This window comes from Streptomyces sp. NPDC043427 (assembly GCF_056436655.1).
The window spans coordinates 4,357-61,261 of sequence record NZ_JBWKCC010000033.1; the positions used below are offsets into that span (position 1 = coordinate 4,357).

General features: G+C 70.4%; 48 protein-coding genes, 2 tRNA genes and 3 pseudogenes (1 of these 53 cut by a window edge). 20 read left to right on the top strand and 33 right to left on the bottom strand.

The window, feature by feature from the left end; all coding sequences use genetic code 11:
* Positions 1–219 precede the first annotated feature (219 nt).
* Both AC067M_RS36985 and AC067M_RS36990 read right to left on the bottom strand, forming a co-directional pair.
* Positions 220–1,326: an alpha/beta fold hydrolase gene (locus AC067M_RS36985; RefSeq protein WP_478701407.1), complete on the bottom strand. Its 1,107-nt coding sequence runs from the start codon at positions 1,324–1,326 to the stop codon at positions 220–222.
* A 550-nt stretch (positions 1,327–1,876) separates the two neighbouring features.
* Positions 1,877–2,488 (bottom strand): DUF4232 domain-containing protein, encoded by a 612-nt coding sequence (locus tag AC067M_RS36990; RefSeq protein WP_478701408.1) that lies wholly within the window; start codon positions 2,486–2,488, stop codon positions 1,877–1,879.
* Positions 2,489–3,212: 724 nt separating this feature from the next.
* Here AC067M_RS36990 and AC067M_RS36995 point away from each other — a divergent pair.
* Positions 3,213–4,640, top strand: a complete 1,428-nt coding sequence (locus AC067M_RS36995; RefSeq protein WP_478701409.1) for a helix-turn-helix domain-containing protein — start codon at positions 3,213–3,215, stop codon at positions 4,638–4,640.
* 182 nt (positions 4,641–4,822) lie between these two features.
* On the opposite strand, the gene AC067M_RS37000 is transcribed toward AC067M_RS36995, so the two are convergent.
* Positions 4,823–4,917: transfer RNA gene (locus AC067M_RS37000), tRNA-OTHER, on the bottom strand.
* Between the two features lie 94 nt (positions 4,918–5,011).
* The gene (locus AC067M_RS37005) at positions 5,012–5,212 is read right to left on the bottom strand and encodes a dehydrogenase (protein WP_478701410.1); all 201 of its coding nucleotides are present in this window, start codon (positions 5,210–5,212) and stop codon (positions 5,012–5,014) included.
* Positions 5,213–5,303: 91 nt separating this feature from the next.
* Between AC067M_RS37005 and AC067M_RS37010 the strand changes: the two genes are divergently transcribed.
* Positions 5,304–5,618: a hypothetical protein gene (locus tag AC067M_RS37010; RefSeq protein WP_478701411.1), complete on the top strand. Its 315-nt coding sequence runs from the start codon at positions 5,304–5,306 to the stop codon at positions 5,616–5,618.
* Positions 5,619–5,667: 49 nt separating this feature from the next.
* Here the strand turns inward: AC067M_RS37010 and AC067M_RS37015 are convergent, their stop codons facing one another.
* Complete coding sequence (locus tag AC067M_RS37015; protein WP_478701412.1) at positions 5,668–6,423, bottom strand: GntR family transcriptional regulator; 756 nt, start codon at positions 6,421–6,423, stop codon at positions 5,668–5,670.
* A 78-nt stretch (positions 6,424–6,501) separates the two neighbouring features.
* On the opposite strand from AC067M_RS37015, the gene AC067M_RS37020 reads away from it, so the two are divergent.
* Together AC067M_RS37020 and AC067M_RS37025 are read left to right on the top strand one after the other, a co-directional pair.
* Positions 6,502–6,780: a hypothetical protein gene (locus AC067M_RS37020; RefSeq protein WP_478701413.1), complete on the top strand. Its 279-nt coding sequence runs from the start codon at positions 6,502–6,504 to the stop codon at positions 6,778–6,780.
* Between the two features lie 516 nt (positions 6,781–7,296).
* Positions 7,297–7,617 carry a hypothetical protein gene (locus AC067M_RS37025; protein WP_478701493.1) on the top strand — a complete coding sequence of 107 codons (321 nt, stop codon included), beginning with the start codon at positions 7,297–7,299 and terminating at the stop codon, positions 7,615–7,617.
* 503 nt (positions 7,618–8,120) lie between these two features.
* Here AC067M_RS37025 and AC067M_RS37030 read toward each other — a convergent pair.
* The 3 genes from AC067M_RS37030 to AC067M_RS37040 all read right to left on the bottom strand — a co-directional run bounded on the left by AC067M_RS37030 (position 8,121) and on the right by AC067M_RS37040 (position 10,343).
* Positions 8,121–8,609, bottom strand: a complete 489-nt coding sequence (locus tag AC067M_RS37030; protein ID WP_478701414.1) for a hypothetical protein — start codon at positions 8,607–8,609, stop codon at positions 8,121–8,123.
* Entirely contained in the window at positions 8,606–9,241 is a 636-nt protein-coding gene (locus tag AC067M_RS37035; RefSeq protein ID WP_478701415.1) for a hypothetical protein, read from the bottom strand. Before AC067M_RS37035 ends, AC067M_RS37030 begins: the two co-directional genes overlap by 4 nt.
* A 361-nt stretch (positions 9,242–9,602) precedes the next feature.
* The gene (locus AC067M_RS37040) at positions 9,603–10,343 is read right to left on the bottom strand and encodes a tetratricopeptide repeat protein (RefSeq protein WP_478701416.1); all 741 of its coding nucleotides are present in this window, start codon (positions 10,341–10,343) and stop codon (positions 9,603–9,605) included.
* Positions 10,344–10,361: 18 nt separating this feature from the next.
* Here AC067M_RS37040 and AC067M_RS37045 point away from each other — a divergent pair, with 18 nt between their 5' ends.
* Positions 10,362–11,525: a tyrosine-type recombinase/integrase gene (locus AC067M_RS37045; RefSeq protein ID WP_478701417.1), complete on the top strand. Its 1,164-nt coding sequence runs from the start codon at positions 10,362–10,364 to the stop codon at positions 11,523–11,525.
* Between the two features lie 178 nt (positions 11,526–11,703).
* Here the strand turns inward: AC067M_RS37045 and AC067M_RS37050 are convergent.
* Positions 11,704–11,776: transfer RNA gene (locus AC067M_RS37050), tRNA-Arg, on the bottom strand.
* Between the two features lie 369 nt (positions 11,777–12,145).
* Here AC067M_RS37050 and AC067M_RS37055 point away from each other — a divergent pair.
* The 5 genes and pseudogenes from AC067M_RS37055 to AC067M_RS37075 all read left to right on the top strand — a co-directional run.
* Positions 12,146–13,753 carry a dynamin family protein gene (locus AC067M_RS37055; protein WP_478701418.1) on the top strand — a complete coding sequence of 536 codons (1,608 nt, stop codon included), beginning with the start codon at positions 12,146–12,148 and terminating at the stop codon, positions 13,751–13,753.
* Between the two features lie 3 nt (positions 13,754–13,756).
* Positions 13,757–15,856, top strand: coding sequence for a YfjP family GTPase (locus tag AC067M_RS37060; RefSeq protein ID WP_478701419.1), 2,100 nt, complete (start codon positions 13,757–13,759; stop codon positions 15,854–15,856).
* Between the two features lie 223 nt (positions 15,857–16,079).
* Positions 16,080–16,559, top strand: a complete 480-nt coding sequence (locus AC067M_RS37065; protein ID WP_478701494.1) for a single-stranded DNA-binding protein — start codon at positions 16,080–16,082, stop codon at positions 16,557–16,559.
* Positions 16,560–16,829: 270 nt separating this feature from the next.
* Positions 16,830–18,251, top strand: coding sequence for a Cys-Gln thioester bond-forming surface protein (locus AC067M_RS37070; RefSeq protein ID WP_478701420.1), 1,422 nt, complete (start codon positions 16,830–16,832; stop codon positions 18,249–18,251).
* Between the two features lie 138 nt (positions 18,252–18,389).
* Positions 18,390–18,598, top strand: a pseudogene (locus tag AC067M_RS37075) (pectate lyase); the annotation flags it as partial.
* On the opposite strand, the gene AC067M_RS37080 reads toward AC067M_RS37075, so the two are convergent.
* The 3 genes from AC067M_RS37080 to AC067M_RS37090 all read right to left on the bottom strand — a co-directional run bounded on the left by AC067M_RS37080 (position 18,585) and on the right by AC067M_RS37090 (position 20,403).
* The gene (locus AC067M_RS37080; RefSeq protein WP_478701421.1) at positions 18,585–18,989 is read right to left on the bottom strand and encodes a hypothetical protein; all 405 of its coding nucleotides are present in this window, start codon (positions 18,987–18,989) and stop codon (positions 18,585–18,587) included. The pseudogene AC067M_RS37075 and the gene AC067M_RS37080 overlap by 14 nt on opposite strands.
* A complete protein-coding gene (locus AC067M_RS37085; RefSeq protein ID WP_478701422.1) occupies positions 18,986–19,666 on the bottom strand; it encodes a class I SAM-dependent methyltransferase in 681 nt (226 codons plus the stop codon). The genes AC067M_RS37080 and AC067M_RS37085 overlap by 4 nt, the downstream gene beginning before the upstream one ends.
* A gap of 131 nt (positions 19,667–19,797) precedes the next feature.
* A complete protein-coding gene (locus AC067M_RS37090; protein ID WP_478701423.1) occupies positions 19,798–20,403 on the bottom strand; it encodes a hypothetical protein in 606 nt (201 codons plus the stop codon).
* Between the two features lie 72 nt (positions 20,404–20,475).
* Between AC067M_RS37090 and AC067M_RS37095 the strand changes: the two genes are divergently transcribed.
* Complete coding sequence (locus AC067M_RS37095; protein ID WP_478701424.1) at positions 20,476–21,078, top strand: transposase; 603 nt, start codon at positions 20,476–20,478, stop codon at positions 21,076–21,078.
* A gap of 356 nt (positions 21,079–21,434) precedes the next feature.
* On the opposite strand, the gene AC067M_RS37100 is transcribed toward AC067M_RS37095, so the two are convergent.
* Positions 21,435–22,079 (bottom strand): LysE family translocator, encoded by a 645-nt coding sequence (locus AC067M_RS37100; protein ID WP_478701425.1) that lies wholly within the window; start codon positions 22,077–22,079, stop codon positions 21,435–21,437.
* Between the two features lie 1,117 nt (positions 22,080–23,196).
* Between AC067M_RS37100 and AC067M_RS37105 the strand changes: the two genes are divergently transcribed.
* Complete coding sequence (locus AC067M_RS37105; protein ID WP_478701426.1) at positions 23,197–24,105, top strand: hypothetical protein; 909 nt, start codon at positions 23,197–23,199, stop codon at positions 24,103–24,105.
* 65 nt (positions 24,106–24,170) lie between these two features.
* Here AC067M_RS37105 and AC067M_RS37110 read toward each other — a convergent pair.
* Positions 24,171–24,578 (bottom strand): annotated as a pseudogene (locus AC067M_RS37110) (winged helix-turn-helix domain-containing protein); the annotation flags it as partial.
* Here AC067M_RS37110 and AC067M_RS37115 point away from each other — a divergent pair.
* The 4 genes and pseudogenes from AC067M_RS37115 to AC067M_RS37130 all read left to right on the top strand — a co-directional run.
* Positions 24,578–24,655, top strand: a pseudogene (locus AC067M_RS37115) (GntR family transcriptional regulator); the annotation flags it as partial. The pseudogenes AC067M_RS37110 and AC067M_RS37115 sit on opposite strands and share 1 nt — an antisense overlap.
* Before the next feature lie 343 nt (positions 24,656–24,998).
* Entirely contained in the window at positions 24,999–26,663 is a 1,665-nt protein-coding gene (gene ettA, locus AC067M_RS37120; RefSeq protein ID WP_478701427.1) for an energy-dependent translational throttle protein EttA, read from the top strand.
* 6 nt (positions 26,664–26,669) lie between these two features.
* Entirely contained in the window at positions 26,670–27,080 is a 411-nt protein-coding gene (locus tag AC067M_RS37125) for an acyl-CoA thioesterase (protein WP_478701428.1), read from the top strand.
* Positions 27,077–27,760: a DUF8185 domain-containing protein gene (locus AC067M_RS37130; RefSeq protein WP_478701429.1), complete on the top strand. Its 684-nt coding sequence runs from the start codon at positions 27,077–27,079 to the stop codon at positions 27,758–27,760. Before AC067M_RS37125 ends, AC067M_RS37130 begins: the two co-directional genes overlap by 4 nt.
* A gap of 27 nt (positions 27,761–27,787) precedes the next feature.
* On the opposite strand, the gene AC067M_RS37135 is transcribed toward AC067M_RS37130, so the two are convergent.
* A complete protein-coding gene (locus AC067M_RS37135) occupies positions 27,788–28,201 on the bottom strand; it encodes a globin (protein ID WP_478701430.1) in 414 nt (137 codons plus the stop codon).
* Positions 28,202–28,286: 85 nt separating this feature from the next.
* Between AC067M_RS37135 and AC067M_RS37140 the strand changes: the two genes are divergently transcribed.
* A complete protein-coding gene (locus AC067M_RS37140; RefSeq protein ID WP_478701431.1) occupies positions 28,287–29,309 on the top strand; it encodes a methyltransferase domain-containing protein in 1,023 nt (340 codons plus the stop codon).
* Between the two features lie 18 nt (positions 29,310–29,327).
* Here the strand turns inward: AC067M_RS37140 and AC067M_RS37145 are convergent, their stop codons facing one another.
* The 9 genes from AC067M_RS37145 to AC067M_RS37185 form a co-directional block, all read right to left on the bottom strand.
* Positions 29,328–31,115, bottom strand: a complete 1,788-nt coding sequence (locus tag AC067M_RS37145; protein WP_478701432.1) for an FHA domain-containing protein — start codon at positions 31,113–31,115, stop codon at positions 29,328–29,330.
* 82 nt (positions 31,116–31,197) lie between these two features.
* The gene (locus tag AC067M_RS37150; protein WP_478701433.1) at positions 31,198–32,544 is read right to left on the bottom strand and encodes a vWA domain-containing protein; all 1,347 of its coding nucleotides are present in this window, start codon (positions 32,542–32,544) and stop codon (positions 31,198–31,200) included.
* A 101-nt stretch (positions 32,545–32,645) separates the two neighbouring features.
* Positions 32,646–33,926 carry a PP2C family protein-serine/threonine phosphatase gene (locus AC067M_RS37155; RefSeq protein ID WP_478701434.1) on the bottom strand — a complete coding sequence of 427 codons (1,281 nt, stop codon included), beginning with the start codon at positions 33,924–33,926 and terminating at the stop codon, positions 32,646–32,648.
* Positions 33,927–33,929: 3 nt separating this feature from the next.
* The gene (locus tag AC067M_RS37160) at positions 33,930–36,410 is read right to left on the bottom strand and encodes a serine/threonine-protein kinase (protein WP_478701435.1); all 2,481 of its coding nucleotides are present in this window, start codon (positions 36,408–36,410) and stop codon (positions 33,930–33,932) included.
* Positions 36,407–37,738 carry a hypothetical protein gene (locus tag AC067M_RS37165; RefSeq protein ID WP_478701436.1) on the bottom strand — a complete coding sequence of 444 codons (1,332 nt, stop codon included), beginning with the start codon at positions 37,736–37,738 and terminating at the stop codon, positions 36,407–36,409. Before AC067M_RS37165 ends, AC067M_RS37160 begins: the two co-directional genes overlap by 4 nt.
* A 59-nt stretch (positions 37,739–37,797) precedes the next feature.
* Positions 37,798–38,826, bottom strand: a complete 1,029-nt coding sequence (locus AC067M_RS37170; protein ID WP_478701437.1) for a glutamate ABC transporter substrate-binding protein — start codon at positions 38,824–38,826, stop codon at positions 37,798–37,800.
* 14 nt (positions 38,827–38,840) lie between these two features.
* Entirely contained in the window at positions 38,841–40,298 is a 1,458-nt protein-coding gene (locus AC067M_RS37175; protein WP_478701438.1) for a hypothetical protein, read from the bottom strand.
* Positions 40,299–40,477: 179 nt separating this feature from the next.
* On the bottom strand, positions 40,478–41,335 hold the full coding sequence (locus AC067M_RS37180) for a response regulator (RefSeq protein WP_478701439.1): 858 nt from the start codon (positions 41,333–41,335) through the stop codon (positions 40,478–40,480).
* The gene (locus AC067M_RS37185; RefSeq protein ID WP_478701440.1) at positions 41,332–42,159 is read right to left on the bottom strand and encodes a sensor histidine kinase; all 828 of its coding nucleotides are present in this window, start codon (positions 42,157–42,159) and stop codon (positions 41,332–41,334) included. Before AC067M_RS37185 ends, AC067M_RS37180 begins: the two co-directional genes overlap by 4 nt.
* Before the next feature lie 153 nt (positions 42,160–42,312).
* Between AC067M_RS37185 and AC067M_RS37190 the strand changes: the two genes are divergently transcribed.
* Positions 42,313–43,023 (top strand): ABC transporter ATP-binding protein, encoded by a 711-nt coding sequence (locus AC067M_RS37190; protein WP_478701441.1) that lies wholly within the window; start codon positions 42,313–42,315, stop codon positions 43,021–43,023.
* Positions 43,020–45,329: an ABC transporter permease gene (locus tag AC067M_RS37195; RefSeq protein WP_478701442.1), complete on the top strand. Its 2,310-nt coding sequence runs from the start codon at positions 43,020–43,022 to the stop codon at positions 45,327–45,329. The genes AC067M_RS37190 and AC067M_RS37195 overlap by 4 nt, the downstream gene beginning before the upstream one ends.
* Before the next feature lie 15 nt (positions 45,330–45,344).
* Here AC067M_RS37195 and AC067M_RS37200 read toward each other — a convergent pair whose 3' ends face one another.
* From AC067M_RS37200 to AC067M_RS37235, 8 genes are all read right to left on the bottom strand, one after another.
* Entirely contained in the window at positions 45,345–46,757 is a 1,413-nt protein-coding gene (locus AC067M_RS37200) for a hypothetical protein (protein WP_478701443.1), read from the bottom strand.
* Between the two features lie 77 nt (positions 46,758–46,834).
* The gene (locus AC067M_RS37205; protein ID WP_478701444.1) at positions 46,835–47,800 is read right to left on the bottom strand and encodes an N-acetylglucosamine kinase; all 966 of its coding nucleotides are present in this window, start codon (positions 47,798–47,800) and stop codon (positions 46,835–46,837) included.
* Positions 47,791–49,056, bottom strand: a complete 1,266-nt coding sequence (locus AC067M_RS37210) for a 6-phospho-beta-glucosidase (RefSeq protein WP_478701445.1) — start codon at positions 49,054–49,056, stop codon at positions 47,791–47,793. The genes AC067M_RS37205 and AC067M_RS37210 overlap by 10 nt, the downstream gene beginning before the upstream one ends.
* 7 nt (positions 49,057–49,063) lie before the next feature.
* On the bottom strand, positions 49,064–49,960 hold the full coding sequence (locus AC067M_RS37215; protein ID WP_478701446.1) for a carbohydrate ABC transporter permease: 897 nt from the start codon (positions 49,958–49,960) through the stop codon (positions 49,064–49,066).
* A 1-nt stretch (position 49,961) separates the two neighbouring features.
* Complete coding sequence (locus AC067M_RS37220) at positions 49,962–50,930, bottom strand: carbohydrate ABC transporter permease (protein WP_478701447.1); 969 nt, start codon at positions 50,928–50,930, stop codon at positions 49,962–49,964.
* A gap of 2 nt (positions 50,931–50,932) precedes the next feature.
* Positions 50,933–52,270, bottom strand: coding sequence for an ABC transporter substrate-binding protein (locus AC067M_RS37225; protein ID WP_478701448.1), 1,338 nt, complete (start codon positions 52,268–52,270; stop codon positions 50,933–50,935).
* Between the two features lie 119 nt (positions 52,271–52,389).
* Positions 52,390–53,601, bottom strand: a complete 1,212-nt coding sequence (locus tag AC067M_RS37230; protein WP_478701449.1) for an ROK family transcriptional regulator — start codon at positions 53,599–53,601, stop codon at positions 52,390–52,392.
* 248 nt (positions 53,602–53,849) lie between these two features.
* Positions 53,850–54,956: a mechanosensitive ion channel family protein gene (locus AC067M_RS37235; RefSeq protein ID WP_478701495.1), complete on the bottom strand. Its 1,107-nt coding sequence runs from the start codon at positions 54,954–54,956 to the stop codon at positions 53,850–53,852.
* 322 nt (positions 54,957–55,278) lie between these two features.
* On the opposite strand from AC067M_RS37235, the gene AC067M_RS37240 reads away from it, so the two are divergent.
* Positions 55,279–55,815: an HNH endonuclease gene (locus tag AC067M_RS37240; RefSeq protein ID WP_133926226.1), complete on the top strand. Its 537-nt coding sequence runs from the start codon at positions 55,279–55,281 to the stop codon at positions 55,813–55,815.
* Positions 55,816–55,918: 103 nt separating this feature from the next.
* On the opposite strand, the gene AC067M_RS37245 is transcribed toward AC067M_RS37240, so the two are convergent.
* Positions 55,919–56,905, bottom strand: the 3' portion of a protein-coding gene (locus AC067M_RS37245) for an FtsX-like permease family protein (protein ID WP_478701450.1). Its footprint extends 432 nt past the window's final position; only the last 987 of its 1,419 coding nucleotides appear in the window; its start codon lies beyond the right edge, outside the window — the gene reads right to left on this strand; the stop codon is at positions 55,919–55,921.

A 56,905-nucleotide genomic window follows, 5' to 3' on the forward strand; every position in this document is an offset into this window, starting at 1 on the left:
TGGGGGGGGCGTGGGCTGCAGGGGGGGGGGGGGGTTGGGTGGGGGGGGGGGGGGCCACCCCCCCCCCCCCCCCACACCACCCCCCCCCCCCCCCCCCCCCCCCCCCCCCCCCCCCCTCTTCTGTCTTCTGTCCTCTGGCTGCCGGAGCCGGTCACCAGCCGCTGCAAGCCGCCGTCGAAGCGCCGGCGCCCCCTGCTCCCGGAGCAGGGGGCGGGTCACTCATCGGCACCCTGTCGCACAAGCCAGGTCGGCATAGGACGACTCCACGGGGTTGCAGTACGGCAGGTCGCTGATGGGGCGGTCGGTGCAGAACCGGCCGATCAGGTCCGACGCCTCCTGCATGCGTTCGACGGTGACCAGATGGTCGGCTTCCTTGATCGTCGTGAATCGTGCGGCGGGCATCGTCGCGGCCACCTCGCGGCCCATCTGAGGGGTGCACAAGGTGTCGTACTCTCCTGTGAACACCAGGGACGGCACCTCGGGAAGGGGCAGGGGCTCGTAGCAGCCGTGCGTCACGAGCCTCGTGTTGTGCTCGACCGCTTTCCTGAGTTCGTCCGGCGTCTGGTTCATGAACTGCCGGTGGAGCAGGCGTGCCACGGCCGCGTGCTTGCGGACCTGACCGGCAGCCGGGTTCGACATGAACAGCCGTACGAGTCCGTCCGCGGCCTCCGCGATCTCGCCACGCCCGAGCGCGCGCGACAGGCGCGGTACGGCGTCGGTGTAGATCTCGGGAAGACGCTTCGCCGCGCCGCAGAAGACGATGCGACAGACGAACTCGGGATAGAGCTGCGCGAAGCGGAGGCCGACGACTTCCCCGAAGCAGCCGCCGAACAGATTGACTTGCGGCACGCCGGTCTCCACCAGCATGTGCTTGACCGCGGCAGCTAGGAAGTCGAGGCCGTATGGGGCAGGCAGGAAGTCCGAGCTGCCGTAACCGGGAAGATCCACGGTGATCAACGTGCACAGTGGGGCCAGCCACTTCTCGTGCCGCTGCCATGAGTATCTGTCCTGGGACGAGCCTCCGAGCAACAGCAACGGCGCTGTCTGCGGGTCGCTTTGGTGGACGATGCGGCAGTCGTACGCGAAGCCCTCGAAAACGAGGCTCCGCTCCTCCGCCTGCTCCGGTGCTGGAGGAACAGGCTCGCGGCGACTCACGTGGGAGGAGTCCTGTGCGATGGCGACGGCAGTGCGCATGAGCGGCTCCGGGGTGGAGGGAACTGCATTGAACCCATCCAGAGTTACCAGAAAACCCGCCATCTGGATGTAATCACTGCTTTGTGGGCGATTCTGGCGAAACCGCCCACCGGTCGAACTCGGCCAGGGCAAGCCCGTGCTGCGGGCCGGTCGAGAGCTCCGTCGCTCGATTCCGCAGGGAGGCGCGTGGCCCGTAGGTGCTGTGCGAACCGGCCATGAAGAAGCCCCACCGGCGTAGACGCTGGTAGGGCTGGGTTTGCGCCCCCGGCAGGACTCGAACCTGCGGCCAAGCGCTCAGAAGGCGCCTTGCGTATCGAGTGCCACACCCCTGCCGGCAAGCTTCTCTTCTCCCGCTCGGCGCCTCATCGACCTTCCTTCGGTACGGATTCGACAGGCAGTGCAGGCGGGCTGGTCCTGCCGTCCCTGGACGACTCGACAACCGTCGGCGGAAAACACCCGAATGCCAATACGGCCGGGCCGGGCTGCCGTTCTGGCGTCCTGCCGTCGTTGAGCCAGGCGCCGAAGATGGGCCGCTACTGCGCCCTTCGCGACCCATCTCCTTCTGGCGGACCACGTTCTCACGCGGCACGGTGATCACTACAGGCGAATCCGGGGCCCGCCTGGACCGTGTACCCCCACCCGCCTCACCTCGCGTCCTGGAAGCGGTTCCGATCGAGGTCCGTCACTTCGACATGATGAAATCCAGGGCGAAACCGGGAGAAGTCGTCCAGTAGGTGACACGCTGACCGTCGTTGGCGTACAACGTGTCGACGGGCATGGGGACATCGATCGGCTTGCCCGCGCTGCTGCCGGGCTTACGACCCTGGAGGCTGAGGGTGATGCTCTTCGCCTCGTACTCATCCATGGCGCCGCTGACGAGCAGAGCGGCATATGCCTCCTCACCCGGAGCGAGGGTGACGGGCACCCCCGGGTTCGGGTCGCTCTCCTTGATCACGGGGGCCGTGGTCCGACCCGCACCAAGCCGCACGAGAGGGTAGCGGTAGAGGTTGCACTTCTTGTCGCCGGCGTTCTGGACGGTGAGCAGGAGGTGCCTGGCGTCCTTGCTGTCCGCGGGCTCCTTCACGGCGGACACCCCGAGGACCTCCTGGGAGCAGGCGGCGACGGTGCCCTTGTCGCCACTGCCGCCCGAGCGGTGCGTCACCGCGTCATTGGCCTTCCCGCTGATCGTCCGCGGCCCGGTGGCGGAGGCCTGTGCCGCCACACCACACCCAAGAGCCAGGACGAGACCCGCGGCTACGGCTACACGGCGGGCCGCAAGGGACTTCACGTTCATATCTGTTCCTTTTCTGATCGGTATGAGGTCGCGTGCCGGGCTGTCGCCGCCACACCACCCGTCTCCTCCTCGGACCGCGGTGGCGGGGGCGAAGGCGGTCGAGCGCCCTTTGAGCGTCCGCGCCCTGCACTCGGTTCCCAAAGAGACGGGTGTCCCAGTGGACGGGTGAGTCGGGAGGTCGTGGCGCTGCCGGGCGGTCGGCCGCTTCAGCCGGTGCGACAGCCATAGCCTCGGATGCCTCCTGGGCCTGGGACAACGGCTGCCCCCCAACCTGCAACGACGGGACGATCCCACCCCGGCCAACCTGCAGAGACAACGAAGCCTGGGATGCCTGTCTGGGATGGGCCCCCTGAGGTCGGCGGCCGGGCACCCGGTGGACTCGGCCCGCGCAGCGGTGGTGACCCCGGAGGGCGGAGGCGAACGGGCGGGGGCTGATCGCCTGCTACCAAGTCGTGTGCGTCGACGTCCCCGCCCCACCCCTCCAGGCCGGGCAGCTCACCGGCGGGAAGCGGTGATCCGATGCGGTGTGCGGACCCGGCCGGCGGCGGTGCGGAAGGCGGCGCCCAGGGCCGCGAATGAGGGTGGTCTCAAGGAGAGGGGATGGCGCAACCCTGGAACCATCCCAGCCGTATTGACGTGCAGGTACGGAGAGTGGCGCCTGGGATGCCGTCCCGGATCAGGACATGACGGCACAGGCCGACGGATGGATGCGAGTACGGACCATATGGATGCAATCCACGATGACGTAGCGGAGTTCGCGCTACTGCTGACGCGTCTGAAGGAGCGCACAGACCGCAGCTACGCGGCGCTGGCCCGCCGTCTGGGCATGAATGCCTCCACGCTGCACCGCTACTGCGCCGGTGAGGCGGTTCCCCTGGACTTCACCGGGATCGAGCGGTTCGCCGCACTCTGCGGAGCCTCCCCCGAGGAACGCGTGGAGTTGCACCGCCGGTGGATCCTGGCAGTCGCGGCACGGCAACGACCCCGCCCATCCGATGCCCGGCGGGCACCGACGCCCCACGACACCACGAGCACCGCGGCATCGGCCGCATCCGCCAGCCACGGCAGCCCGGCGGACGAGGCACCCGAGCCGACCTCACCGGCCGACCCGCGCCCGGGGCCGACCTCACCGGTCGACCCGCGCCCGGGGCCGACCTCACCGGCCGACCGGCGGCCCTACGCCGGGCGCCCCCGACGACGGCCCGTACGATCGATAGCACTGGCGGCCTCGCTCGCCATCGCGCTCGCCGGCCTCACCACATCCGCTGCCGGACCCCCCTCCGGTGGGGGTGAGTCGTCGGCCTCCGCCCGCACCACACCGACACCCTCAGCGCCGGCCACGCACAGCGGCGGCAGCCCGCAAGCCGCTGCCGAAACCCCCTCCGGGGGCGGTGAGTCGTCGGCCTCCGGCCGCACCACACCGACACCCTCAGCGCCGGCCACGCCCAACAGCGACGGCGGCCCGCAGAAGAACCGGGCGAGCGCCGGCGCGGTCCCGCCGCCGGCCCCGCTCACCTGGACGGCCAACTCCCAGCTCTGGCAGCTCGACTGCGACCATGACTATGTCATCGCCAAGCCACCGCAGCAGGTCCCACCGCCGCCGACCCCGGCGGACGCCGCGGTGTGGGCCGCGTCCCAGGGGGCGGTGCACGGGCGCACCACCAATCTGCGGATCTCGGTGCAGGGACGCGGCTCCGCCGCCGTCGTCCTGGAGGCACTGCATGTGCGGGTGGTCAACCGCACCACCCCCGCCGCCCGCCGGGGCATCGCCTACTCCATGTATGAAGGCTGCGGCGCCATCCTCGTCCCCCGCTACTTCTCCGTGAACCTCGACGCGCACCGACCCCTGGCCCGTTCGATGCCGGGCAACGACCCGGACAGACCGGCCCCCGCGATCGACTTCCCCTACCAGGTGTCCCTGCGGGAGCCGGAGGTCCTGCTGCTCTCCGCGCGCACCGAGTCCTGCACCTGCGACTGGTACCTCGACCTCGACTGGTCCTCACAGGGTCGAACCGGCACGATGCGCATCGACGACCACGGCCGCCCGTTCCGCACCACCAGCATCAAGGGGCTACCGCACTACTGGTACCGCAACCCCGGTGGCTGGGTCCCCATGACCACCACCTACGACAAGGCGGAAACCGGCGACTGACGAACCAACAGGCCGCACAGCCCGTCCGACACCAGGACCGGCGGGGGTGGGGGCCCGGGCGTCCCCGCAGTCAGCCCCGGAGTCTGCCTTGATCATCAAGAGGGCGCCCGGGGCTTCGCTGTGTCCAGCGTCACCCGCCCTGACCAGCAAAAAGCCCTCCCCAAGGGGAGGGCGGAGACTTGCGCCCCCGGCAGGACTCGAACCTGCGGCCAAGCGCTTAGAAGGCGCTTGAGCGGACCACCGGATGAGCAGGCCTGACCTGGCCGTTTCGGGGTGCTGAGTGTGGACGTTCGGCGACTTCGACACGCATTCGACCGATGAGAATAGGGACGCGCTGCGGCTACGCTCGCGCATCCCGGCTGCAGTTGATGTCAGCGGAACAACTCCGGCACTGGGCAGGCCTCCAACGGCTCCTCCGGCCGGTCGGCCCAGCTCCACCAGTCATGCCGACCGGCACATCTCCACAGCGTCCGGCAGGCCCGTCGGCCGTCGTCCTTCCGCTTGGACAGTACGAGGCCACCGGACTCCATGCGCTGGCCGCAATCAGGGCAGGCCAGGGCGTCGTTGGTCATGCGGCGCACACTAGTGCTGGTGACCGCATGGGTTCACCGGGTTGAGGTGGAGTCGCGTCTCGACACACCCGTGCCTGGCAGGATCTCCCGCATGTTCGAAGAGAAGCTGGACGCGCTGGCACAGATGATGGCCGAGCATATGGCCGCGCCGTTCCCTCCGGGCTTCCGCGGCCTTTCCATCGAAGGCCGGGACATGGTGCTGCTCGATGCGGACTCCTACGCCTACGCGGCCGTTGTCCTCGAAGGCCCGCTCGATGAGCAGCGTCGCGCTGGCTTGAGCAGGCTCACAGCAGCGTTCGAAAAGGTTCTTCCCGCGATCGGCGACGAGTACGGGGCCAAGTACTACACACACGTGCGCAATATGGCCGTGCTGGCGGCCGAAATCGAGACCTTGCGCGACAAGTAGACCTCCGACCGCCACGGCCACAAACTGGCGAACCTACGTGCTCACAGCGCTACCGGTTGATCGGGATCTCATAGACGATCTCGCAGTGTGCGGCGGGCACCACGATGTCTGCCGTCTCCACGGGCCGCCCCTGGTCGCTGTAGTACGTCCGTCGGATGTGCGTGACGAGCGCTGCCTTCTGGACGCCCAGTAGCGAAGCCTCCTCGGCGGTCGCCTGCCGAGGCTCCGGCTGTTCCACGGCGTGGCTGACGGTGACGCCGATCGCGGCCATGCGGTTCACGACACCCGCCCCGGCATGCGGCCCTCCCTCGGGCAGGACGACGAGAGTGCCGGCCGTGAGGTCGTACGGCTCCCAACTCGTTGACAGCTGCACGGGCCTGCCGTCCGCCAGGAACTCGTACGTCGTACGGACGCACAGCTCGCCCTCGGCGACGCCTAGACGCGCGGCGATCTCCGCCGGTGCCGGCACCTTGGCGTCGGTCCGGCTCTCCCAGTCCCCTTGCCTGCCGACGGCCTTCATGTCCGCTCGAAAGGGTGACCCGTTGGGCTGTTCGCGCGCCGAGGAACGGACCACCCGTACGCGCTGCCGGGGCTCGGCGACGTACGTGCCCGAACCGGCGCGGCCCTCCAGCACACCCTGGGAAATCAGCAGCTCCTGAGCCCGGCGGACCACGTTCTCGCCCACTCCGCACTCCTGGCCGATCTGGGCGCGGGACGGCAGACGGTCCCCGGGCTCCCACACGTGGTCCGCGATCCGCCGCCGAAGTTCGTCGGCGATGCGGAGATAGGGCGGCTGCTCAGGCATATGGAAAATCTAGTCCACTAGCTCTAATCTAGTTAACTAGCTTTACTCCACGTAATCGTCGGTGTCGGAGGCTGCCCTGTGCCCGCTTCGGGAGTTAGCGCGGCGGCCATCGCCGCCCGGCTGTCCGCCGTCGGGCTTGCCACGCGCGTGGAGGAGCACGACCGGTACACGTCGGTCGAGGCGGAGGTGCCGGAAGCGCTCTCCGTCGACTTATGGCGGGAGGTCCTGGAAGTGGTGGCCGAGGCCGATCGGTTCGGACTCCTCGCCACCAGCCTTAACGGCCGCACCCTCTGGGCGGTCGTACACAAAGCGGCCCCCACGACGGGCGATGTCGGGGGACCGAGCCATCAGCGATAGGAGCTGAGCAGCGTGCTCAACCGTATCCGCCGTGCCGTCTCGCTCACCAGAGCGCGGTACTTCCCCAAGGGCAGGCACCGCCGCCCCTTAACGCACTCCCGTCCGACGTCCGTCCCCGTCTTCCCTGCGTCCGCTGACGCGTCAACGGTCATCCTGAACCGGGCTGCCAGCACCGCGAACCACCGCCACCCGCTCGCTGGGGAGGAGAACGCGCTCGTCCGCCCGTAAGTGCTGGCGCGGGAGGGACGAGCACGGCAGCTGCGCGCGGTGGTCGTGGCTTCTCATCTGCCCACTGAAGCCTGGTCGACTCTGCTGTGGGTTCACTGATGCCCTCGCGGCGGCAGTCTCTTGGCCCGGACACCTCAGCCACCTCATACCGCTCGACTGCTTGTGAGATCGGCACACACCACGCCTGCGCGGAGGCCACCCCGGATTCGGCACCGGCCGACCTTCCCTTGATTTACGAGGCTTGCGACTGCCTGTGCCACTCGGCATCTGACCAGTGCAGGGCCGGAGCTGACGCAACCCAAAGCTCGGCATCCAGCGGCACGCCGGCTCTCACCGTCGAGGCCCTGGGTGGGGCCGGACGGCAAACCGTGCTATCTGAGCACCGACGCCCAAGGCGGCTACGTGTCCCGCCTGGCGGACCACATCGAGGCATTCCAACTCGGAATGGCGTCCCAACTGCTGGAGCACGCAGGTCAGGTACTCGACGCCGAGATCGAAGATCTGGAGGAGTTGCACCTCCTCGCCACCAAGCTGACCAGCGCATTGCGGGACGTGCTGCGTGTAGCGACCAGCCGCAGACACGGGCCGATCGCGCCTGGGCACCCTTGAGGAAGCTGAGCGGGAGCCGCGGGTAGTACAGCAGGGAGCCTCGGAGACGGTCCGGGGCTCCCTGCTTTCCTCCGGCGTGCAATTGACGCGCCTGCGGTAGGGCTGAGCTCAATGAACACCGCTGAGGCCGCAATGCCGTACTGGACGAACCGATGGAGGTGCTGCAAGAAGAGTTCGAGTTCCTCGCTGGAGAGCGGTTCGTCCTGTCGATCGTTTCGCACGCACTCACCCTACGGCTGAGTGCCAGGACCTCTTCGTCTCGGATCAGGTCAGGGAAAGATCCTGACCTGATCCCAATCGTGTTCGAGCAGGTCAAGTTGTTGGTGTCAGCCGGTATTGGCAGGCGCCTGGGAGGCACTGGGAGAAGATCTTCTCCGAGATTTCTCCCAGTGCTTGGCGCCGTGGCGTCCTATTCTCTCAACGGCACAGGAGCCTCGTGCGTTGCGGGAGGCCACCCCGTCACCCGACCGGTGGCCACTCTGAAAACGCTCCGTGAGTCCGGATCAGAGGGCGTCGATCTGCCATGCGATTACGCCGGTTGATCCCGTGGCGCCGTCGACATCAATGTGTACCGGCTCCTGTACGGTGATCCGCTGCTGGACCACTGACTGATCGCACGGCACCTTGGTTTTTGTTCCGGTGCTCGCCGGCGTGAATGTCAGCTGTGCGCTGCCACTGCCGACGCACACCAGGGCGAGCTTGTAGGTCTTGCCCTTGCTCAGGTTCGGCTCGGTGTGGATGCCGTCGGTCACCCGCTCCGAGCCGGCCTCGACCATCTTCCCGTTGTGGACGGTGGCAAGGGCCGCTTGCGCTTGGTCGGTGAGCTTCTTCTCGGACGACACGGTTGCTGTCTGAGACTCGTTCGACGCAGGCGACGAGGGAGCTTTGGAGGCTTTTCCGTCACCGCTGCCGGACGTGCACGAGGTGAGCAGGATTACCGACGCCGCCGCGGCGCATCCGGCGAGCCAGGCGCGTGGCCTCGAATAGATCATGACGAGGTTTCCCAGTACTTCCAGCCGACCTCGGACGTGGGCAGCGTGGCCGACCCATGAGCGATCTCTACGCCGTCACAACTCCTACCACCGACGGAACGGTACCGCTTCCAGGTCACCTTGTACCCATATGAGCCGTACTGCAGATGGCCGTACTTGTTCCGGCTGATCTTATGGGAGTAGTTGTGGCCGACGGCGACAGCGACACTGCCACTGATCTTGAAGCTGACGGTGGTCTTGGCTTTCGCAAGGATCGCCCCGGCCGACCACTCCCCGCTGGCTGAGAATTCGGCACCAATGGTCCCAGTCTTGGTCACGGATACGGACATGGTGCCGCCCGGACCGTCCTTGTACTTGGTGCCGTTCCACCAGGAAGGCACGTGGTAGGGCTTCTTCGAGGTGATCGTGTACCACGTGGATGGCGTGTCACACAAGGATGGCGCATCCTCAGGGAGGGACTGGTCGGGACCGTCCTCCCAGTCCTGTCTATCGTTGATGTCCGTCGTTTGGTCAGCAGCTATCTCAGTGCTGCCCGACGGCGTCTCTTCGGCAGTTGCGGCACCGGAAGTAACAAAGCAGAAAAGCAAAGCAGTGGCAGTGCTGGTCATAGCGCGCCGCGAGCCGATGCCCATGTGACACCTTTCTGATGACCGCCCCCGTGGCGATCGACCACATGGACACTACGGGGAGGGCATGTACGCGACAACTGCAAGATCGAGATCCTGAGGAGGATTTGAGGGTTCGATGTGCGCAAGGCGATCACGTCCATCAGGCCTGACACCCTCACAGCTATGTCGGCCTGAAAGCTACCCTCCCCCACACGCTTTCCAACTGTGTTGGTGGGGTGGGTGAGGGCATTCAGAGGCGTTCACCTGCGTTCATGGGCGGTTGGCCGCTGGAGACAGGACGGCGCCGAGTCTCTCCTGAACGCCAGTGAACGGGGCTGAATGAGACGGAAACTGAGACGGGCCGGGCGGGCAGCGCGCCTGACGTCTAGTCGTTTGTGGATGGCCGCCGAGCGGTGACCGCGATCGTTGAGGTTGCTGTACCTGCCTGTTGTACGGCTTGGGTGGCTCGTCGTGCGCGGGCGAGGTTGTTGCGGCTTTGCAGGGTGTCGGGGTGGGTGTCGCCCAGCACCTGCTCGCGCTGGGCGAGGGTGGCCTCAAACAGGGGGATGGCCCGTCCCAGGTTTCCGGCCTCCTGGTAGGCGCCGGCGAGGTTGTTGCGGCTTTTCAGGGTGTTGGGGTGGGTGTCGCCCAGGACCTGCTCGCGCTGGGCGAGGGTGGCTTCGTGCAGGAGGATGGCCCGTCCCAGGTTTCCGGCCGCCTCGTAGGCGTAGGCGAGGTTGTTGCGGCTGGTGAGGGTGTTGGGGTGGGTGTCACCCAGGATCTCCTCGTGCTGGGCGAGGGTGGCCTCAAACAGGGGGATGGCCCGTCCCAGGTTTCCGGCCTCCTGGTAGGCGCTGGCGAGGTTGTTGCGGCTGGTGAGGGTGTTGGGGTGGGTGTCACCCAGGATCTCCTCGTGCTGGGCGAGGGTGGCCTCAAACAGGGGGATGGTGCGGGCGGTATGGCCTTGCTGGTGGAGTCGGTCACCGTGCGCTGGGTAGTCGCGGGGAAGCCCTGGCGTGAGCCCTTCGACACCGTCGCGCTTGCCGAAGGCTTCCGCTCCGAACTCATCCGGGCCACGGGAAAGGGCGAGGCGTTCGTCATCGACACCGGCCTTCCGGTGTCCCACCGCTCAAAGTCGGCTGCCATGACCTGGTACAAGTTCGCCGTCGAGTACGTGGACGCCCGTTGGCCTCAACTCGGCGGCAACAGCCGTAAGAACCTCGCTAAGACCCTGACGGCGACCACTATCGCGCTGCTGCGGGCCGAGCCCACCCAGTTCGCACCTGCCGCCGTGCGTACCGCTCTTCGTGAGTGGGCGTTCAACACGAACCGGCGCCCCGACGCGCCCCGAGACGTGGCGACCATCCTCAGATGGGTTGAGCGGAACTCCCTTCCCGTCTCGGCCTGGGAGGATCCGGAGAAGGTGGACCAGGTCCTGCGCGCCATAGACACCCGCCTCGACGGCAAGCAGGCGGCGGCCTGGTCCCGGAAGCGCAACCGGCGGATCCTCAACGTCGCCATGAAGTACGCCATCCGGCGGCGCCTCTTGCGGGCCAACCCCCTCCCCAAGGGCAAGGAGTCGACGGGCGCCACGAAGACCACGAACGCCGTGGACAAGCGGTCCTTGCTGAATCCCGAGCAGGCGGCGGCGATCCTCGACTGGATACGGCGCCGGCCGCGCGGTGGTGAGCGGCTCCATGCCTTCTTCGCCACGCTGTACTACTGCGGCCTGCGGCCCGAGGAAGCCGTAGCCATGCGTGTGGAGGATGTGACGCTGCCCGAGCCCGGCGCCCGCGATCAGTGGTGCGAGTTGCTGATCCACACGGCGACTCCGGAGGTCGGGAAGCAGTGGACCGACACGGGGGAGATCCACGAGCAACGCGACCTGAAGGGCCGTGCGGAGGGTGAGACGCGCACTGTGCCGGGGCATCCAGCCCTGACGCGCATCCTGCGGCAGCACATCGCGGACGAACAGCTCCAGCCGGGTGATCTGCTGTTTCAGGGCGAGTCGGGCGGCATCCTCGCCGGTTCCGTCATCCGTCGGGCGTGGCGCAACGCCCGTAAGGCCGTGCTGCCCCCGCACGTCTTCGAGTCGCCCACCGGGCGGCGCGTGTACGACACCCGGAACACGCGCCTGACGAAGTGGCTCAACGACGGCATCCCGCCCGCTCAGGTGGCCGAGTGGGCTGGGAACAGCGTGGGCGTGCTCCTGGCGACCTACGCCCGGTGCATCGAGGGCCAGCTGCCCGACCTGAAGAGGCGGCTTGAAGCTGCCGGAGATCTTCCCGAGCAGCCGTTCGTCGGCTGATCCCTCGGCCCAGAACTTCGACACGTATTCGACACGGCCACCCGCGAAAACCCGGTGACAGCCGGACAGCCCCGGAGTCTGCCCTTGATCATCAAGAGGGCGTCCGGGGCTTCGCTGTGTCCAGCCTCACCCGCCCTGACCAGCAAAAAGCCCTCCCCAAGGGGAGGGCGGAGACTTGCGCCCCCGGCAGGACTCGAACCTGCGGCCAAGCGCTTAGAAGGCGCCTGCTCTATCCACTGAGCTACGGGGGCCGGGTGTGGTGGCCTCGTACGTGGTGGCCGGGTGTGGGCCGATCCGTGACGTTGCCGGGGACAAGGATAGGGCTCCCGGATCCGTGTCCCTGCTGCTTCGCCTCCGTGGCTCAATGTGGAGGTTCGGTGAAGCGGTCCTGATAATCGCAGGCAGGTACGAATCGTGCACCGCTTTTGGCGTCTGGCGCCCCGGGTGTTGTCCACTCGTTATGCCTGCGCTGCGACCTTGCCCCAGTCGTCCCTTCTGTCCCCTGTTTCGACCTCCGATTCGCCCCCTCTTTCGCCACCTGCTCCGCCTACCGGTTCCAGTCGGCGCGCTGGCATGCCTATATGCTTCAGAATTCCCCTAAAATTGGGCATTCTTCGCATGTGGTGACCTTGGACGTAAGGCCTCAGCTGCTCGACGCACTCTCCGCCCTGCGCGACCGTGTCGCCGCCGCACGCTTCCCGCTGCCCCTGGCGGGGGCCCCACGCGCGCGTGCCAACCGCGACGAACTGCTCGCCCAGCTCGACGACTACCTGGTGCCCCGGTTGAAGGAGCCCGAAGCGCCTTTGCTGGCCGTCGTGGGCGGATCCACCGGCGCCGGCAAGTCGACGCTCGTCAACTCCCTCGTCGGCCGCCGTGTCAGCGAGGCGGGCGTGCTGCGGCCCACGACACGGACCCCGGTACTGGTGTGCCACCCGGAGGATCAGCACTGGTTCAGCGGCATGCGTGTCCTGCCCGACCTCACGCGTGTGTGGGTGCCCCACCAGGACGCGGGCGAGGCGCTGCTGCTCCCGGGCGAGGACCCCTCGCGCGTGCTGCGGATCGAGACCGTCGACACCCTCCCGCCAGGCGTGGCCCTCCTCGACGCCCCCGACATCGACTCCCTCGTCGCCGACAACCGCGTCCTTGCCGCTGAACTGCTCTGCGCGGCCGACATCTGGATCATGGTCACCACGGCCGCCCGCTACGCCGACGCCGTGCCCTGGCACCTCCTGCGCACCGCCAAGGAGTACGACGTCACCCTCGTGACCGTCCTCGACCGCGTGCCCCACCAGGTCGTCTCCGAGGTCTCCCGGCAGTACGGCGCCCTGCTCACCAAGGCCGGACTCGGCGACGTACCACGCTTCACCGTGCCGGAACTGCCCGAGTCGGCCTGGGGCGCGGGGCTGCTTCCGGCCACCGCCGTGGCCTCCCTGCGCACCTGGCTCGTCCACCACGCCCAGGACCCCACGGCCCGCCACCACGCCATGGCCCGTACGGCCCACGGCGTCCTCAACTCCCTCAAGGCCCGCATGCCCGAGCTGGCCAGCGCCGCCGCCGCCCAGTACGCGGCCGCCCTGCGGCTCACCGCCGCCGTCGACACGGCGTACGACAGCGAGTACGCGCGCGTGCGGGCACGGTTGCAGAACGGTGCCGTGCTCGCCGGTGACGCCCTCAAGCGCTGGCGCGCCTTCCCCCTGGACTGCACCGCAGGCGAACTCCTCGACGCGCTCGTGGAAAGCCTGGCCACCCTCCTGCTGTGCGCCGTCACCGCAGCCGACGAGCGTGTCGACGACGCCTGGCGCCGCGAGCCGGCGGCCGCCGCCCCGGGACTGGTGGACCGCGCCCCGTCGCAGGAGAGCGCCGAGCACCGCATCGGGATGGCCGTACGACGGTGGCGGCGTGAGCTGGAGGAGTACGCCGAGGACGAGGTGCGTCATCTCGACCGCAGCGTCGCGCCCGATCCCGAGATGGTCACCGCGCTCGTCGCCACCGCGCTGCTGGGCGGCCGCCGTGCGCGCTCCACCGGCGAGGGGCTCGCCCAGCGCATCGGCGCGCACGGCGCGCTGCGCCTGAGGGACCGGGGCGGACGGCTGCTCGGCGAGCACCTGGACCGGGTGATCCACGCCGAACGCGAACGCCGCCTCGCCCCGCTGGACGGACTCGACGTCCACGCGGAGCCCCAGGCCGAACTCATCGCCGCGCTGTCCGTACTGCAGAAGGAGAGGTGAGCGGTGACCGCCGTCGCCGACCAGAACCACGCCGACCAGGACCACGCCGACCAGAACCACACGGGCCCCACAGATCACGAAGGGGACAGAGAGCACGCCGACACCGCCGCTCCCGCCGACACCTCTGCCTCCCCGGATCCCGACGATCACGACAGCCGTGCCGAAGAGCGCGACGCACCCGGGGGAGAGTCCTCGAGCGACGAGAAGCCCCCGCACGCGCGCGTGCGGGGCGACAGCGACGGTGCGCGTCGTAAAAGGCTCTGGGGCCGTACGGGCTCCGCGAAGCGTACGGACGCCGACGACTCCGGCTCCGCCAGTCCCGAGGGCGCTGTCGGTCGTACGGACGCCGATGGTCTTACGGACGCCGACGGTCGTACGGACTCCACCGGCGCCTGGGACGACGGGCTGATCGCGCGGCGGGTCAGCAAGAGCGCCGGTGTGCAGCAGGCCGCGGCGGCTGCTGCCGTGGAGCCACGGGCGAGCGACCGGCAGGAGACGGCGGCGCTCGCGTACGACGGGTACCTGCGGACGCGGTTGGAAGCGCTGCGTGAACTGGTGGGGCTGTCGCGGACCCGGCTGGACAGCAGGACGCTCGCGGAGGCGGGCCGGGTCCTGGACGAGGCGGCCGCGCGGCGCAGGCTCTCCGGGCAGCACACCGTCGTCGCCCTCGCGGGAGCGACCGGAAGTGGCAAGTCGCAGCTCTTCAACGCGCTCGCCGGGGTGACGATCTCGGAGACGGGCGTACGGCGGCCGACGACCGCGGCGCCCATCGTGTGCAGCTGGAGCGACGGCGCGGCGAGCCTCATCGACCGCCTCGGCATCCCGGGCCGGCTGCGCCGCCGCCCGGTGCAGAGCCCGGAGGCGGAGGCGCAGCTGCGTGGGCTCGTCCTGATCGACCTCCCCGACCACGACTCGGCGGCCGTGCAACACCGCGAGCACGTGGACCGCATCCTGGCGCTGGTGGACGCGGTCATCTGGGTCGTCGACCCGGAGAAGTACGCCGACGCCATCCTCCACGAGCGCTACCTGCGGCCCATGGCCGGGCACGCCGAGGTCATGTTCGTCGTCCTCAACCAGATCGACCGACTGCCCGGCGAAGCCACGGAACTGGTCCTCGACGATCTGCGGCGGCTGCTCGACGAGGACGGGATCCCCCTGGGGGAGCACGGCGAACCCGGCGCGACGGTGCTCGCGCTGTCCGCGCTCACAGGGGACGGCCTGGGGGAACTCCGTGAGGCACTGGGACAGTTCGTGGCGGAGCGCGGTGCTCCGGTGCGCCGGCTCTCGGCCGACGTGGACGCCGCCGCGTGGCGGCTGCGGCCCGTCTACGTCACCGGGCGGCGTACGGGGCTCAGCGAGGAGGCCCGGGACGAGTTCGCCGCGCGCCTGGCGGACGCGGTGGGTGCCACCGCGGCGGGCGAGGCGGCCGAGCGGGCGTGGCTGCGCAACGCCAACCGCGCGTGTGGGACGCCGTGGCTGCGGTTGTGGCGCTGGTACAACGACCTGCGCGAGCCCGCCACGGGCCGGATGTTGTCGCGGGGCCTGGACGACGAGGAGGCCACGGCGCGTCAGCGCGTCGAGCAGGCGGTACGTACGGTGGCCGACCGGGCCTCGGCGGGGCTGCCGGTGCCGTGGGCCCAGGCGGTGCGTGAGGCGGCCGTACGCGGCTCCCAGGGGCTGCCCGAGGCGCTGGACGAGCTGGCGGCGCGGGCCGGGCTGCCGCCGGGGCGTCCACCGCGGCCTGGTTGGTGGCCGGTGGCGGTCCTGGCCCAGGCGTCGATGACGCTGCTCCAGGTGGTCGGCGGGTTGTGGCTCGTCGGGCAGATCGTCGGGGTCATGTCGCCGAACCTGGGCGTTCCGGTGCTGCTCATGGTGTCCGGCATCGTCGGCGGGCCGCTCGTCGAGTGGAGCTGCCGGATGGCGGCGCGCGGCCCGGCTCGACGGTACGGCCAGGACGCGGAGCGGCGCCTGAGGGAGGCGGCGGCGGGGTGCGGCCGGGCCCGGGTACTGGATCCGGTGGCCGCGGAGCTGTTGCGGTACCGGGAGGTACGGGAGCAGTACGTGAAGGTCACGGGGGTGGAGGCGGCGACTGGGGCGAGGTGAGTCGGCGGGGCAGGGGGCCTCGCGGCCCTGAGCGGCTGGGGTGATCCCCGACGAGGTCGGTGGGGGTTCACTCGTTCAGGTGGCGGACTTTTCCACAGGTGGGCGGTGGTCCACAGCGCTCAGCGGGCTCGGCTCGGCGGAGGCAGTCTGACTGCAGCCGTACGGGACGGGCCCGTACGCGTTTCCGCCCGGTCCGAACGTCCGGGCAGGGGAGGGGTTCGTGATGAACGAGACGATGGTCTGCGCCGTGGGCAATGTGGCGACGCGTCCGGTGTACCGGGAGTTGGCGGCGGGGCCGTCGGCGAGGTTCCGGCTGGCGGTGACCGCGCGTTACTGGGACCGGGAGAAGAGCATGTGGACCGACGGCCACACCAACTTCTTCACGGTGTGGGCCAATCGCCAGCTCGCCACGCACCTGATGGCCTCGCTGGATGTCGGGCATCCCGTCATCGTGCAGGGCAGGTTGAAGGTGCGCACGGATACGCGTGAGGGGCAGAACCGGACCTCGGCCGACATCGAGGCGGTGGCCATCGGCCACGATCTCACCCGGGGCACATCGGCCTTCCGTCGAGCGAACAGGCCGGAGACGCAGACGAACACCCCGTCACAGCCCGAGCCCAACTGGGAGACTGCACCGGGAGGTTCTGCGCCCTTGGCGCAACCCGCGGCTGAACCCGCCCCAGACCCTGTACCAGTGACGTGATGTCAGAAACCGCCCGGAGCTGACCGAACTGCGGCTTATCGATGAACGCGCACGTCACAAGGCGGTTGATTTGTCGATAAGCCCTGCTCGCAGGCGGACTTGGGGATAACGATTCCGAGTCGGATCGGTTATCGGACGAGATCATCGGGAGGTCGCGGTTCGCCGCGTCCCTAGGATGCCCGACAGAGCACATGAGGCTCTTGAGGCTTGTGATTCTGCTGGTGGGGCCCCACACCCACGCCAACGCGTCCTGCGCGAAAGGGAATTCTGTTGTTTGCTTCGCTCTCTGCGCTGTCCGCGCCGTCCGCGCACGGGCGAGGGGCGGCTCGCCTCGCCGCCGCGACGCTCGTGTCCGGACTCCTCGCCGTCGGCGTGCTGGCCGGCGCGGGTCCGGCCGCCGCCGACGAGACGACGCAGACCCAGGGCGGGGCGACCGCCACCATAGGCGGCCTGAAGACGTACGGCACCGCAGTGATCCAAGGCGTCGGCGGGGGGCAGGAGGTCTCGGCGGGCCTGTTCGAGATGTCCGTCGAGGGCGGCGGCACCCTCCAGACGTACTGCGTCGACCTCCACACGCCCACGCAGCGGGACGCCAAGTACCACGAGACGCCGTGGAGCGGCACCTCGTTGGGCACCAACAAGGACGCCGGCAAGATCAGTTGGATCCTGCAGCACTCCTACCCCCAGGTGAACGACCTCGCCTCGCTCGCGGGGAAGGCGGGCATCGGCGGCGGCCTCAGCGAACAGGACGCGGCGGCCGGGACCCAGGTGGCCATCTGGCGGTACTCGGACGGCGCGGACGTGGACGCCCTCGACCCGCAGGCGGAGCAACTCGCCGACTACCTCTTCAAGAGCGCCCGTGCCGTTACGGAGCCCAAGGCGTCACTCACCCTCGACCCGCCCGCCGTCTCCGGCCGCCCCGGCGAACTGCTGGGCCCGGTGACGGTGCACACCAGCGCCGAGGACGTCACCGTCACACCCCCGGCGGACGCGGCCCTCAGCGGTGTACGGATCGTCGGCAAGGACGGCAAGACCCTCACCTCCGCGACCAACGGCAGCCAACTCTTCTTCGACGTACCCGCCGAAGCGGCGGCGACCGGCTCGTCCGCCCTGACCGTCCAGGCCTCGACCACCGTCCCGGTGGGCCGCGCCCTCACCTCTGACAGCCGCAGCCAGACCCAGATCCTGGCCGGCTCCAGCGAGTCCACGGTCTCGGCCACGGCCAACGCCACCTGGGCGACGGAGGGCGCGGTCCCGGCCCTCTCCGCGACGAAGAACTGCGCCGAGGGCGCCGTCGACATCACCGCGACCAACCGGGGCGACGAGCCCTTCACCTTCGACCTGATGGGCCTCGAACACACCATCCCCGCAGGTGAGTCCAAGACGGTGACGATCCCCCTCCAGGAAGACCAGGCCTACGACTTCACCATCAACGGCCCCGGCGGCTTCGCCCAACGCTTCACCGGCATCCTCGACTGCAAGACCCAGACCGCCACGACAGGCACCACCATCCAGACCCTCAGCGAGCCCAGCCCCGCGACCGTGGGCGGCACGGCCCCCGACACCGACCTCGCCGCGACGGGCAGCTCCACCGCGACCCCGCTGATCGCGGGCACGGCCATCGCCCTGGTCGTGATCGGCGGTGCGGCGCTGGTCCTGCTCCGCCACAGGCAGGACCCGCCGCAGAGCTGACGCCACGACGAAGCCCGGCCTCCGGTGGACGGACCCGGGGGCCGGGCTTCACGTCTCTCACCCTGCGCGGCGCCCGTTTCCGACCGAGCTGGCCGGGGCCGTGGTCACCGCAGCGGTCCTGGTGTCGCGCGATGGTTCTTCCAGCACAACGGCACCGGCACCCTGACCATCAGGAACTTCCAGGTCACCGACTTCGGCAAGCTCTACCGCTCGTGCGGCAACTGCGAGACGCGGTACACACGCCACGGAGTGGGCAGCAACGTGCGGGCGCCGAGCCCACCGAACTGGGCACCGGCCCGGACGTCACGTACTGCCGCTACAGCTCCTCAGACATCAGCCACCGGTGATCCACGCCTCTCCGCTCCCACGGCCCGCAACCTCAGCGAAGTAGGGCCAGCCGTCGACTTCGACGTCCCGTTCCGACGGCCGGAGCGCCAAGGCAGGCGCCGCGGTGTCCAGCAGGCGGCGGGCTGTGCCCGGCTCGTACAGGTTGAGATGGGCGCGGTCCGGAAGGCGTACCACGGTGCCCGACTCGAAGTAGCAGTTCGAAACGACGCCAGTCGGGCTCGGCGCGAAGACCAGGGACATACGCCGCCCAGCACCCCTCCCGGCTCCGTCCGTGAAGAAGGAGAGCGCCACACGGCAGTCGGCGTAGGAGGGCCGGACCCGCTGCCGGACGGTCCAGTACCAGACGTCCTGCTCCACGACGAGACGACGGACGCGCCGATCGTTCTTCACGGGACCACCCTGGAACGCTGATCCTGAGCCCGGTTCGCCGAGCGGAGTTTGTCGTAACCCACGAAGTCAAAGATGCGGACGCCCAGCCGCAGCGGCACGGGCCGACCGCCGAAGCGATGCACTCCCACAGCTTGGAGCTGCTCTCCACCACTGATCCACTCGCGATCGAAGCCCCGCTCTTCGAACCACTCACAGATCAACGGCACACGGTCAGGATCCTTGCGGTTCCTGGTCCAGACGATTCGCCCGCCGCTTTTGCACAACTGCGTGCACGCGTCGATCGTGCGCTCGATGTCCGGGTCCGCGATATTGCCGAACACACCGCAGACCAGCACGATGTCGGCCGGCGCCATCCCCTCGTAGTGATCGAGCAGAGCGGCGTCTGCGGCAACGACTTCGACCTCGTCCAGCCCGGCCGACCGGGCGGCCTCAGCGGCCAAGGCAACGTTCTCCGGATCCAGCTCCACGAGACGGGCGCGCACGTCCCGACGACGCGGATGACCAGGCAGCACACCCAACAGGTCGCGCCCCTGACCGGCACAGATGCTCACCACCCGCACAGGCCCAGGCGGACAGTCGTCCAAGGCCAGCCGAACACGCTCCTGCACCATCAACAGCCGACGAGCAAGCGGCGATTCGGGACTGTCATACCGGTCGTGCCACTTGTGCCAGTCCATGCGCGGGACCTTACGAGAACCCACGGGTACCGCTCCAGCCGATATTCGTAGCGGGGCGAGGAGCTGGCTGGGCGATCGAACAGGGTGACGGCACCTGAGGCCCAAGCGGCGTCCCAAGCCGTGTGCCTCACCTACGCGCCGGCCTCGATGGATGACAGGGGAATGCGCAGGACGCGGTGCAGTCGGGCGGAGGTCTCGATGTCGAGGCCCAAGCTCGCGTGGCGCAGGGATCCGCTGTGTCGGCCGATGAGGGCCAGGTCATGGAGCTGACGGTGCAACTCAGCGGCGAGAACCTCGTCAGGGTCGTCGGCGTAGCTGTCATCCGTGTTCAAGCGCTCGTCCACAGCCTCGACAGCGCGGCTACTCACCACCGAGGCCAGATCACTTGTTCCGAACAGGTATGCGGCAGCGGTGTAGAGCACTGCGGCCGCCGCCGGCTCGTCGGCGTCACCGGGGCCATCCTGTCCGTCGTTGTGGCAGTAGTCGCTCAGGAGGTACTCGCCCATCCCGTGCTTGATCTCTCCGAACGCCGTTTGATTGCCCAACGCGGCTTCCCAGAGCGCATTGAGCAACGGTCGAAGGCCGAGGGTGTACTCCGCCTGCTCATCGGCCGACAGAGCCTCATGATCCCGCATCAGACGCTCCGCCACACCCACGGCGAACACAACGCGCTCGTCCGGGGACGCATGGGCCAACCGGCTTACCAGCTCGGCTTCCAATTCCTGCCAGGTCGCCATCCGTGCCCACCCCAGTCATGACTCTGATCACCTTGCGATGACCCTAGCCGCACCGTCGCCAAGAGCATCGCGGTGGATGGAGGAAAGAACAGCACCGATGTCGCCCCTCAACGACCAGCTGCGGCTCTGCGCAGCTACGTCATCGGGTCGGCGCAGGCCCTCCTGGATGAACCCGCGGAGTGCCCTCAGGGCGTCTTCGCCCAGGTCCAAGGGGTGGGAAGGGAGGGCGTACGGCTCTACTGCCTGGAAGCACGGCAGTCGGGCCGTCTGTCCGACCGGGTATTGAAGAGGTACGTCCAACGGCTCCGTGAAGCCTTCCCGCACGACGATCCGCCCCGCAAAGCACCGTCTGTGCGCGACGTGACCAGCTGGATCACCCGCCACCCCGAGCGCCTCGACGACGACCGGGCCCAGCAGCTCAAACAGATTCTCGCCCGCTGCCCCGCCCTCGACCGAACTGCCGAACACGTCCGCGCCTTCGCCGAGTTGATGAACGACCGTCGGGGCCAGGACTTCGGTCAGTGGATGGAGGGCGTGCAGGCTGACGACGTGCGCGCCCTGCACGGCTTCGTCAATGGCCTCGGCCAGGGCCTCGACGCCGTCGTCGCCGGGCTCAGCCTCCGCTACAGCTCCGGCGCCGTCGAAGGCCACAACAACAAGATCAAGATGATTTAAGCGGCAGATGTTCGGCCGAGCCGACTTCGACCTGCTCCGCAAGCGGGTCCTCCTCGCGGCGTGAGGCCGTTCATGATCGCGCTTGTGGTGACCCTCCGTGGCCCCGGCACTGAAAGTGATCCAGAACCACGATTCACGCGTCGCTGACAGTCCAGGTCGTTCGTACAGTGGCGCGCTCCACCTGGACGCCATGGACCACGCCCGCTCCACATGCGTGTGGGTCGACGGCGAACGGGAGGGGAGCTGGGGTGAGTGGTGGGCTGGGCAGGGGTGAGTTCGCTGGCATCCACGGGCGCCATCAACCTCCCCGCATCAGCGCTCACAGCAGGACTGATGTCACAGGCACGCGGACCGGCTCAGGCGGAGGCCGGAGTGCGGGACAGGGCGGTTCGCAGCGCGAAGGCGCCGAGCAGGCCGCCTGCCGTGAACCGCTGGGCGGTCATGGCGCGGGGCCGGGCGGCCAGAAATCCCGACACCCGTGCTGCGCCCAGCATGATCAGAGCGTTCACGGAGATCCCCACGATGATCTGCACACCACCGAGCTGGAGCAGTTGCCCCCAGGCCGGACCTGCCTGCAGGTCCAGGAACTGGGGCAGCAGGGCGGCATACATAAGAGCGATCTTGGGGTTGAGCAGGTTGGTCAGCAGCCCCATCGAGAACAGGCGGGCGTCGGAGACCGGGGGCAGGTCCTGGGTCGGGGCGAAGGGCGAGCGGCCGCCGGGCTTGAGCATGCCCCAGGCGAGGTAGGCCAAGTAGGCGGCCCCGGCAAGCTTGACCACCGTGAACGCCACCGGCACGGCGGCGAACAACGCGGACAGGCCCGCAGCAGCGGCCAGCAGGTAGCACACGAATCCCACGGCGGTCCCGCTGAGGCTAATCAGGCCCGCCCTGCGGCCTTGGGTGATCGCGCGGGAGGCAAGGTGGATCATGTTCGGTCCCGGAGTCAGGGCCATGCCCAGTTCGACCAGGGCCACTCCTCCGACTGCGGTCAGAGTGATCACCGGTCAACCTCCTGGTCGTTCGTCGGGCACCTGATACGGATCGGGTCGCCCAGTTGCAACGGACGGCTACGAAGCAGCGCTTGTCTCGCCCGCTGCAGAATACGGCCCTGCCGCTCGGTATCTTTATGCACCCCCGGCCCCGTTCCTGACGCGCCGGCGACATCGAGTGCTGAGCCCGCAGCTGAAGCGACGCTGACAGCTCGGATGCCGGCAACGCCGCCTCAGGCGGCCGAACGGAGCCGCAACGCCCGAGGGGCCACCACATCCCGCCGGAGAGCGCGGCAGGCAGGCGCCCCCTACGTGCCCGATGGAGCGGCCCGGAGCGGGGAACAACGGGGAGTCTCGGTGAGCGTCCTGAGAACGCCCAGGCCAGCGCCTTTCCAGGTCAGACCGGGCGCCCGTGCGCGATCTTCCAGACGGGTGCTCCAGGACCCGGGCAGCGGCACCTGACTAGGTCATCGAGACCCCGCCACCCAAGCGTGGGTCAGGCTGGAGATCGTGGATCTGCACCGCGATATCGTTCGCCTGCTCAGTGAGCAGGTCCGCGTGGTGCGCCTGCTCCCGTTCTACCGAAGAACGAACTTGCCCCGGAGCGAGTTCGATGACAGTCGCAGCTGCGGCGTCGTAGCTCCAAGTCGCTTCCAGGAGCGCAGCCTCTAGCTTTGATCATTTCAGCTTGATGCAGGGCCGCAGCTCCACAATGCCATTCCTGCCCTTCCAGCCCGCCCGCGCGGCTCCACCAGTCAGCATCGCGATACCGCTGTGTCTCCTGTGAGCCGACCCGGCGGAGCCTAAGCACGTGGTCACGCAGCTTGGCCGGTTGTTCTCTCTCCTCAGGATTCTTAGATTCCTGGCGCTGATTCCAGGCAGCCCAGAGGCCGGCCGGACTGCCGAGAGCTCCAAGAAGACCACCGATGGCCAGGAGGACGTTCATGGCCTGGTGCGCATTCCGGCACGGGCTGAACGGAGCAGTATGAGGGACCTCCGGCCGTCCGTGGGGCGTCCGGCGTGATGCGGACGCGCCGGGGGTGGTTTCCTGCTCGTCCCGGCCGCGTACGTCGGCACGTCGATGAGCGCGCCGCGGTGAGGCCGTTTCACATGTTCATCGGGAGGATCTGTGCGTTCGGCGCTGATATGGCTCGTACGGCTGTGCTCGCTCGCGGCGTGGGTCGCGGCCGGCGTCGCTTGCATGTGGCTGTTGGGGGCCACCGCCATGGCCCGGCCCTGGCAGGAACCCTTCGTGTGGGGTGCCGTCGCCGTAGGGTGTGCGGTGGTGCGGGTTGTGGCGCTGTGGGTGCTGCGCGGGGAGCCCAAGGACGACGGGTTCACGGACGAGTTCTGGGTCAAGCTTCGCACCGGTGTCCTCTGGGTCCTCGTCGCGTTCTCCTCCGCCGTGTTCGCCGTCGCTCTCCTTACCTCGTCCAACGCGGGCGACAAGCTCGACGCCCTGCGCGACGCGGGCGCGGAGGTGAGCACCGCGGCGGTCGTGGAACGGCAGTCGACACGACAGGAGTTGAGCGATGGCGTCGTGAAGGGATACGCGTCCCGGCTCGTGGTCTCCGTGCCCGGCGGTGCCGAACGGCTCACCGTGCGCGGTGCTTTCACGCGCGACAAGCCCGGCAAAGGAACCGAGGTCGACGTCCTGTGGGCCCGATCCGATCCCGGTCTCGGCGGTTACGTCAATGAGAGCAAGGACCTGCCCACGCTCGCCGAGAACCGCTGGAAGGCCTTCCAGGACGACGAGTTGGGCATGGGATCGTTGATCGCCTTCATCGTCGTCGCGCTCATCGGCGCGATCCTGACCCCGGTGTTCGCCCTCGTGCCCGACGCCGACGACCTTCAGGAGGTGGCCTGGTCGGCGCCGTTCCAGACCGTGCGCACGGCGCTGACCGTGCTGGTGTTCTGGGGCTGGAGTCCCCTGATGCTGGGGAGCCAGCCGAGCCTTCCGCAGATGCTCGTCGCCGTCGGCAGCTGCTGCCTCGTCCTGCTGGGGTACGTCGCCACCTCGCTCCGCGGCTTCGGCTGACGTACGACGACGCCCTCTCGAATGCGCCAACAAGACAGGCGGCGGCATCAGCAGCCTTACCGTGGGTGCTCAGCCGTCCCAGACCAGATCAGCGGGGCCTTGAGCGGTTGGTGGGTGCCGTCGAGCAGGTGGATGTAGTCGGTCTCGCTGAGCGAGCGGCGCTCGTCCTTGCGGCCGGTATGCGGCGCAGCCGGTAGCACAGGCGGGCGGGCCGGTAGCACAGCAGCCCGGCCACCGAGAGCCGTCCCCGGCTGCGTCCGGACACCTTGACCCTCGGAGTGATGCCGCGTCGGCTCCAAGTGCGCGCCCTTGGGCGGACGGCCGGTCACGCCCGCTTCGTCCTCGAAGCAAATCCACGCCTCCTGCCAGGTCACCTCCCGCCATATGGCGACGGCTTCCTCGTCGCGCTCGGCGGCAGGTCTGTCCGGCACCTGCACGCTGTAGCCCATCCGGTGTAGCAGCCGTGTCACGCCGACCCGTGGAGACCGCGGACATCGTGGTGCCCGCAGCTCACTGCGAGATCGTGCACGAGATCCCGATCAACCGGTAGGCGCACGCTTTTCGAGGGCGGACTGTGTCAGTCCTTTGGCCCGTCGACGGCCGCCGAGTGGTGAGGCGACCAGCCCTACCGTTCCGTAATAGTGGCGGCTCAACCCGATGTGGGCTGCCAGCTCATGGCTGCCGAATGATCATCCCTGGGTCGTCGTTGGGCCGTGCGAGGGTGTCCGAGGCCGGCCAGCGGCGACCGGCAGTGACAGGCGAGTCTCAGCCGCCAATCACGGAACCCCAGGTCACGGCCCCCCACCCATACGCGTTTCCACCCAGGGGTGGCGGTACGGCAAGATGGGGTGTATCTGCCCACTGCCTGATTTCAAGCTGCCGGACGGTTTCTCTTGGCTGAGTTCATTTACACCATGCGCAAGGCGCGCAAAGCGCACGGCGACAAGGTGATCCTCGACGACGTCACCCTGAGCTTCCTTCCGGGTGCCAAGATTGGTGTCGTCGGTCCGAACGGTGCCGGTAAGTCGACCGTTCTGAAGATCATGGCGGGCCTGGAGCAGCCGTCGAACGGTGACGCCTTCCTCACCCCCGGTTACACCGTGGGCATCCTCCTCCAGGAGCCCCCGCTGACCGAGGACAAGACCGTCCTCGAGAACGTCCAGGAGGGTGTTGCCGAGGTCAAGGGCAAGCTCGACCGGTTCAACGAGATCGCCGAGCTGATGGCGACCGACTACTCGGACGCGCTGCTGGACGAGATGGGCAAGCTGCAGGAGCAGCTCGACCACGCCAACGCCTGGGACCTCGACGCCCAGCTGGAGCAGGCCATGGACGCCCTGGGCTGCCCGCCCGGCGACTGGCCCGTGGCGAACCTCTCCGGTGGTGAGAAGCGTCGCGTGGCGCTCTGCAAGCTCCTCCTGGAAGCGCCGGACCTGCTGCTGCTCGACGAGCCCACCAACCACCTCGACGCCGAGTCGGTGAACTGGCTGGAGCAGCACCTCGCCAAGTACGAGGGCACCGTCGTGGCCGTAACCCACGACCGGTACTTCCTCGACAACGTCGCCGGGTGGATCTGCGAGGTCGACCGCGGCCGCCTCCACGGCTACGAGGGCAACTACTCCAAGTACCTGGAGACCAAGCAGGCCCGTCTCAAGGTCGAGGGCCAGAAGGACGCCAAGCGCGCCAAGCGGCTCAAGGAAGAGCTCGAGTGGGTCCGCTCCAACGCCAAGGGGCGGCAGGCCAAGTCCAAGGCGCGTCTCGCCCGGTACGAGGAGATGGCCGCCGAGGCCGACAAGATGCGGAAGCTGGACTTCGAGGAGATCCAGATCCCGCCGGGCCCGCGGCTCGGCAGCATCGTGGTCGAGGTCAACAACCTCAGCAAGGCCTTCGGGGACAAGGTCCTGATCGACGACCTCAGCTTCACGCTGCCGCGTAACGGGATCGTCGGCGTCATCGGTCCGAACGGCGCCGGCAAGACCACGCTCTTCAAGATGATCCAGGGCTTCGAGCAGCCCGACTCCGGCACGATCAAGGTCGGCGAGACCGTCAAGATCTCCTACGTCGACCAGAGCCGCGCGAACATCGACCCGAAGAAGTCGCTGTGGGCCGTCGTGTCCGACGAGCTCGACTACATCAACGTGGGACAGGTGGAGATGCCCTCGCGGGCCTACGTCTCCGCCTTCGGCTTCAAGGGCCCCGACCAGCAGAAGGCGGCCGGTGTCCTCTCCGGTGGTGAGCGCAACCGCCTCAACCTCGCGCTCACCCTCAAGCAGGGCGGCAACCTGCTGCTCCTCGACGAGCCGACCAACGACCTCGATGTGGAGACCCTGTCCTCCCTCGAGAACGCGCTGCTCGAGTTCCCGGGCGCGGCCGTGGTCGTCTCCCACGACCGCTGGTTCCTCGACCGCGTCGCCACGCACATCCTCGCCTACGAGGGCGAGTCGAAGTGGTTCTGGTTCGAGGGCAACTTCGAGTCGTACGAGAAGAACAAGGTCGAGCGGCTCGGCCCGGACGCCGCCCGCCCGCACCGTGCCACCTACAAGAAGCTGACCCGGGGCTGATCGGTCTTGCGGCACATCTACCGCTGCCCGCTGCGCTGGGCGGACATGGACGCGTACGGCCACGTCAACAACGTGGTCTTCCTCCGCTACCTGGAGGAAGCCCGTATCGACTTCCTGTTCCGCCCGGAGAAGGACTTCAAGCAGGGGTCCGTGGTGGCGCGCCACGAGATCGACTACAAGCGGCAGCTCGTCCACCGGCACCGGCCCGTGGACATCGAGCTGTGGGTCACACAGATACGGGCCGCGTCCTTCACCATCACCTACGAGGTGAAGGACGGCGACCAGGTCTACGTCACCGCCTCGACGGTCATAGTGCCGTTCGACTTCGAGGCGCAGCGGCCGCGCCGGATCACCGCCGAGGAGCGTGAGTTCCTGGAGGAGTACCAGGACGACGACAAGGAGGCCGTCGCCGCATGACGGTGCTCCACCTCGCCGACGAGGGGGAGGCGGCGGACCTCGCGGCCTTCCTCTCCCGGCTGCTCCACTACGACCGCGGCGCCGCCGTCCGGCTCCAGGCGGCCGGCACCGCCCTCGCCGTGTTCGGACGGCCGCCCTCCTTCGAGGTGCTGGCCATCCGCGCCGTACGGCTGGCCAAGCCGTACGAGCACGGCCTCGACGTCACGCTCGACGTCACCGTGTCCGCGGGGGAGCTCCTGGAAACCGTGGACGAGGCGGGGGCGACAGCCGCCGTTCCGGGCGCGGTCACCGGGCCGCCGTGGGCCGGGGTGCTGCCGCCGCGCGGCGGGTGGCAGCCCGTGCCGGGGCTGCCGTCACCGGACGCCCTGCGCACGATGGTCGGCGCGGCCGTCGCCGAATTCCGTTCCCGTACGGGTGAGCTGGCGTCCGACGGGCGTACACGCGCCGAGCTCGACCGGATCGGGCGGGACATCTGGTCCCGGTCGGTCGGGGACACCCACCTGCCGGTACGGGCCGTCCACGCCGCCCAGTCACTCGGCTTCCTGCGCCCCGGCGGGCAGTCGGCGGAGGCGGACGTGGGACTGTTCTCCTCGGGGGCCTGGCTCAGGCTGCGGACGCCGTACGGGTCCGTCGCGGTACGGCGGACCGGGCTCGGGGAGCTCGGTCTCAGCGTGCGCTGAGACCGGCCCGAGAGCCTCGCTCCATCATCAGCCCGGCGCGTTCACCATCGACGCCGCCGCGTACGTCAGGTAGTTCCACAGCGTCTCCTCGTGCTCCTCGGAGAGGCCGAGCTCGTCCACGGCGTCACGCATGTGCTTCAGCCAGGCGTCGTGGGCGGCCTGGTCGACGGTGAACGGGGCGTGGCGCATGCGCAGCCGGGGGTGGCCGCGGTTGTCGCTGTACGTCGTGGGGCCGCCCCAGTACTGCATGAGGAACAGCGCCAGGCGCTCCTCGGCCGGGCCCAGGTCCTCCTCGGGATACATGGGCCGCAGGATCGGATCCTCGGCGACTCCCTCGTAGAAACGGTGGACGAGCCGGCGGAAGGTCTCCTCCCCGCCGACCTGCTCGTAGAAGGTCTGCTCCTGAAGCGTGCCGCGCCGAATCTCTTTCACGTCCCCCATGGTCTCAGACCGGGCGACCGAGGACTCAAGGCTTAGGACCACGCCGGTGCTCGCCTCGCGCCGGGTCACGCAGGACAGTGGACATATGGGTACGCACGCTCTCGGCAAGGACAGCAAGGACAGCAAGGGCGACGTGGACGACAGGGGCGAGGGGATCGAGGCCCGCGCCGCCTCGGCCCGCGCCGCACTGGTGCGTGAGATCGAGCTCAGCGGGGCCTTCCGCGCCGATCCGGTGTGGAAGGAGGCCTTCCTCGCGGTCCCGCGCCACCTCTTCGTGCCGTACTACTACGTCGGCGTCGTCGGCGGCTACGAACGCCGCTGGGGCGAGAGTCCCGACCCGCGGGCCCGCGAGCGCTGGGTGGTCGGCGCCTATGCCGACCACCCACTGGCCACGCGGCTGCGCGACGGCGAGCTGGTGTCCTCCAGCAGCCAGCCCTCGCTGATGGCGATGATGCTGGCCGAGCTGCGGGTCGAGGAGGGCGACCGGGTCCTGGAGATCGGCGCCGGCACCGGCTACAACGCGGCGCTGCTGGCGCACCGCCTCGGCGACGACAACGTCACCACCGTCGACCTGGACCCGGAGATCACCGAGTCCGCGCGCCGGCACCTCGCCGACGCCGGGTACCACCCCACCGTCGTCACCGGCGACGGCGCCCGCGGAGTGCCCGAACGCGCCCCCTTCGACCGGATCATCGCGACCTGCACCCTGCCGTCGATCCCACCCGCCTGGATTGCCCAGTGCCGTCCCGGCGCCCGGATCCTGAGCCCGCTCGCCACCGGCCTGATCGCGCTGACGGTACGGGACGCCGGGCACGCGGAGGGGCGCTTCCTGCACACGCCCGCCTACTTCGTACCGCTGCGCGGCGGCGGCCGCCCCGAGCGGGATCCGGCCTCACTGGCGGGGGTGCCGCGCCGGGCCAGGGAGCACGAGCGGTTCCGGTTCCTGCTGGCGCTCACCCGCGGCAGCCTCGATCCGCAGGAGGCGTACGCGCTGTGGGAGCGCGAGGGCATGCCCCAGCGTGAGCGGTACGGCATCACGGTCGTCGGCGACCGCGAGTGGGCGTGGCTGGACGACCCTGAGGGGCCCTACGTGTGGCCCCTCAGGTGACGCCGTTCAAGGCGAGTACTAGCCCCGGTGGATCGTGATCGTCGTCCAGGCGCCCACGTGTACGCGGTCGCCGTCCTGCAGCGGGACCGGGACGAACGGCTGGATCGGTTCTTCCCCGTTGTTGACCGTCGTACCGTTCGTCGAGTTCTGGTCGACGACCGCCCAGCTGCCGTCCGGCTGCTGGACGAGCACCGCGTGCTGGTGCGAGACGCCCGGGTCCTCCGGCGGCACCGACAGGTCGATGTCGGGGGTCTCGCCGGTGGAGTGGCGGCGGCGGCCGATGGTGATCTGGTTGCCCCTGAGGGCACGCTGCTGCTCCGGTGAGTACGCGGGCAGGTTCAGGCCCGCGGCCTCGGGGCCGGAGCGCTGCATCATCGCCATGAAGTACGCGCGGTCCGGGCCGATGGTCGCCGTCCAGGTGCCGCCGCCCTGCTGGGGGTAGCCGGGGCCGGGCGGGGCCTGGGTGGAGCCGGGCTGGGGGTAGCCGTAGCCGCCGCCCTGGCCGGGGCCGCCGGACGTGGCGCCGGGCTGCGGGTAGCCGTAGCCCCCGCCCTGGCCGGGGCCGCCGGACGGCGGGGAGATCACCCAGTCGTCGTCACCGCCACCGAAGGACGGACCGGACGGACCACCCTGCGGTGGTCGGCCGGTCTCCTGCGGGAACCCGGGCGGGGCGGGCGGAGCGGACTGCTGGAACGCCTGCGGGGGCCTGCCCGCCGTGGCACCGGGGCCGGGCGGAGGCGGACCCGGACGTGAAGGGTCGGCACCGAAGCCGCCGGCGGGGCCGCCGGGCTGCGGGAAGCCGTATCCGGAGGGACCGGGCTGACCGGGCTGACCGGGACGACCGGGCGGGTTCGGTCCGCCAGGCCCACCGGGGCCGCCAGGCCCACCGGGACCCGCGGGGCCGCCGCCGAAGCCGGGCGGGCCAGGCTGATTCGGGCCGCCGGGACCACCGGGACCACCGCCAGGCCCACCGGGACCCCCACGGCCGCCGCCGAAGCCGGGCGGACCAGGCTGGTTCGGCCCACCAGGACCGCCGCCGGGACCGGACGGACCACCACCGAATCCGGGCGGGCCGGGCGGACCGGACGGGTTGTGACCACCGGGGCCGCCAGGGCCGCCAGGGCCGCCGGGACCACCGGGGCCGCCGCCGAAGCCGGGCGGGCCAGGCTGGTTCGGCCCACCAGGACCGCCGCCGGGCCCCGAGGGACCACCAAATCCGGGCGGGCCGGACGGGTTGGGGCCGCCAGGCCCACCAGGCCCCGACTGCCCACCCCCGAATCCGGGCGGCCCGGACTGCCGGGACGGCTCACCGCCGAACGGAGGGATCGGTTCGGCAGGCCGGTTCACCTGGGACGGACGCGAGCCCTGGTAGTCGAACGAGTCACCGCCGCCGTACGAAGGGCCGGCCGGCCCACCCGGACCGGGACCCTGACCGGGCCCCTGCGGGAAGCGCGGCCCGCCAGGACCACCAGGTCCACCCGGCCCGCCCGGACCACCCGCGCCGCCAGGCCCCGGCCCCGGAGGCCGAGGTGCCGCAGGGGTGTACGACGTCGCCGTGTTCGTCAGGAAGTTCCACCGGCACTCCTCGCAGAACGGCGCGCCGCCCTCACGGGGCGTGCGGCACTGCGGGCAGAGCTCCGGCTCGTGCTGGCCGCCGGGCGCACCGCCGGGGCCGGGGGGCGGGAAGCCGTAGCCACCGCCGGGAGGCGGGGGCGGCGGCGGGGGTACGGCACCGGCCATGCGGTGACCGCAGACCTCGCACCAGTCGTCGGAACCCGACTGGTGTCCGTTCGGGCAGGTCGGCATGTCGGCGCTTCCCCCTCTCCTTACCGGCCGGTTCGACCGGATTTTTACCAACCCCAAGGGGTCGGGCTCGCAGCTGCTTACGTCACTTCTTTACACGAACAGTCTTTGTCGACCGGGTTTCGAGAGTCATCTCGTCGGCCTCCGCGACCTTCGCCTTCAGTCGCACAGTACCTGTCGCGGCGTCGACCACGTCCACCACCTTCGCAAGCAGTTTCGCAGTATCGGCGTTCCCCGAAGCACTGGCGAGCTGAACGGCCCGGCCCAGTTTGGCCGTCGCCGCCTCGACTTCTCCCGCTTTGCGCAGATCGAGGCCCTGTTGGATGACCTGTGCCAGTTCGGCCTGGCCGGTGTAGTGGGCGACCTGGGGGCTGATCGACGTCGAGGCGACCATGTCCTCGGTCCACACGGCCCGTACGAGACCCTGCGCGCCGAGGCTCTGGGCGCTGCCCCCAGGCTGCGGAATGATCAGCGAGACGCGAGCGGCGAGCATCTCCTGGCCGATGTTCGCGGCCGGTACCTCCACGCAGACGTGGTAGTCACGGGACTCATCGCCCCAGGAACCGGTGGGGTAGTCGCCGGCGCGGGGGCCTGCCTCTGTGCGGCGGTCGGTCAGTTCCACGACCGTGGGTGCGACCTGCTTGACGAATTTGATCGTCGTGCCGACCGGCGTCCACAGCCGCAGGGCGACGTCGGCGACCTCCTTGCCCATCGCCGTCTCCATCATCCCCGTGAAGTCTGCGGCGAGGCCGGCCGGGTCGGCGACGATGTCGGCGGTGCCGAGCAGCGAGGACGCGATGGTTGTGACTTCTTTCACTTCCCAGTCGGTGCCCACTCCCCGTGCGTCGCAGGTGAAACGCCCGGCACACGCGTCCAGGGCCGCCTTGAGGTCCTGCGGCGACTCGTGCTCGTTGCGGCCGTCGGTGAGCAGGATGCCGTGGCGGATGGCGACGTCCGCCGAGGACAGCAGGCGGTCGGCGAGGCGCAGCCAGGTGCCGATGGCCGTACCGCCGCCGGCGCTGAGCCTGCGCAGGGCGTCCTTGGCCTGATCGCGGGTGGTGGCGTCGGCGACGGCGAGACGGCCGCCGCCCGGGTAGACCTCCTTGGCGACGTGCGTGCCGCCGATCACCGCGAAGTGCACACCGTCGCGGAGGGTGTCGATCGCGGCGGCGGTGGCGTCGCGGGCGTTGCGCATCTTGGTCGCCGGGTAGTCCATCGAGCCCGAACAGTCGACCATGATCGCCACGGCCGCGTCCGGGCCCTGGCCGGGCGCGTACAAGTGGGGTGCCGCGACGGCACTGCCGACGGTGCCGCCGCCGGTGGCGGTCACCGTGACGATCGCGTTGACCTCGCGGCCGCCCTCCGGCAGGTACTCGTTCTGGTACACGTCCACCGAGAACTGCGGCACGTTCGACTTCGAAAAATTGGCCATGCCTACTCAAATCCCCCTCAGAAACTCCACGTTCGGCGGAGTGATGACGGTGGACGGACCGGTCCCCTCCGGTCCGTCGCGTTGTCCCCTTTTCTGTCGCCTCAGGCGGATCCTGCCCCCTGCGGCGGGGGCGGGAACGGCAGGACGGCCACTGTTACGTTGTCGTGGCCCCCGCCGTCCAGGGCGCGGCCGACGAGGACCCGGGCGCTGTGCAGGGGGTGGGCGGCGGCGTCCAGGGGGACGGCGTCCGCCATCTCCTCGGCCGCCTCCGCGTAGTTCCACAGGCCGTCGGTGCACACGATCACCACACCCGGCCGGTCGGGCTTGAAGGAAGCGGTGTGCGGCTCCAGTTCGTACGCGTCCGCGCCGAGCCAGCCGGTGATGGCGTGGGCACGCTCGTCGGCGTAGGCCTCCGCCTCGCTCATCAGGCCGGCCGCCACCATCTGCGCCGCCCACGAGTCGTCCTCGGTGAGCCGGGCGGGGGGTGCGGTGCGGTCGAGCGGTACCCAGTAGGCGCGGCTGTCGCCGACCCAGCCGACGACGAGGAGTCCCGCGCTGACGACCGCGCCGACGAGGGTGCAGGCGGGAGCGTTCTGGTGCGGGGCGTGCTCGCGGGCCGTGGCGGGCTCGTCGGCCAGCGCGTTGACGGCGTGCGAGGCGGCGACGATCGCCTCGTGCATGGCCTGCTGGGGGTGGGTGCCGTGCGGCAGGGCGGCCAGCAGCGACTCGCTCGCCGCCCGTGACGCCGCGAGCGAGGCGTCGTCCGGGCGGGTCGCCGAGGACACGCCGTCGCAGACGATCGCCAGGACCGCGGGCGAGCCGTCGGGGAGGGTGGTGTTGCCGAGGGCGAAGGCGTCCTCGTTGCGGTGGTGGCGCAGGCCGCGGTCGCTGACCGCGGCCACCGGGCCGAACTCCTGCTCCATGTGGTCCCGTTCCCGTGGCTGGGCGTGTCCGCAGTTCTCGCAGTACCCGTCGTCGTCGACCCGTCCCGCCCGGCACGCCACGCACACCGTGGTCTCCCCGGCGGGCACCGCGACCTCGGCGGCCACGCGCGGATCGGGTGCCTGCAACGGATACTCCTCGGGCTCCGGTGCCCGGTCGAACCGCACACCGGTGGGCGGGGTGGCGCCGACACCCGCCGGGACGGGGGAACCCACGGCCGGTGACACCGGTGACACCGGTGACACCGGGGACGCGGCGGGCGGCGGTGGTGGGACGGGCGCCTGCGTCGGTACATGCGGCGGCGCCGGCATCTCGTCCGGACGCGGCGGCACGGCGGACAGGTCGTATCCGCACGCGCCGCAGAAGCGGTCGCCCGACTCGAGCGGCTCCTCGCAGCTCGGGCACTTCGACAGGGCGGCCTGTTGGGGCATCTGGGACATCAACTACACCCACGTCCGGGGGCGGTAACGGTTGGCACGTTCCACCAGGTCGATTCTCTCCTCACCGCCGGTCGCCAGCCGCGCCAGCGTGCGGTACGAACGCTCCAGGCCGAACCGCAGGCCGCGCTCGTCAAGTCCGCTGCCGAGCAGCGTCCGCCCCCCGGCGGCGGTGGGGACGGAACCCTGGCTACCGGACAGTATCCAGTCCAGGGCGGAGCCGAGAACCTCGGTCGACAGCTGTTCGCGCCGTCTCGGGTCGAGACCGTACGCGTCCAGCGCCTCCACCTGCGCCGCCGCGGCGGTCAGGTCCTCCAGGAACGGTACGTCGGACGCGAGCGCCGTGCGCTGCCGCAGCCGGGCGCGCACCGCGGCCACGCGGGCGGCGGTGTAGTGGATCGACGACTCCGGAACCGACTCCAGCGTCCGTACGGCACCCTGCCGGTCCCCGGCCGCGAGCTGGACGCGGGCCAGCCCGAAGGCCGCGCTCACATAGCTCGGGTCGGTCGACCACACCAGGCGGTAGTACTCGGCGGCGTTGTCGAGTTGACCGAGCACCTCCGCGCACAGGCCGAGCGCCAGCTTCGGCGCGGGCTCACCCGGGAAGGCGTCGTAGATCGCGTCGAAGGAGAGCGCGGAGCCCTCGTGGTCGCCGGTGACCAGCGCCGTCACGCCCCGGTACCAGACCACGCGCCAGTCGTCGGGCCGCTCCTCCTCCAACTCGGCCAGCGAGCGCAGCCCGGCCCCGAAGTCGCCGTTCTCCAGCAGGGCGCGGACCTGCCGCAGCCGCGTCTCGACCGACGAGGTCGGCGCCGCGGCGAGCGCACCTAGCAGCTCGGCGGGCGCGGAGGTCATCAGGCCCGCGAGGAAACCGGCGTTGGGGTCGGCCGGGTCCACCAGCGGCACGGGCAACGCGAGGGACGCGGCGGGGGAGTCGACGGGCCTGACGAGGTTCGCCGCACCAGGAGCGGACAGCGCGACCTGTTCCCGCGCGGGCACCGCCCGTGCCCCCAGCCGCGACACCTCCCCGTCCAGCACCGGGAACAGCTCCGCGTCCGTGACCTTGGTCTCGGGCCCGAACAGCGTCGACAGCGCGGGCCGCGCCCGCCCGGTCTGGAGCGACACCACCTCGCGCAGGACACCCGTCAGCTGCTCCGCCATCTCCTGCGCGGAGGCGAACCGGCGGGCCGGGTCGGGGTCGGTGGCGCGGACCAGCAGACGGTAGAAGGACTCGTACTGGCGGAAGACGTCGATGTTGTCGGGGTCGGGCAGGGAGTCGACGAAGACGTTCGTGTAGCCCTGGAAGTCGAAGGTGAGGACCGCGAGGGTGCGGCCGACGGTGTAGAGGTCGCTCGCCACCGACGGGCCGACCTCCGCGACCTCCGGCGCCTGGTAGCCGACCGTGCCGTAGATGGCCGACTCCTCGTCGTCCATCCTGCGCACCGCGCCCATGTCGATCAGCTTGAGCTGGTCCTCGGTCTGGATCGCGTTGTCGACCTTGAAGTCGCAGTACAGCAGGTTGCGGCTGTGCAGGTGACCGAGGGCCTCAAGGGCCTCGATGCCGTACGCGCACGCCTGCTCCACCGGCAGCGGGTCGCGCTTGCCGCCCTCGGTGCGGCGGGCGTTGGCGATCTCCTTCAGGGACTTGCCGCCGACGTACTCCATGACGATGTACCCGTCCAGCGAACCCGTCCGCTGGTCGAGGTGCTCCACGAAGTTGTAGATCCGCACGATGTTGGCGTGCTCGATCTCGGCGAGGAAGCGCCGCTCGGAGATCGCCGCCTCCATCGCGTCCTGGTCACCGGTGTCCAACAGGCCCTTGAGGACCACCCAGCGGTCGGAGACGGCTCGGTCGACGGCGAGGTAGACCCAGCCCAGACCGCCGTGCGCCAGACAGCCCACGACCTCGTACTGGCCGTGCACCACGTCGCCGGCCGCCAGCTTCGGGACGAAGGAGTAGGGGTGACCGCACTTCGTGCAGAAGCCCTCCGTACGCCCCGGCCGCTCCCCGCGCGCCCGGCCCACCGGCGCGCCGCAGTCGGAGCGCGAACAGAACCGCTTGCGCTCGGGCACCTCCGGGTTGTCCAGGACCATCGCGCGCGGGTCGGGCCGCGGCACCTGCGGGACCGTGACCAGGCCGGCGCCCAGCCGCGCCCGCCCCGAGGAGCCCGCCGACGAACCGGAGCTGCGCACCGACACCGAACGGCCCGTGGAGCGCCCCGACGAGGAGCGCGAGAGGCGCCCCGACACCGAGCGGCGCGACTTCGACGACTGCGACGACGTACGGGAACTGCGGACGCTGGAGCGGGAGCTGCTGCCCGAGCCCTTGCCGCCGCCGGTGATCCCGGTCGGGGGCGACGAGACCATCCCCGTCGGGCTGACGACCGGCGCCAGACCGCAGGTGTCGCAGTACAGCTCGCCGCCGCCCACGTCCTCGTACGACCCGTCGCAGCCCGGCCGCTGACACTTCTGGCCTGCCTGACTCATGTCCCCTGCTCCCCCCTGCGGTCCTCGGGACCGCCCTGCTCCGGCACGCGCGGGGCGCCGAGCAGTTCGGCGGCCGCGTGCTGGTAGCGCAGCACGGCCTGCTCGGCGACGCGCAGGTCGCAGGGCGCGCTCCACAGCATGCGGCGCGCCGCGTCGTACCGCTCCACCAGGAACGGGTCCTCGGCGAGCCCGTGCCGGGCGACCTTCGCCTTGTACGCGTCGAGGCGGCCGCGCAGCTCGGCGCGGACCGCGAGCGGTGCGGTGACCGCGGTCAACGACTCGCGGGCGCGCAGCAGTTCGTCCTCCGCCTTCTGCTCCAGCGACTCGAGCAGTGGGGACAAGCGGTGCCACTGGGCGTGACGGCGGTACTCGGCGGCCGTCGACAGCTGCTCCTGGAGCACGGTCGGCGGCCCGCTGACGACCGGCACCTCCGTCGCCGCGATCTTGGCCAGGACCTCGCCACGCGCGGTGCGCGCCTCGGCGAGCGTGCGGTCCGCGCGGGAGAGCACGTCCCGCAGCTTGACCAGCCGCTGCTCAGCGTCCTGACGAACCGTCAGTACCGCGTCGATCTCCCGGCGTACGTCCTCCAGGGCGCGCGCCTCACGGTCGTACACCGTGGTGTCGGGCCGGCCGCCGCCCGGGGCCGAACTGCCCTGCGCGGGGACCCAGTAGGCGAGCGGGTCGGACACCACCTGCTCGCGCAGGGACGTCAGGGTGCGCGTGATGCGCTCCAGGTCGTCGCCCGCCGGATGCTCACCGGGGCGCACTCCGACGGAGTGGGCGAGCCGACGGGTGCGCTGGAGCTCCGCGGCCAGTAAATCGATCCGCGCGGGCAGCGCCGACCACACGGCGTCGGCGGCGACCACCATGTCCAGCGAGGACGCGTACAGCTCGTTCATCCGCTCCACCAGCGTGACGAGCGAGAAGGTGTGGCTGAGCCGGGCGGTGCCGTGCAGCGTCGGGGCGTTCGCCGTGGCGGCCGCGGAGTCCGCGACCGTGACGGACTCACCGCGCAGCAGCTCCGTCAGCTCCACCAGGTCCTCCCGACTGGACCAGCGGCGCCGCGCGCGGATGTCACGGGCGGAGCGCAACGCGCCGGTGTACGCGTCGAAGTACGCCCACAGCAGCGTGATCGACGCCTCCGCGGCCGTCCAGCGCTCTCTGGTGACACCCGTGAGCTCGGCCCCCTCGAGCAGTCTGCGGCCCGCGTGGTCCTGCAGGGCGAGCAGCGAGGTCTCGATCGCCTCGTGCTCCGCGCCGAGCCGTGCGAGCGCACGGTCCACCTCGTCCCGGTCCATCACCGGCCCGGCGGGGTCCGTGACGCCCATCGATCACCTCTCGCTGCTGTGTGGGTTGTTGGGGGGCTCCGCTGTTGATCGACGTTTCGTCAGCTCGTGTGCAGGTACTCCGGGACGGGCGGCTTCGACGCCGTCGCATCCCGGCCCAGTGTCGCCGACAACCACGTGTCGTACGACGCCTGCCAGCCGTTCGCGCGGTACTCCACCAGGATCTGATTGACCCGGCGTACCAGATCGTCGGCGTCCTTCTTCATCGCCACGCCGTAGTACTCGGTGGTGAAGGCCTTGCCCTTCAGTTCGACCGTCGGGTCCTGCGCGGCCTGGCTCGCCGCGAGCGCGCCGTCGTTGACCACCGCGTCGGCCTCCCCGAGTTGCAGCCTGACCAGGCAGTCGAGCTGGTTGGGGACGGGGGGAATGATGTCGACGGAGGCGGGGACCGCGCCCGTCTCTTTGTCCTTCTTCAGTTTCAGGTACGCCGTCGAACCGGCCGCCGTGCAGACCTTCTTGTCGGCCAGGGTGTCGTCGTAGCCCTTGATCGTCGAGGACTTGGGTGCCAGGACCGTCTGGCCGGTCCTGAAGTACGGCGCGGAGAAGGCGACCTTGTCCGCGCGGTCACAGGTGATGGTCATCGCGCGGACGACCATGTCGACGCGGCCGTCCTGGATCGCCGGGATGCGCTGGTTGGTGGGGATGGCCTTGAACTGGACCGCCTTCGGGTCGCCGAGGATCTCCTGGGCGATCCGGTGGACCAGGTCGATGTCGAAGCCCTCCAGTTCTGCGTCCGCCCTGTTGGGGTCGCGGTAGCCCCAGCGATAGCTGTTCAGGTCGACGCCGACGATGAGCTTGCGCTTCTCGCCCTTGCGGTTCTTGATGTCGGTGATCGTGGGCCCGTCCGCGCCCGACGGCGCCAGCGTCTGCTTCTCCGGTGCCTTGCAGGTGGTGTCCGCGGCATGGGTGCCCGTGGCGGCGCCCGGGCCGCCGGCGCCGGTGCTGCCGTCGCCGGAGGACCGGGCCTGCGGCAGCAGCAGGACGAAGGCCAGCGCGAGGGCGCAGACGACCGCCATCGCGCCCACTCCGCCCCAGCCCTTCAGGCCGGCCCGCACCCGTCGCACATGCATCGTCACGCCCCCTTTCACCGGTACTCCGAAAGCCTGCGCCCGATGCCGAGGACGGCGCCCGCCGCGCCCAGGACGGCGAGGACGGCGGCGCCCAGCGGCAGCCCGCCCATCGCGTCCAGGCCGTCACCGGCCGCCTTCCTGAACTCGTTCTGCTCGTGGGTCAGCGCCGTCGCCAGGTTGTCGTCGACGCTGTCGAAGCACTCGCCGGTCGCGCCCTTGGCGCCGATCACCTTGGCGAGCGCCTGCTGGTAGTTGCCGTTCTCGTCCTCTTCGCGGGCCGTGGCGTGGCGCTTCTTCCACTCCGTCATGTTGCCGACGGCGGCCGTCACCGGCTTCTCGCCCGCCTGGTCGTCGGCGAGCTTCTCCGCCTGGGCGAGGCCCTTGCCGAGGGCCGCCATGTCCTGGGTGAAGTCGTGGTCGTAGGCGTCGACGGTGCTGTCGCCGACCTTGACCGTCTCGGCGCCGCGGGCGACCAGCGTGAGGTTCTCGTTGCCGCGGGCCTTGAGGGAGGCGATGCGGGCGTCGTGCAGGACGTTGAGGGAGCGCACGCCGTGGTCGTAGGAGTCGTTCAGGCCGGCGCGGGCGACGCTGTGGCCGACGACCAGCCAGAGCAGGACGACGGTGGCGGTGGCCGTGGCCGCGACCAGACCGTGGTTCAGGACGCGGTTGGTACGGCGGTAGTTGCGGTGCTGGGCCCAGGCGAGCGCGGCGAGGGTGAGGACGCCGAGGGCGATGGCCGCCCAGGGGTAGGGCGTGGCGTCCGCGTAGTCGGACTCCAGGCGCTGGTTCTCCTTCGTGTAGAGATCCTGCGCGGCCGGGAGCATCTCCTTCTGCATCTTCTCGTTCGCGTACCGCAGATAGGCGCCGCCGACCGGGAAGCCCTGCCGGTTGTAGGTCCGGGCGCGCTCCACCAGGCCCTTGTACTCCGGCAGCAGTTTGTTGAGCTTCGTGATGGTGGCCGCGGAGGGGGAGCCGTCGTCGGAGTTGTTGGCTGCCGTGACGAGCTTCGCGGCGGCCTTGTCGATGTCCTCCTCGTACCGCTTGCGCGATGCGGGGTTCTCCTGGCCGCCGGCGAGGAAGCCGCTGGAGGCGGCGGTGTTGGCGTCGGCGAGCGAGCGGTAGATGTCGGCGGCGGCGGCGCTGAGCGGCTGGCTCTTGTGCAGGACGTCGTCGGCGGCCGCCGTTCTGTCCGTCATCTGCCAGGCGGTGACCGAGCCGAAGGCGACGACGAGGAGGGCCAGAAGAGCGCCGATGATGCGGAGCCGGCCCGGCTCGGTCGTCGCGGCGCTGCGGAGCTGGTCGATGCCCTCCGCGAACGCGGTACGGCGGGGTGGCGGGGGCTGGCTGCCATTGGCCGTCGGCGTGCCGGGGGCGCCGGGGATGACGGGCGGGCCCGGCTGCGACGGGACGGCCGGGATCGTGGGCACGCCGGTTCCCGGTGGTGCCGCGCTGCTCTTCGGCGGGTGTGTCACCTTGACCTCCCCCATGGTCATCTGTCGCCGCAAGTATCGCTGGCGGGACCCATATCCGCACCGGCATTGACTGGATCTTGATCGGATCGCAGTGGAGCGCTCGCGGCACGGGGGCCGGTCTTGTACCACCCCTTGCCCATGAACACGCCGGGGGAATCAGTTCGGTTCCCTGCGGTGGCTCAGTGATCGCGAACGGGGTCACCTGGTTCGACCAGGCCCGTTTCGTAGGCGAGGACGACGGCCTGGGCCCGGTCGCGCAAGCTGAGTTTGGCGAAGATGCGGGCCACGTGGGTCTTGACCGTGGACTCGCTGAGCGTCAACGCGTGCGCGAGTTCGCTGTTGGACAGCCCCCTGCCCATGAGTGTCAGCACCTCGACCTCGCGAGGCGTGAGCAGGGCGAGGTCGCGATGGATCGCGGGGGGCCGCGGGTGCCGGGAAGGGCCGGGGGCGTTGGCGTCGGAAGCGCGGGAGACCACGGACGCTCCGGAGGCGAAGCGTTCCACGAGACGGCGGGTGATGGAGGGCGCGAGCAGCGCGTCCCCGGTGTCGACCAGGCGTACGGCGGCGGCCAGGTGGGCGGGTGTGACGTCCTTGAGCAGGAAGCCGCTGGCGCCGGCGGTGAGGGCCGCGTAGACGTATGCGTCGAGGTCGAAGGTGGTCAGCATGATCACCCGGGTGTCCGGCACCTGCGCGAGGACTCGGCGGGCGGCCTCCAGACCGTCCATCTGCGGCATGCGGATGTCCATGAGCACCACGTCGGGCTGCGTCGCGCACACCGCTTCCACGGCCTCGAACCCGTCGCCGGCCTCGCCGACCACGTCGATGCCACGGCTGGTCAGGATGAGCCGGAAGCCGGTGCGAACCAGTTCCTGGTCGTCGGCGATCACCACCCGGGGGGCGGGGTGCGCGGGGTGCGCGTGCTGTGCGGGGTACGCGGGGTGTGCAGGCTCTGTGGGGTGTGTGGGGTGCGTGGGGTGCGCCGACTCCGCGGGCCGTGCGGGTCGGTCGGGCCCCGGGGGCTGTGCGGGCGTCGTCATGGGCGGTCCAGGGGTATGCGGGCACGGACGCGGTAGCCGCCGCCCAGGCGGCGCCGGGCGTCCAGGTCGCCGCCGTAGACGGCGACCCGCTCGCGCAGGCCGAGCAGTCCGCGTCCGGTTCCGTCCGCGACCCGCTCGCCCGGGCGCCGCCCGGATGCGGGGGGCTCGCCCGAGAGCACGCTCGGCCCGCTGTTCAGGACCTCGACGCGCAGGGAGTTCTCCGCGTACCGCACCGTCACCTGCGCCTTCGTGCCGTCGCCGTGTTTGAGAGCATTGGTCAGGGCCTCCTGGACGACGCGGTAGGCGGTGACGTCGATCCCCGTGGGCAGCGGGCGCGGCTCCCCGGAGATCCGCACCTCCACCGGCAGGCCGGCGAAGGAGATCCGGTCGATCAGCGGGCTGAGCCCGCTCAGGCTCGGCTGGGGCGACAGGTCGGCGTCGTAGGACTCGTCGTCGCCGTCCTGCGCGGGTGCGAGCAGCCCGAGCAGGTGCCGCAGCTCGGTCATGGCACTGCGCCCGGCGGTCTCGACGGCGCCCATCGCGGCCGCCGCCTCGTCGGGCATGGTCCGCAGCACCTCGCGGGCGGCCCCGGCCTGGACCACCATGAGGCTCACGTTGTGGCTGACGATGTCGTGGAGGTCGGCCGCGATCCGGGCCCGCTCGGCGCCGACCGCGGCCTTCGCCGCGCCCTCCCGCTCCCGCTCCAACAGCCACCCCCGCTCCTCGACGGCCGCCCGGTGCCGCCGCCGGGCCCGCACCAGTGCGACGCTCAGCAAGACGATCGTCCCGCAGGACAGCGCCCACGCGCCGACGAGCCACACCATTCCCCAACTCCCCACCCGCCCAAGGCTCCCAGCCCCGGGCCCGCACCACATCATTCTCCGGGACCGGCTCCCTACATCCCCAGGACGACGACCCGCTCCGCTTACATCCTCTGAGGGACGCCACTTCCCTCCCGCCCCTTCTAGTTTCGTGCCATGACTACTGATCGGGACAGGGCGGGGGACGTCGTCGTACGCCTGGACGGTGTGCGCAGGGAGTACGGCGACGTGAAGGCGCTGGACGGTGTGTCCCTGGAGATCCGCAGCGGGGAAGCGGTCGCGATGATGGGGCCCTCCGGTTGCGGCAAGTCCACGCTGCTCAACATGATCGCGGGGCTGGACCGGCCGACCTCCGGTACGGTGCTGGTCCAGGGACAGGACCTGGGGACTCTGAACGAGACCCGGCTGGCGCTGTTCCGGCGACGGCACATCGGCATGATCTTCCAGTTCTTCAACCTCATCGACGACCTGCCGGCCCTGGACAACGTCGCGCTCGCCGCACAGTTGACCGGCACCTCCGCCCGGCACGCGCGCCGCCGGGCACTCGAACTCCTCGACGAACTGGGCATCGCCGAACGCAAGGACACCTACCCGGCCGCACTGAGCGGTGGGGAGCGCCAACGGGTGGCCGTGGCCCGGGCCCTGATGAACCGTCCGGCCCTGCTGCTGGCGGACGAGCCGACCGGCGCGCTGGACAGCCGCTCGGGAGAACAGGTGATGGACCTGCTGATCGACCTCAACCAGATCGGTCAGACCCTGCTGATCGTCACCCATGACCCGAACCTGGCCACCCGCTGCGCCAGCCGTCTGGTCGAGCTCGCCGACGGCCGGATCACCCGGGAGAGCACGCTGGAGCCCACCGCATGAGCGCCGTGTGGAGAACCGCGCGCGCGGCGGTACGCCGGCGCAGGGTCCAGACGATCGTCATCGGGCTCGTCGTCCTGTGCTCCACCACGACCGTCCTGCTCGGGCTGGGGTTGCTCACCGCGGCGTCCGCGCCCTTCGACAGGGCCTTCGCCGCGGAACGCGGCGCCCACGCGACGGCGACCTTCGACCTCACCGGCACCACGGACGCCCAACTGGCCAGGACCGCGAAGCGACCCGGGGTCGAGGCCGCCGCCGGCCCCTTCGGGCAGGCCGTGCTCGAGATGCCCGCGGGCTGGCTGTGGATGCCCGCGAGTTCCGTCACCGTCGTCGGCCGGGCCGCACCGGACGCCCCCGTGGACCGCATCCGTCTCCTGGAAGGCCGCTGGGCCACCGCTTCCGGCGAGATCGTCGTGAACTGGCCCGCCAGTGGCACCCCCGGCCCCGACCTCCTCGGCACGAAGCTGAAACCCAGGGGAGCGCCGGAGTTCACCGTCGTCGGCTTCGCCAGCAGCATGAGCAGGTCCGCCGGCGCCTGGGTCTCACCCGCACAGATGGCCGCACTGCACCCCACCGCCGCCCAGATGATGTACCGCTTCACCGGTTCCTCCGAGACGGACCGGCAGGTCCGCGACGAACTCGCCGAAGCCATCGAGGAACTGCCCAGCGGATCACTGACCACCACACAGACCTACGTGACGCTCAAACGGGCCTTCTCCGCACAGGTCGACGCCTATCTGCCGTTCATGACGCTCTTCGGTGTCCTGGGCCTGCTGGTCGCCGTCCTGATCGTCGGCAACGTCGTCAGCGGAGCGGTCGTCTCCGGCCACCGGCACATCGGTGTCCTCAAGTCCCTGGGGTTCACCCCGAACCAGGTCATGGCGGTCTACCTGACCATGGTCTGCGTGCCCGCGGTCATCGGCTGTGTCCTCGGCACCCTCCTCGGCACCGCGCTGGCCGGCCCCGTCCTGCGGATGGCCTTCACCGGCATCGAGACCGGCGGCGCCGCCATCGGCACCAGCCCTTGGCCGTCCGTCGTCTGCCTGCTGGGCATGCCCGCCCTCGTCGTCGCCGCCGCGCTGATCCCCTCGGTGCGCGCGCACCGGCTGTCCGCCGCCCAGGCCGTCACCGCGGGCAGCGCACCGCGGCCCGGCCGCGGACTGCGCGTCCAGCGCGCGCTTGCCGGCACCCGGCTGCCGCGCCCGCTGAGTCTGGGCCTGGGCCAGCCCTTCACCCGTCCCGGCCGTACCGCGCTCACCCTGGCGGCCATCGTCCTCGGCGTCACCACCGTCACCCTGACGACGGGACTGACCAGCACCATGGTCGCGTACGGCAACGTCGGCAAGGGCGACGGGGCTGCGCGGGTCGACGTACGGGCGGGTTCGCCCGCCGCCCACCAGCGGGTGCGGAAGCTGACCGACGAACAGACCGAGGAACGACTGCGTTCGCTGCCCGGCGCCGACCGGGTCACCGCCCGCGCGTTCGCCAAGGCACGGCTCGCCGACCACACCCAGAGCGTGTACGCCGACTTCTACCGGGGGGACACCCAGGACCTCGCCTCCGGGATCGTCGAGGGACACTGGCCGGCCCGCGCGGGCGAGGCGGCGGCCGGGCCCGCGTTCCTGCGCCAGCACGGGCTGTCCCTGGGCGACACGATCACGCTGCAGCTGGGCGGCGAACAGACCCGCATGACCGTCGTCGGCGAACTCATGGAGGGCAACGCCCAGGCGGTGGAGTCCAACTGGCCGACACTGACCCGTCTCGCCCCGAGAACCCCGGCGACCGAGTACACGGTCCGGCTCGCTCCCGGCACCGACGCACGCGCCTACGCCGACGCGGTCGAGGCGGCCGACCCCGGCCTGTATGCGACGCCGAGAGGTTCGGGCAACTCCGCCACCGTCACGGTCGTCGGCTTCGCGTCGGTGTTCACCCTGCTGCTGACGGTCGTCGCGGCGCTCGGGGTGTTCAACACGGTCCTGCTGAACATCCGGGAACGCCGCCGCGACCTGGGCATGCTGAGGTCGATCGGGATGACGCCACGCCAGGTCGTCGCGATGACGGTGACCTCGGTGGCCGGGGTGGGCGCGGTCGGCGGGCTGCTCGGCATCCCCCTCGGTATCACGGCCCACCGATGGGTCGTGGACAACGTCGGAGTGATCTCCTTCCCGGAATCCATGAAGGACGTCTGGCACGCCCCGCAGTTGGCCGCGCTGGCTCTCGCCGGCGTCGCGATCGCCGCCCTGGGCGCCCTGGTCCCGGCCCGGTCGGCGGCCCGGCTCACCATCGCGACGGTCCTGCACAACGAGTAGGGCCCCCGCACCGGTTCATGACGACTCCAGGCCCAGGCCCGTGGCGCGGAAGAAGCCGTGCGGGCCGTGGGTGCCGGTGCCGAGGCCGGGGCGGCGGGCCGTCACGCCGTGGTGGGGGGAGGTGACGCCCCGGGCCGCGAGTTCGGTGGTGATCAGGGCGGCCACCTGGGTGGCCGTCTCCTCCGTCGGCTGCTTGTACTCCGCCTTCCAGCGCCGGCCCGCCGGCCGCCAGCCCGCCGCCCTCATCGCCTCGGCCACCTCCTCGGGGTCGCCGGCACGGCTGCCGACGCGCAGGAGGACGCCCTTGACGGTGTCGTACGTGAAGGACAGGCCGCCGCTGACGAGGGCGCTCGCGATGCTGAACGTCACCTTCTCACCGGGGCGTTGGACGGGAAGCTGTTCGATCCACGCCCTCAGGAGGGTCTCCAGGGCCTCCCTGAGGTGGGGGAGGTTCAGCGCGAGACGGCCGCCGGGGAGGTAGGTGGCGGTGTCGCCGGGGCCGTACAGGACGAGCTGCCAGCTGTAGGGGAGGAGGGGGAAGTCGCTCGGGCCGTCCGGGCCGCCCGTCGGGCCGCCGTGTTCGAAGGTCGCCAGCTCCTCGTCCTCGACCTCGGCCGCCGGACTCGTCTCGATCCACACCGAGCGCCCGTCCGCGCGCAGGCGCAGCAGACGGGCGTCCTCGCCCCTCGTACGCCAGCGGACGTCGGGGCCGGTGGGGCCGCCGCCGTAGATCGTCGGCTCGCCGATGACACCGCGCACCGCGTGGTAGACCTCGCCGAAGACGTCCCGGCGCCGGTCCAGGGACGGTGTCTCCTCGAAGGCGTACAGGCGCAGGTGCTCCGTCGCGTCGGGCGCCGGGGCGTCGTACAGCGCCGCGACGGACGTCGCGATCAGCTCGGCCGTGGCAGCACCCGTATGGCGGGCCTCCGAGGGCTGGAGCACCGGCTGGAGGGCGATCCACGCCCAGCGGTCGTTGCTGTGCAGGAGCATCGTCCGCTCCTTCGACTGCCAGCGCAGGCCGTGGCCGTCGGCGGCGGCCGGGACGGGCGTCGGGGAGCCGATCCCGGCGAGCGCCGCCGCCAGCTGCCCGAGGGCCCGCTCGCGCTCCTCCGCGGGCGTGGGCAGCGCGAACTCCAGCAGGCGCAGCTTTGCCCGCACGAAGTCGGGCGCCTTCGGCTCCCGCATGTCCAGGTGCAGTTCGGGGCCGAGCGAGCCACCGACGCCCCTGCTCGGCTCCAGGCCCACGACCAGCAGGTCGGCGAACTCGCGCCGTATCTTCCAGTCGGCGTGGGTGTCCACGAGGGATTCCACGTGCGCGCGGGTCCACTGCCAGTCGAGGTCGTGCAGGGTGCGCACATGCCGTACGGCGGAGGCGAGATCGGTGGGCCACGTCACGGAGTTGGAGTTCTCGGAGGTCGATGCGCTCATGGAACGATCATCGCAACCGCCACTGACAACGCCCCTCGCAGCAGCCCGCCCGGACCCGCAGCAGCCCACCCGCGCCCTCAGAAGTGCCCCCGCACCCGCTCCTGCGCCTCCACCCCCGCCCCCACCCGATCCAGCCCCAGCAGCGCCGCACCCAGGACCGGGCGGGTCGTCACCACGCGCGGTACGGCCTTCGGTGCGCGGGTGGCCAGCAGGCCGGTGATGCCGTCCTCCAGCTGGGGGTGCCGTGCCATGAGGACACCACCGCCCAGCAGGACCGGTGTCTCTTCGCCCAGGAGGTCCAGGCGCGACAGCGCCACGACCGCCATGGTGACGACTTCCTCGGCCAGGCGGTCGACGATCGCGCGGGCCACCGGGTCGCCCCCGGCCGCCGTCGCGAACAGGACGGGCGTCAACTCGTGCCGCCGCGCGGGGGCGATGTGCTCCAGGTGCAGCGCCTCGATGAGCGCGTACATGGTGTCCAGGCCGAAGTGGGCCGGCAGCGTGCGCGTCAGCCCGGTCGGGCCGCCGCGGCCGTCCTCCGCGCGGGCCGCGTGCCACACGGCCTCCTCGGCGAGCCCCCAGCCGCCGCCCCAGTCGCCGGAGAGGCGGCCGAGGGCGGGGAAGCGGGCCGTGCGGCCGTCGGGGCGCATGCCGACGCAGTTGATGCCGGCGCCGCAGACCACGGCGACGCCCTTGGGTTCGGCCACGCCCGCCCGCAGGATCGCGAACGTGTCGTTGCGGACCTCGACGGTCGTGCCCCACGCGCGCGCGTGCAGCGCGGCCGCCAACTGCTCCTCCTCCACGGGCAGGTCGGCGTTGGCCAGGCAGGCCGAGACATGGGCGACGGAGGTGACCCCGGCCAGGGCGTACGCCTGCGCGACGGTCTCCGCGAGGGCGTCGACCGCCGCTCCCGTCCCCACCGCGGGCGGCCGGAAGCCGCCGCCGCGGGCCGTGGCCAGGACGTCTCCGTCGGCCGCCACGACCGCGACGTCGGTCTTGCTGTTGCCGGCGTCGATGGCGAGGACGCCGTCGGTCAGGCCCACGCGAGATGCTCCCGGTTGTGTGCGATCAGCTGGTCGGTGAGGGCGTCGGCGTACTCGTACTGCCCGACGAGGGGGTGCGCGAGCAGGGCCCGGAACACCCGGTCCCGGCCGCCCTCCAGGGCCGCGCCGAGGGCCAGGTCCTCGTACGCGGTGACGTTCGCCATGAGCCCTGCCTGGAGCGGATCCACCGCCGGTACCGGCAGCGGGGTCGGACCGGACGGGCCCACCGCGGCCTGCACCTCGATCACCGCGTCCGCGGGGAGGAACGGCAGGGTGCCGTTGTTGACGGTGTTCACCACCTGGTAGGGGCTCCCCCCGCCGCCGAGCAGCGCGGCCGCCAGGTCCACCGCCGCCTCCGAGTAGTAGGCACCGCCCCTCTTGGCGAGGAGCTCCGGCTTCTCGTCGAGGGCCGGGTCGCTGTACATCTTCAGCAACTGCCGCTCCATCTCCGCCACTTCCGCGGCACGGGACGGCTTCGTGCGCAGTTCTCGTACGACCTCGTCATGCGCGTAGTAGTAGCGCAGGTAGTACGAGGGGACCACCCCCAGCCGGTCGAGCAGCGGGCGGGGCAGGTGCAGGTCGGCGGCGATCGTGTCCGCGTGGCCGGCCAGCAGCTTGGGCAGCACGTCCTCGCCCTCGGGGCCGCCCAGGCGCACGCCGGTCTCCCAGGTGAGGTGGTTGAGGCCCACGTGGTCCAGGTGCACGTCGGCGGGCGTGACGCCGAGCAGCGCTGCGAACTTCCGCTGGAAGCCGATCGCCACGTTGCACAGGCCGACCGCCTTGTGCCCGGCCTGGAGCAGGGCGCGGGTGACGATGCCGACCGGGTTGGTGAAGTCGATGATCCAGGCGTGCGGGTTGGTACGGCGGACCCGTTCGGCGATGTCGAGGACGACCGGGACCGTGCGCAGCGCCTTGGCGAGGCCGCCCGCGCCGGTCGTCTCCTGGCCGACGCAGCCGCACTCCAGCGGCCAGGTCTCGTCCTGCTCGCGGGCCGCCTGGCCGCCGACGCGCAGCTGTAGCAGGACCGCGTCGGCGCCGTCGACGCCCGCGTCCAGGTCGCCGGTCGTCACGACCCGGCCCGGGTGCCCCTGCTTGGCGAAGATGCGCCGGGCCAGCCCGCCCACCAGCTCCAGACGCTCCGCCGCCGGGTCGACGAGCACCAGCTCCTCGACCGGCAGGGTGTCCCGGAGACGGGCGAACCCGTCGACGAGTTCGGGGGTGTAGGTCGAGCCTCCGCCGACCACGGTGAGTTTCATATGTCGCTCAACCCTTTACTCCGGTGAGGGTGACACCTTCGACGAACGCCTTCTGGGCGAAGAAGAACACGAGGATCACGGGTGCCATGACCAGTACGGTCGCGGCCATGGTGAGGTTCCAGTCGGTGTGGTGGGCGCCCTTGAACGATTCCAGGCCGTAACTCAGGGTCCACGCGGCGGGGTTCTCCGAGGCGTAGATCTGTGGTCCGAAGTAGTCGTTCCAGGCGTAGAAGAACTGGAAGAGGGCGACGGCGGCGATGCCGGGCTTCGCCATCGGGATCACGACCCGCAGCAGGGTGCGCAGGTCACCGCAGCCGTCCACCTTCGCCGCGTCCACGTACTCGTTGGGGATGGTCGTCAGGAACTGGCGCAGCAGGAAGATCGAGAACGCGTCACCGAACGCCATCGGGATGATCATCGGCCACAGCGTGCCCGAGAGGTCCAGCTGTTTCGCCCAGAAGAGGTACATCGGGATGACGACCACCTGCGGCGGCAGCATCATCATCGAGATCACCAGCATGAGCGCCAGATTGCGGCCCCGGAAGCGGAACTTGGCGAGGGCGTACGCCACCGGGAGGGACGAGACCACGCTGAGGGCCGTGCCCAGGCCGGCGTAGATCAGGGTGTTCTTCCACCAGGTGAGGAAGCCCGGGGTGTCGAAGACCTTGCGGTAGTTGGCCCACTCCCAGGTGTGCGGGATCAGATCCCGGCTGAGCGACTGCGTGTCGCTCATCAGCGAGGTCAGGAAGACGAACACGAAGGGGAGGGTGAAGAACAGGGCGGCGGCGACACCGAGGGAGTGGACCGCGATCCATTCCAGGAGCGCCCGGCGGCGGGCGGTGCGCTCGGCCGGCGAGGACGACGGGGCCTGCGACTCCACCGGCCGGTCCAGTACGTGGGTCATGTCAGTCACCTGCCTGGATGAGACCGCCCCGGCGTCGCATCAACAGCGCGGTGAACGCCATCGACAGCGCGAACAGGACCAGGGCCACGACACACGCCGAGCCGTAGTCGAAGCGCTGGAAGCCGAGGTTGTAGACGAGCTGGGGGAGGGTGAGGGTGGAGTGCTCCGGGTAGCCGGGCTCGAACAGGGTGCCCGCGCCCTGGATCACACCCGAGGCGACCTTCCCGGCGACCAGCGGCTGGGTGTAGTACTGCATCGCCTGGATGACACCGGTGACGACGGCGAACATGATGATCGGCGAGATGTTCGGCAGCGTGATGTGCCGGAACCGCTGCCACGGCGTCGCACCGTCCAGCTCCGCCGCCTCGTACTGCTCCTTCGGTACGTCGAGCAGCGCCGCCATGAAGATCACCATCAGGTCGCCGACGCCCCACAGGGCCAGCAGGGTGAGGGCCGGCTTGGACCAGGTCGGGTCGTTGAACCAGCCCGGCGCCGGGATACCGATCTTCTCCAGCACCGAGTTGACCGGTCCCGTACCGGGGTTGAGGAGGAAGGCGAAGGCCATCGTCGCGGCCACCGGCGGGGCCAGGTAGGGCAGGTAGAAGAGGGTGCGGAAGACGCCCGTACCCGTCTTGATCTTCGTGATGAGCAGGCCGATCCCGAGTCCGAACAGGACCCGCAGGCTCACCATGATCACGACCAGCCAGAGAGTGTTGCGCAGGGCGGGCCAGAAGAAGGGGTAGTGCTCGAAGACGTACGTCCAGTTCTTCGTTCCGCTCCAGGTCGGCGGCTTGAAGCCGTCGTAGTGCATGAACGAGAAGTAGACCGTCGAGATCATCGGGTACGCGAAGAAGACCGCGAAGCCGATCAGCCAGGGCGAGAGGAAGGCGATGGTACGCAGTGCCCTTTTTCCGCGCTTCGCCGCGAGGCCTGCTCGGCGGCGCTTCGACGCCGGGGTGACGGTGTTCATCGCTACTTGGCCTGCGCGATGTCGGTGTCGATCTGCTGGGCCGTCTTCTCCAGGCCGGCCTTGAGGTCCTTGACCTTGCCGCTCTCGTAGTCGTAGCCGAGCTGCTGGATCGTGGTGAGGTACACGCCGCCGTTGATCGAGGCGGGAGCGGACGTCGAGTCCGGGTTCGCGGCGATGTCCAGGAACGTCTTGAAGCGCGGGTCGTACTTCAGCTTCGGGGACTTCAGGGCCTCCAGCGTGGAGGGCACGTTGTGGATGGAGTTGGAGAAGCCCACGACGGCGTCCGTGTCCGTGGTCATGTACTTCACCAGTTCCCAGGCCGCGTTCTGCTTCTTGCTGGTCGCGGCGACGCCGGCGATGGTGCCGGTGATGTAGCCCTTGCCGTACTGGGCCGCCTGGTCGTCGGGGACGGGCAGCGGGGCGACGCCGATCTCGAACTTCGGCTTGGCGTCCAGGGCCATGCCCAGGCGCCACTCGCCGTCGAGCTGCATGGCGACCTGCCCGGTGTGGAAGGGGTGCTTGGGGCCCCACTCGTCGCCCAGCGTGGCGCGGTAGGTCTCCAGCTTCTTGTAGCCGCCGAGTTCGTCGACGAGCTTCTTCTGCAGGGTGAACGCCTTCGCGAACGCGGGGTCCTTCGCGACGTTCGACGTGCCGCTGGAGTCGAAGTAGGTCGGGGAGAACTGCCCGAGGTAGTGCTCGGTCGTGGTCTCCCAGCCGTGGTAGTCCGGCATGAAGCCGAGCTGCTTGTACGTGTTCCCCTGGGGGATCGTCAGCTTCTTCGCGTCGGCCTCGAACTCCGACCAGGTCTTCGGCGGGCTCGTGATGCCGGCCTTCGCGAACGCCGTCTTGTTGTAGTAGAGCCCGTAGGCGTCGCCCAGCAGCGGCACCGCGCACCGGTCGCCGTCGAACTGGGTGTACTCGTTCATCGCCTTCGGGAAGGTGGCCGCCGGGTCGATCCCGGCCTTCTGGAAGAACGGGTTGAGGTCGACCAGCGCACCCGACGAGCAGAACCTGCCCACGTTGGTCGTGGTGAAGGAGGAGATCACGTCGGGCGCCTTGTCGCCGCCCGCGCGCAGCGCCTGGTTGATCTTGTCGTCGGTCATGTTGCCGACGATGTTCACGTGGATGTTGGGGTGCGCCTTCTCGAAGCCGGCGACGAGCGACTTGACGGCCTTCACCTCGTTGGGCGCGCTCCAGGCGTGCCAGAAGTTGAGGGTCGTCTCCTTGGAGGCGTCGTCGCTCGCGGCCGACTCGGACTGGCCGGTACAGGCGGTGGCGAGCAGGGTGAGCGAGGCGGTGGCGGCGAGCGCGAGGGCCGTCTTTCGTGACATTCCGGGCATGGCAGGGTCTCCCAGGGCAGGGCAGGGCAGGGCAGGGCAGGGCAGGGCGGTGTGGTGAGGGACGACGGGGGAGCGGGGTGGGGCTGGGGAGGGGGGTGGGGCTTTGGAGCGCGGGTGGTTCAGCGCGAGGTGTCGAAGACCTCGTCGCGGGTGGCGGCCAGCGCGCTCTCCAGTGCGCCGCGCAGCACGGGATGGGCGTGGACGCCGCCGACGACGAGCCGGGGCCGGGAGGCCGCCAGCTCCTCCAGCTCGGCCTGGACCAGGGTGCGCAGCACCTCGCCGCCCGAGGTCAGCGAGGCACCGCTGAGGACGACGAGTTCGGGGTCGAGGACGGAGACGAGCGAGGCGAGACCGGTGGCGAGCCGGGTGGCGTACGTCTGAAGCAGCAGCCGGTTCAGGACCGTGTCCTGCGTGGCGGCCCGCTCGACGAGAGCGGCGGCCACCTCGGCGTACGGTCCCGAGGGGATCCCGGTGATGCCGAGCTCCCGGGCCAGCTGGGGGATGGCCTGTGAGCCGGCGAGTTCCTGGTATCCGCCACTGTTGGCTTTGGTCACCTGGCGGACCAGGGGCGCCCCCGGAACCGGTAGGAAACCCACCTCTCCCGCGCCGCCGGTCCAGCCGCGGTGCAGCCGGCCGCCGAGGACGAGGGCGGCACCGAGGCCTCCCTCGTTCCACAGCAGCACGAAGTCGTCGTGGTCCCGGGCCGCGCCGAGCCGCTGCTCGGCCACGGCCACGAGGTTGACGTCGTTCTCGTACTCGACCGGCATCGGCAGCGCGGCGGCGAGGTCGTCGAGCAGCGCGGGGGAGTGCCAGCCGGGGAGGTGTGAGGCGTAGCGCAGGCGGCCGGTGTTGGGGTCGAAGGCGCCGGGTGTGCCGATGACGAGCCGTCGGACGTCGTCCCTGGCCAGGCCGGCCGCCTTCACGGCGCCGTCGAGGGCGTCGGTGACCTGCTGGACGACGGACCGCACGGGCCGCCTGCCGGGGGTGAGCAGTTCGTACTCGCCGACCGTGCGGCCGGTGATGTCGGCGACGGCGGCGAGGAGGCGTTCGGGGGTGACGTCGAGGCCCGCGGCGTATCCGGCGGCCGGATTCACCTCGTAGAGCTGGGCGTTGGGGCCGGGTCGGCCCTCGCTGGTGCCCGTGGCGAGGACGAGTCCCGCCGCCTCCAGGCGGGCCAGGAGCTGGGACGCGGTCGGCTTGGACAGGCCGGTGAGCTTGCCGATTCGGGTGCGGGACAGCTGGCCGTGGGTCAGCAGCAGGTCGAGCGCGGCACGGTCGTTCATGGCGCGCAGGACGCGCGGGGTGCCCGGCGTACCGGCGGTTCCTGCCATGGGTCGACACCTGCCTTTCAACTGTGCAGCTTTTCAGTGACCCGGGAGGGAAGTCCATCCGGTGGTTTGGAGGAGGCCTCCCACGATCACTGTTAGGAAAGTTTCCTATCCGGTGGGGAGGAAGGTAAGCCCGCCGCGGAGGGGCCGTCAAGAGACGTTGGCCGGATTCATGGCATGGAGCGGGTGTGAAACGACAAGAGGCGGCGCCCGGAACACTCCGGGCGCCGCCTTTGAGGTGAAGGCGCTGCCTACTTCGCCGCCGGCCTCGGCTGGGCGATCGGGGAGGCCGCCGCGGACTGGGGGGACTCCGCGTTCGCGTACACCGACGGGGCGGCGACCGCCGCCGTCGCGTCGAGGGCCGCCTCCTCCTCGGGGACGGCCGTCGCGCCGCCGACGATGCGGATGTCCGCCGCGTCGAAGGCCCGCTTGACGCGCCAGCGCAGCTCACGGGCGACGGTGAGGGACTTGCCGGGCATGGTCTTGGCCGAGATGTGGACGACCATCGAGTCCAGGAGCACGCTGTCCAGGCCGAGGACCTCGATCGGGCTCCACAACAGCTCGTTCCAGGGCTCTTCCTTGCTCATCTTCTCGGCGACCTCGTCGAGGATGGCCTTGACCCGGTCCAGGTCCTCGGACGCCTTCACGGTCACGTCGACGCCGGCCGTCGCCCAGCCCTGGGACAGGTTCCCGATGCGCTTGACCTCGCCGTTTCGGACGTACCAGATCTCGCCGTTGTCGCCGCGCAGCTTCGTCACGCGCAGCCCGACCTCGATGACCTCGCCGGAGGCCACGCCCGCGTCGATCGTGTCGCCGACGCCGTACTGGTCCTCGAGGATCATGAACACGCCGGAGAGGAAGTCTGTCACCAGGTTGCGGGCGCCGAAGCCGATGGCCACACCGGCCACACCGGCGGACGCCAGCAGCGGCGCGAGGTTGATCTGGAACGTGGACAGCACCATCAGCGCGGCCGTGCCCATGATCAGGAAGGACGCCACCGAGCGCAGCACCGAGCCGATCGCCTGCGAGCGCTGCCTGCGCCGCTCGGCGTTCACGAGGAGACCGCCCAGCGCCGTGCCGTCCACCGACTGTGCCGTGCGGCTCATGCGGTCGATCAGCTTGGTGATGGCCCGCCGCACGACCACTCTGAGCACCGTCGCTATGACCAGGATCAGCAGGACCCTGAGTCCGATCGCGAGCCACGTCGACCAGTTCTGCTCGACCCAGCCGGCGGCGTTCGTCGCGCTCTCCTGGGCGTCCTGGAGCGTGGGCACCGTCGGTGCCGTCGTCTCCGAGGGGGACGGGGAGGGCGACGGCGACGAACCGGCGGCCAGTACGACGGCGTCCGCAGGGGACATGGACACGGCAGGTACCTCCAGGTGCAACGGTCCACCCGTTCCGGTACGGCGGTCAGGTCGTCCAAGTCACGGATCGGTCACCGGACGGGCAGAACCACCACACTAACGGGGCATTGTGTGGGGGACGGACCGATGTGTGAAGGAGAGACTGTGCTCACCTGGGCTTGAACCGGTCATGATCCTGGGGATGTATCAGGGTGTGGTCGAAAACACTCCCAGCCCGTTACCGGGACATGGTGGCGCTTCCACCAGGCATGAGGAGAGACTGACTGCACATCGTCCCGGCGCGAGCCACGCGCCGCCGACGCCCAAGGAGGCATCCGTGCCGCATGTCCTGGTCCTCAACGCGTCGTACGAGCCGCTCGGCGTCGTACCGCTCCGCCGCGCGCTCGTCCTCGTCCTGGAGAACAAGGCTGTCTCCCTGGAGGAATCCGGCGCCTTCATGCACAGCGCAACCGTCACAGTCCCCGCACCCAGCGTGGTCCGGCTCAAGCGATTCGTCCGGGTTCCCTATCGGGGGCCCGTTCCTCTGACCCGTCGAGCGCTCTTCGCCCGCGACGGGGGCCGGTGCATGTACTGCGGTGGCGTCGCAACCAGCGTCGACCACGTCATCCCGCGCAGCCGCGGGGGCAAGCACGTCTGGGACAACGTGGTGGCGTCCTGCCGCCGCTGCAACCACGTGAAGGCCGACCGACACCTCGTCGAGATCGGCTGGCGGCTCCGCCACAAACCCGCCCCGCCGTCCGGCCTGGCCTGGCGCATCATCGGCACCGGCCATCGTGACCCGCGCTGGATGCCGTACCTGCAACCGTACGGCGCCGATGACGCCCTGGCCCGGATCGACGGCATCTCCGCCTGACGATCCGGGCCTTCGTATTGCCCGCCCCGAGGGTCCCCTGCGCTCCCGGGGCGGGCTGTCCTGGTGCGCTTCCGCGCGCTTTTCCGGTGCACTTCCGTGCGTGCTACACGTAACGCAGCTCCGCCGGGTGCACCGAGCGGCGCAGCAGAGGCAGTGAGGTGGCCGCCGCCAGCAGACAGCACGCGTACACGGCCACCGGGACCAGCAGTGCGACGTACGGCACGCCCGTGGGGGCGTCCATGGGCAGCGAGGCGTACCAGACACCGATCGCCATGCCCCCGACCCCCGCCACGGCCACCGCGGGTGCCAACGGCAGCGCGGTCTCCAGCAGCAGCGCCCGGCCCAGCACCGTCCGCGGCACTCCGGCGGCGGCCTGTGCGGCGAGGCCCCGGCGGCGGTTGGCCAGGGACTCGGCGGTGCCGACGGCCAGCCCGGAGAGGGTGATCGCGAGGGCGACCGCGATCGCGGCGGCGGTGAGGTTCAGGCCCGTCGTGTAGAAGGACATGTCCATCGCGAGCTCATTGCGCTCCTTCATGACGTTCAGCTCGGTCAGGAGCGTCTGCCGGATCCCCACGAAGCCCGTGCCGACGACCGTCACCAGCAGCACTGCCGCGTGGGTGCGGGCCGCGGCCCACGGGTCCTCGCGCAGCCGCTCCGCCGCGATCAGGGTCGCCGCCGACCGGGCCCGGGCCGCCAGCAGCCGCCCGGTGACCTTGGCCGCGGCACCCGCCAGCCACACCGTGCCCGCGCCGACCGCCAGGACCAGGCCGAACATCAGCAGCGGGAACTGGCCGTAACTGCGGCCCGGCTGGTTGCCCGAGGTGCCCGCGACGGCGAGGAGCGCCAGCAGCACCACCAGCAGAACCGCCCCCACGAACAGCAGCCCCGGGCCCCGCCCCGAGTTCGACCGCACCCGGCGCACCCAGCCGAGCGGCGACGTCACCACCCGGCGCAGCGCCAGCGCGCCCGCCGCCGAGCCCAGCACCGGCACCCCCAACGCGACCAGCGCGAACCCGACCCAGGCGAGGGCGACGGGGTGGTCCCACCGGCTCAGCAGCACCGTCAGCGCGGTGACCGTGGCGAGCGCCGA

What these genes read in the sequence shown, in the direction of transcription:
- AC067M_RS36990 (WP_478701408.1), bottom strand. Translation starts at nt 2,488, where the DNA reads ATGAACGTGAAGTCCCTTGCGGCCCGCCGTGTAGCCGTAGCCGCGGGT.
- AC067M_RS36995 (WP_478701409.1), top strand. Translation starts at nt 3,213, where the DNA reads ATGGATGCAATCCACGATGACGTAGCGGAGTTCGCGCTACTGCTGACG.
- AC067M_RS37005 (WP_478701410.1), bottom strand. Translation starts at nt 5,212, where the DNA reads ATGACCAACGACGCCCTGGCCTGCCCTGATTGCGGCCAGCGCATGGAG.
- AC067M_RS37010 (WP_478701411.1), top strand. Translation starts at nt 5,304, where the DNA reads ATGTTCGAAGAGAAGCTGGACGCGCTGGCACAGATGATGGCCGAGCAT.
- AC067M_RS37015 (WP_478701412.1), bottom strand. Translation starts at nt 6,423, where the DNA reads ATGCCTGAGCAGCCGCCCTATCTCCGCATCGCCGACGAACTTCGGCGG.
- AC067M_RS37030 (WP_478701414.1), bottom strand. Translation starts at nt 8,609, where the DNA reads ATGATCTATTCGAGGCCACGCGCCTGGCTCGCCGGATGCGCCGCGGCG.
- AC067M_RS37035 (WP_478701415.1), bottom strand. Translation starts at nt 9,241, where the DNA reads ATGGGCATCGGCTCGCGGCGCGCTATGACCAGCACTGCCACTGCTTTG.
- AC067M_RS37045 (WP_478701417.1), top strand. Translation starts at nt 10,362, where the DNA reads ATGACCTGGTACAAGTTCGCCGTCGAGTACGTGGACGCCCGTTGGCCT.
- AC067M_RS37065 (WP_478701494.1), top strand. Translation starts at nt 16,080, where the DNA reads ATGAACGAGACGATGGTCTGCGCCGTGGGCAATGTGGCGACGCGTCCG.
- AC067M_RS37085 (WP_478701422.1), bottom strand. Translation starts at nt 19,666, where the DNA reads ATGGACTGGCACAAGTGGCACGACCGGTATGACAGTCCCGAATCGCCG.
- AC067M_RS37090 (WP_478701423.1), bottom strand. Translation starts at nt 20,403, where the DNA reads ATGGCGACCTGGCAGGAATTGGAAGCCGAGCTGGTAAGCCGGTTGGCC.
- AC067M_RS37130 (WP_478701429.1), top strand. Translation starts at nt 27,077, where the DNA reads ATGACGGTGCTCCACCTCGCCGACGAGGGGGAGGCGGCGGACCTCGCG.
- AC067M_RS37135 (WP_478701430.1), bottom strand. Translation starts at nt 28,201, where the DNA reads ATGGGGGACGTGAAAGAGATTCGGCGCGGCACGCTTCAGGAGCAGACC.
- AC067M_RS37140 (WP_478701431.1), top strand. Translation starts at nt 28,287, where the DNA reads ATGGGTACGCACGCTCTCGGCAAGGACAGCAAGGACAGCAAGGGCGAC.
- AC067M_RS37145 (WP_478701432.1), bottom strand. Translation starts at nt 31,115, where the DNA reads ATGCCGACCTGCCCGAACGGACACCAGTCGGGTTCCGACGACTGGTGC.
- AC067M_RS37150 (WP_478701433.1), bottom strand. Translation starts at nt 32,544, where the DNA reads ATGGCCAATTTTTCGAAGTCGAACGTGCCGCAGTTCTCGGTGGACGTG.
- AC067M_RS37155 (WP_478701434.1), bottom strand. Translation starts at nt 33,926, where the DNA reads ATGTCCCAGATGCCCCAACAGGCCGCCCTGTCGAAGTGCCCGAGCTGC.
- AC067M_RS37160 (WP_478701435.1), bottom strand. Translation starts at nt 36,410, where the DNA reads ATGAGTCAGGCAGGCCAGAAGTGTCAGCGGCCGGGCTGCGACGGGTCG.
- AC067M_RS37165 (WP_478701436.1), bottom strand. Translation starts at nt 37,738, where the DNA reads ATGGGCGTCACGGACCCCGCCGGGCCGGTGATGGACCGGGACGAGGTG.
- AC067M_RS37170 (WP_478701437.1), bottom strand. Translation starts at nt 38,826, where the DNA reads ATGCATGTGCGACGGGTGCGGGCCGGCCTGAAGGGCTGGGGCGGAGTG.
- AC067M_RS37180 (WP_478701439.1), bottom strand. Translation starts at nt 41,335, where the DNA reads ATGACGACGCCCGCACAGCCCCCGGGGCCCGACCGACCCGCACGGCCC.
- AC067M_RS37185 (WP_478701440.1), bottom strand. Translation starts at nt 42,159, where the DNA reads ATGGTGTGGCTCGTCGGCGCGTGGGCGCTGTCCTGCGGGACGATCGTC.
- AC067M_RS37190 (WP_478701441.1), top strand. Translation starts at nt 42,313, where the DNA reads ATGACTACTGATCGGGACAGGGCGGGGGACGTCGTCGTACGCCTGGAC.
- AC067M_RS37195 (WP_478701442.1), top strand. Translation starts at nt 43,020, where the DNA reads ATGAGCGCCGTGTGGAGAACCGCGCGCGCGGCGGTACGCCGGCGCAGG.
- AC067M_RS37200 (WP_478701443.1), bottom strand. Translation starts at nt 46,757, where the DNA reads ATGAGCGCATCGACCTCCGAGAACTCCAACTCCGTGACGTGGCCCACC.
- AC067M_RS37210 (WP_478701445.1), bottom strand. Translation starts at nt 49,056, where the DNA reads ATGAAACTCACCGTGGTCGGCGGAGGCTCGACCTACACCCCCGAACTC.
- AC067M_RS37215 (WP_478701446.1), bottom strand. Translation starts at nt 49,960, where the DNA reads ATGACCCACGTACTGGACCGGCCGGTGGAGTCGCAGGCCCCGTCGTCC.
- AC067M_RS37220 (WP_478701447.1), bottom strand. Translation starts at nt 50,930, where the DNA reads ATGAACACCGTCACCCCGGCGTCGAAGCGCCGCCGAGCAGGCCTCGCG.
- AC067M_RS37225 (WP_478701448.1), bottom strand. Translation starts at nt 52,270, where the DNA reads ATGCCCGGAATGTCACGAAAGACGGCCCTCGCGCTCGCCGCCACCGCC.
- AC067M_RS37230 (WP_478701449.1), bottom strand. Translation starts at nt 53,601, where the DNA reads ATGGCAGGAACCGCCGGTACGCCGGGCACCCCGCGCGTCCTGCGCGCC.
- AC067M_RS37235 (WP_478701495.1), bottom strand. Translation starts at nt 54,956, where the DNA reads ATGTCCCCTGCGGACGCCGTCGTACTGGCCGCCGGTTCGTCGCCGTCG.